This window comes from bacterium (assembly GCA_021371935.1).
Classification (GTDB): Bacteria; Armatimonadota; UBA5829; order UBA5829; family UBA5829; genus UBA5829.
Genome location: JAJFVF010000008.1, coordinates 1 through 57,671, shown reverse-complemented (window position 1 = coordinate 57,671; position 57,671 = coordinate 1). Strand labels below are relative to the sequence as shown.

The 57,671-nt window shown below is 50.9% G+C and carries 48 protein-coding genes, 4 tRNA genes, 1 other RNA gene and 1 other annotated feature (1 of these 54 running past the window's edge); of the genes, 20 read left to right on the top strand and 33 right to left on the bottom strand.

What is annotated here, in order from left to right:
* The 8 genes from LLG46_06330 to LLG46_06295 all read right to left on the bottom strand — a co-directional run.
* Window positions 1-1,524, bottom strand: the 5' portion of a protein-coding gene (locus LLG46_06330; protein MCE5322915.1) for an SMC family ATPase. It extends 915 nt beyond the left edge of the window; the window shows 1,524 of its 2,439 coding nt (coding positions 1-1,524); the start codon lies at window positions 1,522-1,524; the stop codon falls past the left edge of the window.
* Window positions 1,521-2,660, bottom strand: coding sequence for a DNA repair exonuclease (locus LLG46_06325; GenBank protein MCE5322914.1), 1,140 nt, complete (start codon window positions 2,658-2,660; stop codon window positions 1,521-1,523). Before LLG46_06325 ends, LLG46_06330 begins: the two co-directional genes overlap by 4 nt.
* Window positions 2,661-2,709: 49 nt before the next feature.
* The gene (locus LLG46_06320) at window positions 2,710-4,884 is read right to left on the bottom strand and encodes a hypothetical protein (GenBank protein ID MCE5322913.1); all 2,175 of its coding nucleotides are present in this window, start codon (window positions 4,882-4,884) and stop codon (window positions 2,710-2,712) included.
* A gap of 247 nt (window positions 4,885-5,131) precedes the next feature.
* Entirely contained in the window at window positions 5,132-7,120 is a 1,989-nt protein-coding gene (locus LLG46_06315; protein ID MCE5322912.1) for an ATP-binding protein, read from the bottom strand.
* A gap of 54 nt (window positions 7,121-7,174) precedes the next feature.
* A complete protein-coding gene (locus tag LLG46_06310) occupies window positions 7,175-8,140 on the bottom strand; it encodes a DUF4365 domain-containing protein (protein ID MCE5322911.1) in 966 nt (321 codons plus the stop codon).
* A 153-nt stretch (window positions 8,141-8,293) separates the two neighbouring features.
* A complete protein-coding gene (locus LLG46_06305; protein ID MCE5322910.1) occupies window positions 8,294-9,304 on the bottom strand; it encodes a hypothetical protein in 1,011 nt (336 codons plus the stop codon).
* 297 nt (window positions 9,305-9,601) lie between these two features.
* On the bottom strand, window positions 9,602-10,363 hold the full coding sequence (locus tag LLG46_06300; protein MCE5322909.1) for an NAD-dependent deacylase: 762 nt from the start codon (window positions 10,361-10,363) through the stop codon (window positions 9,602-9,604).
* 2 nt (window positions 10,364-10,365) lie between these two features.
* On the bottom strand, window positions 10,366-11,850 hold the full coding sequence (locus LLG46_06295) for a metallophosphoesterase (protein ID MCE5322908.1): 1,485 nt from the start codon (window positions 11,848-11,850) through the stop codon (window positions 10,366-10,368).
* A gap of 263 nt (window positions 11,851-12,113) precedes the next feature.
* On the opposite strand from LLG46_06295, the gene LLG46_06290 reads away from it, so the two are divergent.
* Window positions 12,114-13,997, top strand: a complete 1,884-nt coding sequence (locus LLG46_06290) for a S8 family peptidase (GenBank protein MCE5322907.1) — start codon at window positions 12,114-12,116, stop codon at window positions 13,995-13,997.
* A 209-nt stretch (window positions 13,998-14,206) separates the two neighbouring features.
* Complete coding sequence (locus tag LLG46_06285) at window positions 14,207-14,800, top strand: hypothetical protein (protein MCE5322906.1); 594 nt, start codon at window positions 14,207-14,209, stop codon at window positions 14,798-14,800.
* Window positions 14,801-15,371: 571 nt separating this feature from the next.
* Here LLG46_06285 and LLG46_06280 read toward each other — a convergent pair.
* From LLG46_06280 to LLG46_06250, 7 genes are all read right to left on the bottom strand, one after another.
* Entirely contained in the window at window positions 15,372-15,713 is a 342-nt protein-coding gene (locus LLG46_06280; GenBank protein MCE5322905.1) for a YbaB/EbfC family nucleoid-associated protein, read from the bottom strand.
* Entirely contained in the window at window positions 15,713-17,419 is a 1,707-nt protein-coding gene (gene dnaX, locus LLG46_06275; protein ID MCE5322904.1) for a DNA polymerase III subunit gamma/tau, read from the bottom strand. Before dnaX ends, LLG46_06280 begins: the two co-directional genes overlap by 1 nt.
* A gap of 88 nt (window positions 17,420-17,507) precedes the next feature.
* Window positions 17,508-17,773: signal recognition particle sRNA large type (ffs, locus tag LLG46_06270), an RNA gene on the bottom strand.
* 8 nt (window positions 17,774-17,781) lie between these two features.
* Window positions 17,782-17,869, bottom strand: a tRNA-Ser gene (locus LLG46_06265).
* A gap of 165 nt (window positions 17,870-18,034) precedes the next feature.
* Window positions 18,035-18,110: transfer RNA gene (locus LLG46_06260), tRNA-Arg, on the bottom strand.
* Window positions 18,111-18,114: 4 nt separating this feature from the next.
* Window positions 18,115-18,190 (bottom strand) — tRNA-Arg (locus LLG46_06255).
* A 140-nt stretch (window positions 18,191-18,330) separates the two neighbouring features.
* Window positions 18,331-19,281, bottom strand: coding sequence for a glycoside hydrolase family 130 protein (locus tag LLG46_06250; protein MCE5322903.1), 951 nt, complete (start codon window positions 19,279-19,281; stop codon window positions 18,331-18,333).
* Window positions 19,282-19,565: 284 nt separating this feature from the next.
* On the opposite strand from LLG46_06250, the gene LLG46_06245 reads away from it, so the two are divergent.
* The 8 genes from LLG46_06245 to LLG46_06210 all read left to right on the top strand — a co-directional run bounded on the left by LLG46_06245 (window position 19,566) and on the right by LLG46_06210 (window position 26,534).
* Window positions 19,566-20,918, top strand: coding sequence for a cation:proton antiporter (locus tag LLG46_06245; protein MCE5322902.1), 1,353 nt, complete (start codon window positions 19,566-19,568; stop codon window positions 20,916-20,918).
* A 152-nt stretch (window positions 20,919-21,070) separates the two neighbouring features.
* On the top strand, window positions 21,071-21,508 hold the full coding sequence (locus LLG46_06240) for a pyridoxamine 5'-phosphate oxidase family protein (GenBank protein ID MCE5322901.1): 438 nt from the start codon (window positions 21,071-21,073) through the stop codon (window positions 21,506-21,508).
* Window positions 21,509-21,739: 231 nt separating this feature from the next.
* Window positions 21,740-22,312, top strand: a complete 573-nt coding sequence (locus LLG46_06235) for a hypothetical protein (protein MCE5322900.1) — start codon at window positions 21,740-21,742, stop codon at window positions 22,310-22,312.
* The gene (locus LLG46_06230) at window positions 22,309-23,679 is read left to right on the top strand and encodes a PFL family protein (protein MCE5322899.1); all 1,371 of its coding nucleotides are present in this window, start codon (window positions 22,309-22,311) and stop codon (window positions 23,677-23,679) included. Before LLG46_06235 ends, LLG46_06230 begins: the two co-directional genes overlap by 4 nt.
* Window positions 23,680-23,745: 66 nt before the next feature.
* Window positions 23,746-24,000: a hypothetical protein gene (locus tag LLG46_06225; GenBank protein MCE5322898.1), complete on the top strand. Its 255-nt coding sequence runs from the start codon at window positions 23,746-23,748 to the stop codon at window positions 23,998-24,000.
* Between the two features lie 177 nt (window positions 24,001-24,177).
* Complete coding sequence (locus LLG46_06220) at window positions 24,178-24,852, top strand: HAD-IA family hydrolase (GenBank protein MCE5322897.1); 675 nt, start codon at window positions 24,178-24,180, stop codon at window positions 24,850-24,852.
* Window positions 24,827-25,666: a glycosyltransferase family 2 protein gene (locus LLG46_06215; protein ID MCE5322896.1), complete on the top strand. Its 840-nt coding sequence runs from the start codon at window positions 24,827-24,829 to the stop codon at window positions 25,664-25,666. The genes LLG46_06220 and LLG46_06215 overlap by 26 nt, the downstream gene beginning before the upstream one ends.
* A 1-nt stretch (window position 25,667) precedes the next feature.
* Window positions 25,668-26,534 carry a glycosyltransferase family 2 protein gene (locus LLG46_06210; protein ID MCE5322895.1) on the top strand — a complete coding sequence of 289 codons (867 nt, stop codon included), beginning with the start codon at window positions 25,668-25,670 and terminating at the stop codon, window positions 26,532-26,534.
* 95 nt (window positions 26,535-26,629) lie between these two features.
* On the opposite strand, the gene LLG46_06205 is transcribed toward LLG46_06210, so the two are convergent.
* The gene (locus tag LLG46_06205) at window positions 26,630-27,565 is read right to left on the bottom strand and encodes a hypothetical protein (GenBank protein MCE5322894.1); all 936 of its coding nucleotides are present in this window, start codon (window positions 27,563-27,565) and stop codon (window positions 26,630-26,632) included.
* Window positions 27,566-27,665: 100 nt separating this feature from the next.
* Here LLG46_06205 and pcrA point away from each other — a divergent pair, with 100 nt between their 5' ends.
* Window positions 27,666-29,825, top strand: coding sequence for a DNA helicase PcrA (gene pcrA, locus LLG46_06200; protein MCE5322893.1), 2,160 nt, complete (start codon window positions 27,666-27,668; stop codon window positions 29,823-29,825).
* Between the two features lie 62 nt (window positions 29,826-29,887).
* Window positions 29,888-30,193 (top strand): hypothetical protein, encoded by a 306-nt coding sequence (locus LLG46_06195; GenBank protein ID MCE5322892.1) that lies wholly within the window; start codon window positions 29,888-29,890, stop codon window positions 30,191-30,193.
* Window positions 30,194-31,078: 885 nt separating this feature from the next.
* On the opposite strand, the gene LLG46_06190 is transcribed toward LLG46_06195, so the two are convergent.
* The 5 genes from LLG46_06190 to LLG46_06170 all read right to left on the bottom strand — a co-directional run bounded on the left by LLG46_06190 (window position 31,079) and on the right by LLG46_06170 (window position 34,946).
* Window positions 31,079-32,197 (bottom strand): PEP-CTERM sorting domain-containing protein, encoded by a 1,119-nt coding sequence (locus LLG46_06190; GenBank protein ID MCE5322891.1) that lies wholly within the window; start codon window positions 32,195-32,197, stop codon window positions 31,079-31,081.
* A gap of 102 nt (window positions 32,198-32,299) precedes the next feature.
* The gene (locus tag LLG46_06185) at window positions 32,300-32,752 is read right to left on the bottom strand and encodes a YhcH/YjgK/YiaL family protein (protein MCE5322890.1); all 453 of its coding nucleotides are present in this window, start codon (window positions 32,750-32,752) and stop codon (window positions 32,300-32,302) included.
* A gap of 88 nt (window positions 32,753-32,840) precedes the next feature.
* Window positions 32,841-32,978, bottom strand: a complete 138-nt coding sequence (locus tag LLG46_06180; GenBank protein ID MCE5322889.1) for a hypothetical protein — start codon at window positions 32,976-32,978, stop codon at window positions 32,841-32,843.
* A gap of 10 nt (window positions 32,979-32,988) precedes the next feature.
* On the bottom strand, window positions 32,989-33,492 hold the full coding sequence (locus LLG46_06175; protein MCE5322888.1) for a hypothetical protein: 504 nt from the start codon (window positions 33,490-33,492) through the stop codon (window positions 32,989-32,991).
* A 530-nt stretch (window positions 33,493-34,022) separates the two neighbouring features.
* Entirely contained in the window at window positions 34,023-34,946 is a 924-nt protein-coding gene (locus LLG46_06170; protein ID MCE5322887.1) for a hypothetical protein, read from the bottom strand.
* A gap of 172 nt (window positions 34,947-35,118) precedes the next feature.
* Here LLG46_06170 and folK point away from each other — a divergent pair, with 172 nt between their 5' ends.
* The 7 genes from folK (at window position 35,119) to LLG46_06135 (ending at window position 42,051) form a co-directional block, all read left to right on the top strand.
* Window positions 35,119-35,613, top strand: coding sequence for a 2-amino-4-hydroxy-6-hydroxymethyldihydropteridine diphosphokinase (gene folK / locus LLG46_06165; GenBank protein ID MCE5322886.1), 495 nt, complete (start codon window positions 35,119-35,121; stop codon window positions 35,611-35,613).
* A gap of 383 nt (window positions 35,614-35,996) precedes the next feature.
* Complete coding sequence (locus LLG46_06160) at window positions 35,997-37,244, top strand: type II secretion system F family protein (protein ID MCE5322885.1); 1,248 nt, start codon at window positions 35,997-35,999, stop codon at window positions 37,242-37,244.
* 93 nt (window positions 37,245-37,337) lie between these two features.
* Complete coding sequence (locus LLG46_06155; protein MCE5322884.1) at window positions 37,338-38,531, top strand: type II secretion system F family protein; 1,194 nt, start codon at window positions 37,338-37,340, stop codon at window positions 38,529-38,531.
* Window positions 38,528-39,631 (top strand): DnaJ domain-containing protein, encoded by a 1,104-nt coding sequence (locus LLG46_06150; GenBank protein ID MCE5322883.1) that lies wholly within the window; start codon window positions 38,528-38,530, stop codon window positions 39,629-39,631. The genes LLG46_06155 and LLG46_06150 overlap by 4 nt, the downstream gene beginning before the upstream one ends.
* Window positions 39,632-39,728: 97 nt before the next feature.
* Window positions 39,729-40,529, top strand: coding sequence for a 3-methyl-2-oxobutanoate hydroxymethyltransferase (gene panB, locus LLG46_06145; protein ID MCE5322882.1), 801 nt, complete (start codon window positions 39,729-39,731; stop codon window positions 40,527-40,529).
* Window positions 40,526-41,629 (top strand): hypothetical protein, encoded by a 1,104-nt coding sequence (locus tag LLG46_06140; GenBank protein MCE5322881.1) that lies wholly within the window; start codon window positions 40,526-40,528, stop codon window positions 41,627-41,629. The genes panB and LLG46_06140 overlap by 4 nt, the downstream gene beginning before the upstream one ends.
* 41 nt (window positions 41,630-41,670) lie before the next feature.
* Window positions 41,671-42,051 carry a RidA family protein gene (locus tag LLG46_06135; GenBank protein MCE5322880.1) on the top strand — a complete coding sequence of 127 codons (381 nt, stop codon included), beginning with the start codon at window positions 41,671-41,673 and terminating at the stop codon, window positions 42,049-42,051.
* A 199-nt stretch (window positions 42,052-42,250) separates the two neighbouring features.
* Here LLG46_06135 and LLG46_06130 read toward each other — a convergent pair whose 3' ends face one another.
* Both LLG46_06130 and LLG46_06125 read right to left on the bottom strand, forming a co-directional pair.
* Window positions 42,251-43,204 (bottom strand): M28 family peptidase, encoded by a 954-nt coding sequence (locus LLG46_06130; protein MCE5322879.1) that lies wholly within the window; start codon window positions 43,202-43,204, stop codon window positions 42,251-42,253.
* A 10-nt stretch (window positions 43,205-43,214) separates the two neighbouring features.
* On the bottom strand, window positions 43,215-43,874 hold the full coding sequence (locus LLG46_06125; protein MCE5322878.1) for a 5'-nucleotidase C-terminal domain-containing protein: 660 nt from the start codon (window positions 43,872-43,874) through the stop codon (window positions 43,215-43,217).
* Window positions 43,875-44,003: 129 nt separating this feature from the next.
* Here LLG46_06125 and LLG46_06120 point away from each other — a divergent pair, with 129 nt between their 5' ends.
* Entirely contained in the window at window positions 44,004-44,564 is a 561-nt protein-coding gene (locus LLG46_06120; GenBank protein MCE5322877.1) for a BON domain-containing protein, read from the top strand.
* Window positions 44,565-44,730: 166 nt separating this feature from the next.
* On the opposite strand, the gene rpoC is transcribed toward LLG46_06120, so the two are convergent.
* The 10 genes from rpoC to LLG46_06070 all read right to left on the bottom strand — a co-directional run bounded on the left by rpoC (window position 44,731) and on the right by LLG46_06070 (window position 57,651).
* The gene (rpoC, locus tag LLG46_06115) at window positions 44,731-49,104 is read right to left on the bottom strand and encodes a DNA-directed RNA polymerase subunit beta' (GenBank protein ID MCE5322876.1); all 4,374 of its coding nucleotides are present in this window, start codon (window positions 49,102-49,104) and stop codon (window positions 44,731-44,733) included.
* Entirely contained in the window at window positions 49,097-53,623 is a 4,527-nt protein-coding gene (gene rpoB / locus LLG46_06110) for a DNA-directed RNA polymerase subunit beta (GenBank protein MCE5322875.1), read from the bottom strand. Before rpoB ends, rpoC begins: the two co-directional genes overlap by 8 nt.
* Before the next feature lie 245 nt (window positions 53,624-53,868).
* Window positions 53,869-54,252, bottom strand: a complete 384-nt coding sequence (gene rplL / locus LLG46_06105) for a 50S ribosomal protein L7/L12 (protein ID MCE5322874.1) — start codon at window positions 54,250-54,252, stop codon at window positions 53,869-53,871.
* Between the two features lie 105 nt (window positions 54,253-54,357).
* Window positions 54,358-54,888 (bottom strand): 50S ribosomal protein L10, encoded by a 531-nt coding sequence (gene rplJ, locus LLG46_06100; GenBank protein ID MCE5322873.1) that lies wholly within the window; start codon window positions 54,886-54,888, stop codon window positions 54,358-54,360.
* A gap of 33 nt (window positions 54,889-54,921) precedes the next feature.
* Window positions 54,922-55,071: a sequence feature (ribosomal protein L10 leader region), on the bottom strand.
* A gap of 4 nt (window positions 55,072-55,075) precedes the next feature.
* Complete coding sequence (locus LLG46_06095) at window positions 55,076-55,438, bottom strand: hypothetical protein (protein ID MCE5322872.1); 363 nt, start codon at window positions 55,436-55,438, stop codon at window positions 55,076-55,078.
* 25 nt (window positions 55,439-55,463) lie between these two features.
* A complete protein-coding gene (rplA, locus tag LLG46_06090) occupies window positions 55,464-56,168 on the bottom strand; it encodes a 50S ribosomal protein L1 (protein MCE5322871.1) in 705 nt (234 codons plus the stop codon).
* Window positions 56,169-56,230: 62 nt separating this feature from the next.
* The gene (gene rplK, locus LLG46_06085; protein ID MCE5322870.1) at window positions 56,231-56,656 is read right to left on the bottom strand and encodes a 50S ribosomal protein L11; all 426 of its coding nucleotides are present in this window, start codon (window positions 56,654-56,656) and stop codon (window positions 56,231-56,233) included.
* 94 nt (window positions 56,657-56,750) lie between these two features.
* Window positions 56,751-57,278, bottom strand: a complete 528-nt coding sequence (nusG, locus tag LLG46_06080; protein ID MCE5322869.1) for a transcription termination/antitermination protein NusG — start codon at window positions 57,276-57,278, stop codon at window positions 56,751-56,753.
* Window positions 57,279-57,310: 32 nt separating this feature from the next.
* Window positions 57,311-57,553, bottom strand: coding sequence for a preprotein translocase subunit SecE (gene secE / locus LLG46_06075; GenBank protein ID MCE5322868.1), 243 nt, complete (start codon window positions 57,551-57,553; stop codon window positions 57,311-57,313).
* A 22-nt stretch (window positions 57,554-57,575) separates the two neighbouring features.
* Window positions 57,576-57,651, bottom strand: a tRNA-Trp gene (locus tag LLG46_06070).
* Window positions 57,652-57,671: the final 20 nt, after the last annotated feature.

Genomic DNA, 57,671 nt, shown 5'->3' with positions numbered 1-57,671 from the left:
TTCGATTTGCTTTCGCATGGAATCATGTTCAGCCATGCGCGAATGTATCTGCTCACCAAGACTCTTTTTCTCCGCAACAAGCGCATCTGCAGCAGCTTTTTCATTTCTGAGCTTTTCGATCTGGGCTGCAAAGTTTGCGCGCTCTGCTTCCATCTTCTGAATCTGCGCTGAGTCAGACTTACGCGCAGCAGTATTACTCTGTACCTGTGCGATCTGGTCAGTGATATCTTTTATTTGAGCATCGAAATTGGCTAGTACTGTGGGCAGTTCGTCACCAAGCGGTCTCTCGCATGTCGGGCATGCGCCCTTGGCTCCCGCCTCGGCAATCTGTGCACGTTTGGCCTCGATCTCAGCCTGTCGTGACATGAGATTATTTATCTGCGCCTTGTCAGTATGCTCCTGTGCTATTCTTTGCTCTCTTGCCGTGCGCAGCATCTCTTCGGACTTGGCAAGAGCCTGCTCACCCGCTGCAAGCGCCGCAGATGCGCGCAGTTGACCCTCGTCCACCCTAGCCAGTTCCCTCTCACGCGACTGCAAACGCTTGATATCCTGCTCAATCGCTGCAATCTGACCAACCAAACGCTGGCGGTCGCCCTCATGTTTTTGAAGCTCCGCCAATTTTCGATATTCGACCTTTGCCTGCTCGAATTCATCCAGCTTTGGCGCCAGAGCATCAAGTTCCTTCTGTTTCGACTCCATATCGGCAAGCTCGGCCTTGATCTGGGTCATGCGGTCCCCGGAACGTTTGACATCCGCACGGTCGAACTCCAGTCTGCGCGATATCTCATCGAAGCGCTTCGACTTTTGATCCGAAGCCTCTTTCATCGGTTTGAGCTTGTCAACTGCCTCAGCCGATGTCTTTTGGACTCTCTCGGCCTCGGCAAGAGACGATTTAGCCATAGCAAGCCGTGCATTGGCCTCTTTCTTGCGCTCCTTAAGCTCCTCCGGGTCGGCAAGACCCTTTTCCAGTCCCTCAATCTCACGGTTCAGACCCTTGCGATCCTCATTTGCCTTGTCGCGAGCCTTGGTGACCCGGTCATAACCCAGCATCTTGCCTATAGAAGCCGCACGCGCTCGACCGTCCATCGAAGCCATAAACTCCAGAGCCTTCTGACCCGTGAAGAAACTCGTGAAGAATGCGCGGTAATCCATGCCGAGCAGCTTTGTGACCGACTCGGAAACCTCAGTCATGCCCGAGCGCAGTGGACGGCCATCGACTTCCAATACAGCCGTACCCGACTTGCCATGACTGTCAAGCGTGCGCGCCACTTTATAGACCGAACCACCAAGCTCGAACGTGAGGTTCACGCCGACCTTTGCCCCACCCTCGCTTGCCTTGGTGCGGATAGTGTCGTTTGTCCCGCGGACTGCGGGCGCGCCATAGAGCGCCCACGCGAGAGCCTCCAGCACTGTGGACTTGCCCGCGCCGTTTGGACCGATGATGCCGGTCACGCCGTCGGTGAAGGTGATCGACGAATCGATATGCTGTCTAAAGTTTTTGAGTTCAAGGCTTATTAATTTCATTCTGACTGTGCCATTTTGATCAGATAATCCCGGCCAAGGTCTACAAACCGCTCGCGGTCGACGCCTGCAGGAATGTCGTAGACTTTCGCGAACTCATCCCACTCCTCTTCCAGAGGCTTAGCCGCACCCGACTCCGACGCCGAAGTAAGAGTCCGGCCATCACGGCTGGGAGGACGAAGTTGAAGCTCGAAATGCAGAGCCTCTGATCTGACCTGGCGTATTAGTGAGAAATCAAGGTCCGCTTGCACAGACCTGTGCAAGTTTTCGACTACAAGTCTAACAATCTTGTCCTCATAACCGCCCTTGATGCTCTCAACCTTGCGCTGGATCATTGTGTTAAGGTCACCAGCGACTACACCTGCCGCATCTATCGGGCGAAGGTCGATTACATCACGAGTGTCTATCTTATGGAAATCGACCAGCTTATGCTCATCGAGGTCATACTCAATCAGGCCCTTGGGCTGTTTGGTCTCACTCCAGATATTGGTGCTGGTGTACTCTGTCGACCCTGCATAGTATGCATTCGGCGCAAGCTCCTCGAACACGTGATAGTGGCCAAAGGCTATATAATCCCAGGCGTCCGATATCACCTGGTCACGCCTGATCTCATAAAGATCGTAGGCATTGTGTATCACGCCCTCGAGTGTGCCGTGAACCATCAGCACATTGTACTTACTCGACGTGTCAGGCTCTATCTTGAGTGAATTCAAATTCGGCAGCGCTCTATGGCAGAGGCAGAATACAGACATGTGCAAGTTATCGAGTTTAACTTGCACATACTCTGAGTGCGCAACGTATACATCCGGCACGTTTGCGAACAAATCCAGTATGCAGCCGGTATCTGTCGAGCGGGGCGAGTCGTGGTTGCCGCCGATTATCACGACAGGTGCGGCTGTCTTGTTTCTCAGATTGGTGAACTCGCGGAAAGTCTGTTGGATGGTGAGGTTGCTCGGACGGACGACGTGAAACATGTCCCCGGCGATTAAAATTACATCCGGGTCTATCTCGATTACCTTGGCGAGTGCCTGCCTGAACGCCTGGAAGACATCAGCTTCGCGGCGGTTTATGCCCTGGCTGGTTATTCTGTTGTATGCGCGGTAGCCCAGATGGGGGTCCGCTATGTGTGCGATTTTCATGGTTAGTTAAAAAGTTTGAATGTAATACATGCAAAAGACTAAATGGAACTTAGTCTATTATTCTTAGTTGCGTAAGTTTCTTTTGTAGCTCCAGTATCCCTTTCTCCGTAACGCCAGTACGCTCGACGTGCAATATGTGCAATTCTGATAACCCCACGAGATTATTCAATCCAATGTCAGTGACATTAGAAAGACCACTAAGGTATAGATGCCTAAGTCTTGTCATTTTTTCAAGGTACTTCAAGCCCAAATCATTAATATGCGTATCACTCAGAACTAATTCATTCAGTTTTGTAAGGTCTCTAAGATAAGACAACCCATCATTCGTTATATGATTGCCACTCAGCACTAAACTCTGCAGTTCTGTAAAATCACCCAGACATTTCAATCCTTCATCGGTAATATTAGTAGCATGTATAGTAAGTTTCAATAAACCATTCAAGTCCTTAATATTTTGCATTCCTTTATTAGTAATATTCGCACGGCCAAGATTTAATACTTGCAAATGGCTTAAAGAGCCAAGGTACTTTAATCCGATATCGGTTATAAGCGTATCATTAAGAAATAGTTCTTGTAATTCGATCAACTTACCGATGTGCTTCAGTCCTATATCTGTAATTAGCGTACCAGCTAGATTTAGCACCCTGAGGCCAGTTAACGTCTTGAATTGACGTATGTCCTTATCTGTCACATGAGCACAATTGAGGTCGAGATTCTCAATCTCGTCAAGCCGACCAACTGGAATAATATCACCATCTTCGATATCTAATTCTTTTCTAATCGCTTGTGCAATTGTATCTGCAAAATCTGGAGAAAAACCTGTAGCACGTTGCGTCTGTGCAAAATCACGAACTGCTCGTCGAAGTTCAATATCTGTAAGCCATGATTCACCCTGGGAACGCAAAGCATCAAGTAATTCCGGATGCGTAGATAACTTGTCTATAATTCCTAAACGCTTAGATGTTTCTCTACGATCATCCTCATGCACATTCGTAGAAGCCTCATTTTGAAGAGACTCAACTGATCCAATGCGATCTAAAGCATTCATTTCTATTGCACCACATAGCAATTCATCATTGATAAGCTCAGCATATAAATCGCCTAGAAGATGATCAAGAATTCTATTAAAAGCCAAGGCGGCAGCAATGTCTTGTGTAAGTTCCTGATACTTAGACAGATTAGCGTCGCCACTACGATCAATGAGCTGCCAAAGACTACAATCAAGTAAAAAGTTATTGATCAGCCTTATCAGGCTCCGCGGGTTTGTTTCTGCACCACAGGCTAACACCGGCTGAATATTCAGTAGTGCTTTTATCTGCTGTTGCGTTGCTCCATGTTTATCAGCAACATCTGTAACAGTCCGTTTAACAAAATCATTAAATCTGGTTCGATGACTAGGAATGGGGATAGGTAACTGGATTATCTTCTCCATATAGAAACGGCCCCAATCACCTTCTTTGCCATCAAAGTGATCACGGTATCGCTTTTGAAGATATCCCTCTATTGGACGCCTATCAACAGCAAGCACAAATACAAACCCAGGTTGCGCAAGAATAAGCTTTATACTTTCAAGTAAAAAAACGGCCTTATCCGGCTGGCAGCGATCCAGATCATCTACAAATACAGCTATCTTTACTTTGCTTCCATCACGAGCAACTTTCTCGAGCATTTCAAAAGCAGAGTGATACATCATCTCCCCTTGAAGAGGATTTGACTGGTTTCCAATCAGCTCTTCTGCTTTGAGAGCTTTGTCCGCATCAAACTCTACACCAACTTTGCCAACAAGAGGCATTCCGACTTCACCGGAGAACTTCATTCCACGAGCTAAGGCTCGAATTGATGCGCCCACTTTGCTGAGAGCTTCCAGTGATTCGTTTTTGTCAACTTTCTTTTCAATCTCATCCGCGATGGCAGCTACAAGTGGAAAAAGTGGATGTTCCTCCCGTTCAAATTGCCAAGCATTGAACCACACTGTGACAACGTCTTGGTGATGCTCGTCAATGAGTGCCTTAGTCAACTTTAGAAGAGTCGTCTTGCCATAACCCCACTCACCATGGACACCAATAGTGAAAGGTCCACGCGTACCAACGACCGAACCGGCAATCATCTTTGCCCAGGGCATCAGGCCAAGATAATCGTGTTCTAGATCATCAATAGGCTGATCTTCGATTAATGGAATTAAATCAAAATCAGTATTTAGGTCTTTTGTGCTTTTTTGTGGCATATTCTTTGTCCTGGAAATCGAGATTTATTCTTACTTACCACTTAGCGCACAGCAGATTCCTCGTCGTTCCTCCTCGGAATGACTGGGATTGAGACGTCGCTCGAAATAATCAATACAAAATATCAATCACTAAATCAGATAGCGCCCTCACCCTAACCCTCTCCCCCAGGAGAGGGAACAGGCAGGCATCTCAATACACACCAAAACAATAATCAATACAAAATACTAATTACTAAATCCTAATTACTCAATCCTGAAAGGGGTCGTTCGGGTCGGGATCGAGAACAGGGATAAAGCTCGGCTTGGCATCGGGTGTCATCTGGACGCCTGCTTTCTTGCGCACACAGTTCCTGAAATGGCTGACCGGGTCATCGGGCTTGCGTTGAAGAGTTATGTTCATCGCACGCACTATCTCAGTCGTGTCAGCCGCTGATGAGACTATATCGCTGACATCATTGCGGCTTACACCGCCATCCAGACGGTTCAGATTCCGCCATACAGCCTCCTCAAGAGGCAGGTCATTCGCCGGAGGGAACATCTTGATGCCGTCCGGCCCGCGCAGTATATTGGGCCTCGGGAACTTCACGAATATCGGCTGGTTAAAGTGCGGATGGCGGACCATCAACTGACCCTTAGAGAGTGTCGCCAGTTTCTCCTTCGTGGCAGAGGTGAGGACCTGGTAGCCTGGTGTGGCGAGTTCGTCCATATCCATACGACCATATATGCATGTCGCTGAGTTGCCGACAATGCGCTTGTGCACCTGGCTGCGGAACTGCTGCGCCGAGAAGAGCACCAGCCCCAGATAACGCCCGCGCTCGGATATATCGAGCAGGGTCTGTTTGAGGTAGGTCTCCTGACCGTCTGACGGAGCGTATTTATTGAGCTCGTCCACCACCACTATCACGTGCTTCACGCCCAAATCGCCCTTTTCGAGCCTCTGTCTGAGCTGACTCACGATCCTGGTGAAGACCAAATCCTGCGCCTGCGGATCGACATTGGCGACATCAACAACATACACTGCGCGGTCCTCGAAATCACCCCAAGGCAGGTCCGACCTGAACTCGTCCGGGCTGACCAGACCCTGATATCGGGTGCTGAGGTTCGAGAGGCGATTGTAGACCTTGCGGATGGTGGCGTAGTGATGGGTCTTCCATTCGGAACGGTTGCTCTGCTCCATTTCTTTTAAGACCATATCGAACCAGTGGTTCATGTCCTGGAAGTTGCGCACGGTGATCTGCTGGCCGTTGACCTCGATGGTCTGATTAACCACACGATCCTTGATATATGAGATCAGGGCATCGGCTTTGGCATCCACATCGTCACGGTTCAACACGACTTCCGTAAACTCAAGAATATCTGTCAGACCCCACGAGAGGGGCGTGACGTCACCGACCAGGTCGGCATTGGTGCGCAGAGTGTTGAGGTTCACCCTGTCGGACTTGAACGGCGCAAAATACTTCACTTTCTTGAACGGCTCGCACGGCATACCGAGCAGCTTATACATCTCGGCGTCACGGTCGTCTATCGTATCTATGCCGTGCTGCTTATACAGCTCATGATATTGGCTGGACTTATCGACCTTGCCCGGAAAATCCAGGAAGAGCATATCGGGACCCTTGACATTGAAACAGACCACCGCAATGCCGTCGTCATCATGGTCCTTGAAGTGCTCGAAAATGCTCAGCAGGATAAACTCGATTGAGCTGGTCTTGGTGGCCAACCCCGAGACGCCCGTAATATTGAGATGCGCCGCTTCGGGGCCGAGCAGGAACTCGGAGTCCAGGTAAACAGGTGAGAGCAGGTCGCCGTTCTGATACAGGCCTATCGGGATGCCGCTCTTTTCCCAGAAGCCGTCCATGCGCAGGGCATTTCTGACTACTAAATCATCCGCCAGATACACAGGCGCTACGGGCACGGGCTGCAGCGGCTCCTCAGGCTCTACACGCAGCACAGCCGCAGTATAACATCGCACCTCATGGCGAAGTGTAGGAGCTTCAGAACCCGGATCGCCCTCTGAGCCGATGTAATCGTTCATTGCTGAGTTGAGATCGGTAAATCCGAACCCCTCCACTACGACTCCGTAGACCTCAAGATCGCCCTTTTTGACCATGACCAGAGTGCCGATGCCGACTTTACAATCGCCCTCGGCTGCCCAGAAGCTGAAACTGTAGGCAGTGCTTGGCTTTGCCTCGGTGGCTACCACTCGACCGACTTGTATAAGGTTTTCCTGCTCCATTTTTATGCTCCGTAAAGTGGCGACATGGATATCAAATGAGTTTTATATGAATCCTTAGTCTTTACTAGTGTCCACTGTTCTATAAATATTCAGTATTTCATTTCGGAAATCACTGTCGAATTCTTGCGACATTACTTCCACTGATTGAATAAGCGCTTCCAGAGCTTCTTCCGACACTATACGCTTATATCCTATCTCCTTTAGCTTCTCCACGGGGTATGGCATATAAGACAAAAGGTCAATTATCAGGTCTGCTACATCGTCTTGCTCTGAAGACAACGCATCTTGAATGGCAATCACTATGTTGGCAATTTCCTTATCTGTGGCATTAGATATTCGCTCTACAAAGAACTTCTGCAATTCTTCTGAAACTGCCGGGAAGTACAAGGACAAGCGATACCCAGCTTCTGCTCGGACATCAGACGCACTATCAGATGTAAGCAATACATTTGTAAGATATTTCCATGCTTGTTCTTTGGTAAGTCCATCTGGTCCGACAATGTGATCGTTGGCAGCATCAACCGAAACTTCTTTTACTGCAGATAGAGAGGCTGGCTGAATCGAGAATGACTCAATAATGTCCGACAATGAACCCGATATGTTCTTCACATCCAAACGGCTATTGTTAGTCAGAGGAATGTTTATCGTATATGGTCCTTGAGTGCTTACTATATGCCTTGATTGTTCAGACAAATCAAACCAGACCGCTGTGTCAAGAGATGGACTATAAACTACTCCAATTGTTGGAAGTGTATATCTTGCCCAATATTCATAATGCTCTAGGTTATCCGAAAACTTGAATGTTTTACTACTAAGATCTAATCGTGAATCACCACTCCTTATCTGCAATTTTGCCAATTGCCCTGACGCATATCCATCATGCACCAGTTCTATCTCTGCATCAATGCCAGTATCACTGCATTGAGTTTCGCGAAAAATAACTCCAGCACGTGCAAAAATATCACCTGTATGGTGCACGCCCATTCTTTCAACAAAATCTGTATCTCTTGTCTTTGGCATTTTCCCTTGCTCAGTCGCCCATAACTACTAAACTTGAGATTGCATTACATTAGCAAAATATGCAAGACAAATAAAGCATCAAGCATCTTATTAAACAGAAATCCATAAAATACTAGACATGCTGTCCCAGATCATTGTATAGATCGATTTGACTCAGTGAGCGAGGCTGATCATAAGAGAATCGAGAGATGTATGACTCGGCGCAACGCTCTTCATGTATAGCTCGCAGTCATGGATCGGGTAGATCAGTCTATCCCACCTGGCGTCCGGCATGCTCAGCGGGCTTCTCTCAGCCAGCAGCCATCGTGATATCTCATCCGCCATCTCCAGTGTCCGCTCGCATTTGGCTGCCTCGACACGCACCAGGCCAAAATAGACGTCGCGGCCGTCATTGGGGCGAAGGCGCAGATACCAGCTGTACACATCCGGACGATTGCGGCCCTTGGGTATGAATACTCCGCTGCGCTCGCCGGTCTTGAGACTCAGAATCTTTTGCTGATCTTCCCACAGAAAATACTGTGTCTGGTGGCTTTTTATCAATCCGACTATATTTGGCGAGTCGTACCTGTGATAGTCGCCGCTCAGGGAGCCGTCTACCAGAAGCCAATCATCCCTACCATCAAAATCGGAGAGCCACTTCGATGTGATTCTGCTCTCAAGATCGGAACGGATGTCACTTACTTTCTTCTCCGCACGCTCAATCACAATCAGCGGGTGCTCCTCAGGCGACTTACCGCGCTCACCGGTATCCACAGTATCGAACCCCGAGCTTGCAAGCTCCACCGGCGCACCCGGAAAATCATACGGAAAATAAAGTGACTCTCTGCGAAGGAAGTCGTGCTTGCGCATGCGGCGATCCTCACCGCGCACGCGGATTGTCGCTGCGACATATCCATACATCATCGGAAGCTGCGAGCCGAAGTATATTGGTCCACGCGGGCGCTGCATTCCGTCCATGAAATACGCCAGCTTGCCATGCTCCGCCTCGCCTACCGGGACCGCATCTATATTCCTGCCCTCGAGGTCGGATCCGGCCTGTCGAGGCTCGGCTGCGGCCAGAATCATGGGCATCTCATCGAGGTCATTGCGAGCCAGAACGACGTGAATATCGCGCTCGGCTTGAGCGTGGACATATGAGGATAAATTTCTGAGAAGTTCGCTCATTTCACCTTCCATAGGATGCGAACATACGTTAGTCCGCATTATTCACGAGGAACGTGAATAATGCTCTCAAAGACCCGGATTATGCGGTATGCGCATAATCCGGGTTAGGTTAATCTACCATTTGACGAGCTTCATGTCAATATGCTTGCAGGCACTGCTCAGTTTGAATGAATAAATAAGGCTCGGCAGGAGCCTCGCCCTCCCATATGGAATTTCGGATGAAGCATTTGCGGCAATATTCGTGGGGTTTACATAATTTGAAAGGCAAATGCTTCAGCCCTACGCTTGAACATACACTTATGCCGTCACAAGCTCCCATATGTGCGGAAGAGCGACACCGGCAGGTTCGGGTATCCAAAAATGCGCATAGTGTGTGAGTGCGCCTTGAGTGGGGTTGACTTCGACTATCTTCGCGCCGTGGTGTATCGCACGCTCGGCAAACCCGTATCCGCCTGAGACCTCCCCGGACGTGCCGACAATAAGCATCAGGTCGCACTCGGTCGCGGCCATAGTCGAGGCAATAAACGCTTCCTGAGGAACATATTCGCCGAACCACACTATATCCGGCCTGCACAATCCTCCACATCCACTGCACTTCGGCAGGCTGTCATCATCAAATTCATCGGGGAAATCATAATCCGCCACCATATGAGTCCGTCCGCAGTCAATGCACCTGACCTTTGTTACATCGCCATGAATCTTCACTATCTTACGGCTGCCCGCGCGCTCATGCAGATCATCGACATTCTGAGTGCACAGCAGAAACTCCGGGTAATAACTCTCCATCTGAGCTATGGCCACATGACCGGGATTGGGCTGGGCTGCTGCTATCTGCTTTTGGCGGGTACGATATAGGTTCCAGACCATAACCGGGTTATGCAGAAAACCATCGAGTGTGGCAAAAGTCATTGGATCATACTTGGTCCACTCGCCGTCGAGGTCCCTGAATGTGGGCAGGCCCGACTCCTTGCTGACACCGGCTCCCGTAAAAACAAAGACATTCCTGGACTTTTTGAGAATGTCTATCAGTTGGTCTTGTGACTGCTCTTTATCTGCCATATTTATGACTCCGAAATATCAGGTGCTTGTATGAGAATATGCGGTAGATCGGAATTATTATAACCACATCTCTCCATAAGCTGCAGGTGTGGATAGTGTTCACCCACCTCATAGAGATTATGCGAATCGCTGCCGAAAGCAAGTTTCACACCCGACTCAACGCACTTGATCACAAACTCCTCGCTGGTAATCTGGTTGTGAAAGTTGATCTCTGCAGCAACATTGTGCTCACGCAGCAGCCGAACAAGTGGATCAACCAAGCGCTCAGGAACTTTGTTCTTCGTCCCGTGAAAGATTCTGAACGGATGTGCGAGTATATCGATTCCGTGCTCAAACATCACCGATAGGCGGCGCAGCATCTCATCGCTTGCTTTATCCATATCAGGCTCGCTCTTTTTCAATTCCTCCAGCCAGTGTATGGAAGCAAGCCTCACTTGTATTTTTTGCATATCCTCTGGGCGGACAACCGGTTTGCCGGAATAATCACAGTCTAGCTCCAGCCCAAGATATGCAGGTGGACAGTAATGACTTGCCAGCTCAAAATAATCTGACAGTCGATCCTGATGGCCGTGGTCTGTTGCCAGTCCATCCTGCATAAACTCTGCGTTCCAGAACGTTGGAAGGTCGAAATACAATTGGCCGGAATGTTCAGTAAATACAAAACCGCCCAACCCGAACTCGTCAGCCAGTTGCACTGTAAGCTCGGGATCCATATTCTCCTGGCAGTATGCAAACGGTGTGTGGACATGATAATCAATCAGCTTCAGCTCCGGCGGCAGAGAAAGCTGATGCTGACGTGTGCTTACTGCATCGCCGTCCATCTCTATCTCAACAAAGCTAAATGGAGATTCACACAAAGCCGGGACGATTATTGATTTACCGGTTCCATTTTGAACCTGATTATCACCCGCATGATAGTGCCCGCTTATCGAGAGCGTACAGTTGTTATCGTCAAACGCAGACCAGACTTCCTGTGCATTGGTCAGCGAATATGGGCTGGGGCCACTTCTCGGAGCAAAGAGCGGCACATGCTGCAAGGATATGATAGGCCCTGCATGCCCATTGCGCGCGCTCTTCATGAGCTTTATATCGGCTAATGATCGGCTGGCATTGGAATCCGGCTCTTCATTATCTATAAAAGTTACGAACCTTATATCATCTATGTCGGTTATGCTCGAAGGTCTGTCAAAAACGCTGTAGAAGACATCCGCGTCAGGATCATGGTTGCCGGGAATCACAATGAGCCGGCTGTCGAGTCGGTCAGTTATGCTTTTCAGTGTTTGAAGCTCTTCGAGGGCGCTTGGGCTGTCTGGATCGTCTATTAAGTCTCCCAGGATGAGCGTAACGTCGGGTTTTATGTATCTATTTAACCTCTGAACCGTGCGAAGAAGAAGAATATGAGCTATTGCGCTGCGCCGCTTGGCGCATTCATCCAGAGAGATATTCTTGTAATGAATATCACCAATCACTGCTATTCTAAAGGACATAAAAACACTCTGTTAAATATTGCAAAGCTAAAGCGGGTATTCCTACCTTAACTCTGATTTCATTATATATTAGTTCCTGGGCAGTTGGCGGCAATCCTTCGTGAGTCCACATAAACAGTGAAGATTGACGTAAGCAAAGGAACATACCGAGCGGTATGGCAATCTTATATATTAGTCCGTATTATGCGTAAAGCTCATAATACGGTTCTCCGAAAGCATTATTCACGTTTCTCGTGAATAATGCGGGCTAGAGGTATATGTCAATGGATAGTCACAATGATTTTCGGTGGAAAGTATGGTTCTTCGCGCTGACGTTTTGTCTGTCGGCTGTATTCTTTTCATGCGTCACCGCTGCCATCGCAGATTACAAAGAAGGCGAACTTATAATCCGATATAAAGCAGGCGTGAACGCCAGCACAGCATCGGTGGGCACTGTAGCGAGCGCAAAAGTGAAACGGGAAATCAGCCAGATACGATCCAAAAGGATCAAGCTCCCAAAAGGTATTTCCGTGGAAGATGCAATCGCGAAGTACAAAAAAGATCCGGCAATCGAGTATGTCGGTCCGAACCACATTATTCACATCTGCACGGAGCCAAATGATGAATACTACCTCGACCCATGGTTATACTGGTACTGGCAGTGGGGTCTCTATTCGGACATATACCCCAACGCTGGAATCCAGGCTCCCGACGCCTGGGACATCACCACCGGCAGTTCTGATGTGATTATCGCAATTGTGGACACAGGGGTGTATACCAATCATGAAGACCTGGCCGGCAAGATTGTGACCGGACGCAACTTCGTTACGGGCGCTTCCGACCCCACTAATGCAAATGACGATAACGGCCACGGCACGTTTACCGCAGGTATCGCCGCGGCGCAGACCAATAATACTATCGGCGTGGCAGGGGTGAGCTGGGGAGCCAGGATTATGCCGATCAAAGTAATGGATGCAGACGGATATGGCCTGGAGTCCGATGCCGCCGAGGGGATAATCTGGGCAGCCGATAATGGCGCAAAGATTATTAGCATGAGCATGGGCGGATATGATGATGTTCCCGCTGAACAGGCTGCCATAGAGTATGCATATAACAAAGGCTGTGTGCTCGTCGCTGCAAGCGGCAATGATGGACTGAGCACGTCGTTTTATCCCGCGTCGTATGATCAGGTGATTGCAGTCGGCGCATCCAATGAAAACAGACAACGCTGCACCGAAAACGACTGGGGCGCAGGCGGAAGCAATTATGGAGAATACCTCGATGTTATGGCGCCGGGCAATGAAATAATGAGCACATGGTGGGATGAAGGCGGCAGCACATATAACATAGCGTCAGGCACATCAGCCGCCGCTCCTTTCGTAGCCGGCATCGCTTCGCTCATATGGAGCCTGCACCCAAGCTGGAGCAACGGCGAGGTGGTCGAACAGATCAAACTGAGCTGCCGTGATATCGGCACGACAGGATGGGACCAATATACCGGCTGGGGGCTGGTTAACGCCTATCACGCGCTGGTAGACCCGCCTCTGGCATCGAGTAAGATCAGTGATCTGTCTACCAAATCAAGCGGAACGTTGGTGAAAGTGGAAGATGCTGTCATTACCAGCGGCAGCGACCAGCTATCGGACAGAATGTATATCGAACAGAACGACCGCACCAGCGCGATTATGCTTCCATTCACTACCGTCCCGTCAGGATATTCCGAAGGAGATATTGTGCAGGTGATCGGAACACTCATGACCCAGAACGGTGAAAGAGTGATTCAGGGAGCCTCGCTGTCTGAGAGCGGCACTCAGACTCCACTCAAACCATTCTTGATGCAGACGAAGGCTGTCGGTGGAGGCACATTGGGTCTTAAACCCGGGGTAGACAACGGTTTTGGATTAAATAATGTGTCGCTGCTTATAACCATCTGCGGCAAGGTGACAGCAACAGGCTGGACTTATTTCTACGTTGATGACGGATCGAACCTCGAAGATGGATCGGGATTCACTGGGGTCAAGGTGATTTGCGGAAGCCTAACGAAGCCGGCAAAGGATGACTATGTCAGAATTACAGGTATATCGAGTGTGGAGCAGCCCGAAGGCCTTGAGATATATGTGCCTGTTATAAGGGTAAGAAAGCAGGACGACATTCAATCGATGCAATGACGCCGGGGTTGAAACGCCTACAAAGTATTCACGGCGTCACACAACTTAAATATTAATATTAAAGTTCTAATTGACTTAGCCAATATATTGAGATATACTGCAATTAGTAAGTTCAACAATTGTTTTGCGCTAGCATTCTGATTACATTGTCCGCTGCATACCCAGAGACTTAATCTGTAAGGTATGAGCGAGACGGAAGGAGAAAAAAGATGCGCAGCGAGTGTTATCGGCTGTACGCCATTTTGGCAGTAATTGCTCTGATGGGAGCACTTGGAATATCTGCAAGTGCTGACCCGCCGTCATGGTCCAGTTTTGACCCCGCCGACGTCACCGGCATATTCCTCACACAATTACCGACAACAGACCAGCTGACATATTCATTGTCAATGGATTCTCACCCCACTATCACGCTCTCCGGCTGCACTTATACAGTAAACTGGATACAGGCATATTTCCTTGTCAGCCAGGACCAGGATGCACCTATCGAAGCTACCAACGCCGTCGGTATCAACAACTGGACATGGGAGTATAAGAGCACTCCCGGCGCAATTGCAGGGTGGCACGGCACTGATCAAACCAGGATTCGACAAGGTGGCAGCAAGACACTCGCATACGAAACACTCAACATAGATAACAACAATGTGCTCTCAGGTATGCATATAGGTTATCAGGCCGATGCCACAACTGAAGTGACAGGATGGTACAAAACTACATTGATTTCTGTCCCTGAGCCGTCGTCTATGATAGCGATATTTGTGGGGTTGACTTCGCTGATACCTATTATTTCGCGGAGAAGACATTAGTTTTAATCAGAGGGATCGGCATCTGGACCCGAACATAGATCGTAAAATATTCAGGGCAAGAATGCCCATTATAAGCCACGTCCGGGGCAGGAATACCCCGGACGATCAGCTTTCGTCATTTCCGCGAAAGCGGAAACCCAAACACCTAAGCTATATTATATAGTGCAGTTTCCTGGATTCCCGATCAGGTCGGGAATGACATGGTTGAACACCTAGAATCATTCTCCAACCCTTGCACCGCTTTTTTTTACTTTTGTGCAAAGCAGATTCCTCACGTTCGTTCGGAATGACTGGAATTGAGACGCCACTCAAATAATCAATACAATATACTCAATACTAAATTGGATGGCGCCCTCACCCTAGCCCTCTCCCCCAGGAGAGGGAATGAGGCCGACACTCACTTCGGGCATCATCACACGACACCTGTCACGGTCGCCAAATATCAAAGAATGGTTCACAGCAGATTCCTCGCTTTCGCTCGGAATGACTGGAATTAAGACGCTTTTCCGCTTTTTTGATACGAAACCCGCACACATGGGCAAATAATCAATGCAATATACTCAATACTAAATCAGAAGAGTCCTGGTATGTTCAGGCCGCCAGTCAGAGCTTCCAAACGCGACTGCTTCATCTCAACACTCTTTTCCAGAGCCTCGCGGACGGCGCTGACAACCAAATCCTGAAGCATTTCTACATCCTCAGGGTCGACAACCTGCGGGTCGATCTTGATCTCAAGAATCTCCTGTTTGCCGTTCGCCACGGCTGTGACCATGCCGCCGCCGGAACTGGCCTCGATGCGCTCATTGCCGAGTTCTTCTTCGATGCGGGCAGTCTCCTCGGCCATCTTTTGGACCTGCTTCATCATATTGCCCATACCGGGTATGTTAGGCAGACCTCCAAATCCTTTTGCCATTATTTTTCCTCCCAAGGGTCGTTGTCGATCTCTACGGGGGTGCCGTCGAAGATCGTGAGTACGTCGTTTATGAGCGGGTGCTGAGTCGGCTCACTAGGTTCGTCGGCATGAGTATCGGCGCCATACCCGCCATGGTTGTCAGGCTCATCCTCGATGCTGACCGTTCTGACTTTGAGTTTTGCACCGAGAATATCCCATAAGCCTCTCTCTACCCACTCGGAGCCTTTGTCTACGCGCTCGCGATGAAACTCCCATTTTTTGGTGAAGCCGAGAGTGAGCACATGGCCTTCCAGAGCCACCGGATGCCCCTGCTGCGCGAGAGCCGAAATATTGGGCTGCTTCAAAATCTTCTGAATGTGCTTGAGTACCTTGCTCCAGTCACGCTGGACCTCGCCCAGACTCACGCTCACACCGCCGTTGCCGGACTCATCGGCTGTCTCCTGAGCAGCAGCGCTCGCTACAGGCTCAGCGGCTGGTTTCGGCGCTTTGTGACCCGAAGGTTTCTCAGCGGCAGCAGGTTTAGGCGGTTTGGACTGTTTGGCCGGCTCAGGCTCGGATGTGTCGGCCATGACAGGCTGGGGTTCCGGTCGGCTGACCGGAATGACGGGCTGTGATACGACGGGAGCCTCCTTCGGCTTTATCATAGCCTTGAGCAGCGCCATCTCCAGACCCAGGCGATGCTGTTCGTTCCACTTGAGGTCCTTTTCGGCTGCGCTGAAAACGTCAATTATCCGCACAAGGCGGTCCTGAGTGAAGCTGTCGGCCTGGTCACGCCAGCGTTTGTTATCCTTGTGGCGCGTATCGGCTCCCACCTTGAGCGCCAAAACATCTCGAAAATGGCTCGCGGCGTCTTTCAAGAGTTCGCGGACGTCCTTGCCCTGGCGCAGAAGTCTGTCTGATATGTCGAATGCTGCTGCAGTGTCGGTCGACGCCAGGACCTCGCCCATCTCAAGCAGTACATCCTCCTCGACCGAACCCAAGACCGTATATATGTCCTTGGCGGTTATGGCATCCTCAGTATAGGCCATAACCTGTTCGAGCAGACTCAGAGAGTCGCGATATGAACCGTTTGCGGCGCGGGCGATGAGGTCGAGCGCATCTGCATCAATAGTTGCACCCTCACCCTCGGCTACATACTTCAATCTGCCGCCGATCTCATCAGCCGTACCTCGCCTGAAATCGAACTGCTGGCAGCGGGATCGTATGGTGATGGGAATCTTCTGAGCCTCTGTGGTCGCCAGAATAAAAACTGCATGCGGAGGAGGCTCCTCCAGAGTCTTCAAAAATGCGTCCTTTGCAGTCGCCGAAAGCTGGTGGGCTTCGTCTATGATATACACCTTATAGCGGAATTGCATAGGGGCATATTTCACGCCGTCGCGCAGGGCATCGACATCGTCCACTCCCCTGTTCGACGCGGCGTCCATCTCGATCACATCGACCGCGCTGCCCTCCATGATCGCAAGGCACGCATCGCACTTGTTGCATGGATCGGGTGTGGGACCGTCTGATGCCTGGCAATTCAAGGCTTTGGCGATCAGCCGAGCAACAGTCGTCTTGCCTGTCCCCCTGGAACCGCAAAACAAATACCCCTGCCCTATCCGGCCCGCCTTGATGGCGTTCCTGATCGTCCGCACGACATGATCCTGGCCGATTACATCATCGAACGTCTGAGACCTGTATTTACGATAGAGGGAAATGTAAGTCATCGGTTATGGTTTTGAGTTGTGAGTTTTGAGTCGGGATACCATACATACACAACCCACAACTCACAAACTCATAACAGAATTTTAGCGACCGTGCACCTGCCTCTGATAAGACCGTCCAAGCGCTGCCCGGGCAGTTGGCTCCAGCCGGATCACCATACGGCACATGCGCGAACGTGTTTACCGCTGCTTCCTCCCGGACCTGACGGGGTTCACACGCCGGACATTGCGTAGGGCCCGACTATCAACACCACTTACCAAGGTGCAACTCAAACGGATCAGACCGCGGGCAGGAATTCAACCCCGTTATAGCGGATTACGGGCTACAGGGCACCGCTGGCTCCCCGTCTAGCACGGCCAAACTTTGGCGGAGAGGGTGGGATTCGAACCCACGGTACCCGGAGGTACAACGGTTTTCGAGACCGTCGCTTTCGACCACTCAGCCACCTCTCCGCAATAGCTAAAAGCTCAAAATCGGAAGCCGGACACTGCCCAGCCGGGCGCTAGCCGCACTTCCGATAAAATCTTCGTAACTGACTATATTGCCGATGATGACAAATTATCATCAATAACAAAACTCAGCTTTCGATCAAATATGTAGACGACCCCTACTAGGGATGGTGGCCGATGAGGGAATCGAACCCCCAACGCCCGCCTTAGGACGGCGGCGCTCTATCCATTGAGCTAATCGGCCATTATGGTGCGCTCGAAGGGATTCGAACCCCCGACCTAATGGTCCGCAACCATTCGCTCTATCCCCTGAGCTACGAGCGCACGACACAGATTGTCTGCCGAAGCATTATGCCTCGCCGACCACAAAAGTATACCATCGGTGCGGCGTGCATGTCAATAAAAATGCAGGCCGCATTAAAATCAGCAGCCTGCATAGTATACCTCAATCCGGCAATTTGGAATTATTCCAAATCCTCACCGTCCGTATCCGTGCGGCACCTGTCTATGAGCATGTTCACATCGGCAAAGCCAAGGCAGATGCACGTGTCGGCGGCACCATAGTATATCTTCAATTTGCCGCCATCCTCGAGGATTGCACCGCATGAAAACACCACATTTCCAACATCGCCTACGCGCTCGTAATACTCCCGCGGAGTGAGAATGGGAACCGCACTGCGGCAGAGAACTTTGGCAGGATTTTCAAGATCGAGTAATGCTGCACCCATTCTGTATATGGGACCTGCGCTGGTGTTCTTTACGCCATGATATATCTCAAGCCAGCCATGATCCGTCTCAATGGGAGGAGCACACGCACCGATCCGATCGGAATCCCAGAAACCGCCTCTTGTGGTCATTACGACCTCGGAATCGCCCCAATGCAATAGATCGTCAGAATATGAGAGCCATATATTGCCGATGCCGCCGCCATATGGCCTGTCGAGCCGTACATATCGACCCTTGATCTTTCGCGGGAACAGGCAGCCGTCCTTATTCTCCGGCTCAGAGATCAACCCGAGCCTTTCATAATTTTTGAAATCGTTTGTCTTGCACAATGCAAGGCGCGCGCCATAACGGGAATAGGCGGTATACATAATGTAATACTCGCCCTCCAGATATGTGATACGGGGATCTTCGATACCTCGCCGCTCATATGAACGGAAAGGCTCTACCTTGGACGGCTCCAGTGCGGGATGAGGGTCCACACTGAAATGATATCCGTCCTCACTCCTCGCCAGCGCAAATACACTGCGGCCCGCAAGGTCCTCGATTCTCAAAAGCAATATATATTCGTCACCAAACTTGGTAGCAGCGGCATTGAATACCGTATTACAAGCGAATGGGACATGTTCGAGCGTAATGATGGGATTCTTATACCACCGCTCGACAACATCTCTGCCCAGCCTCATTGGCATATATGATGCCTCCATGCAAATTCATACTCCTATACAACCCATTATATCGGGAACAATCCTACTTCGGTAGAGGGTAATGCAATATTTTTTGCAGCTCACGAAAAAAGAATTCCGATCATCAGCGCGAAGGACAAAGTATTATGTGCATTTAATACATTATTGGCAGGATATGGAGAAATCAACCAGTTTGAAACTCTATTCTGATAAAGGTGCCCGGCACATAAGGCGACGATGCCCGATATACAAAGACAGTTTTACGGGTCATCGAATTTGGAGAGGTAGATATGCTTAACTTTGGAACCGGCCGCGGCACACTCGTCCGCCTGTTTGTTATTGCTGTTGTAGTATTTTGTCTGGCAAGCTGCATCGCTCATGCGTCGAGCGCACATGGAGATGATGCAAGCCTTGAATTGCCCCGAGTGCTCCTTGCACTGATTGTAATCCTTGTCGCCGCGAAAATCGGCGGCGATGTCATGATCCGCATCGGACAGCCGGCTGTCCTCGGTGAACTCATCTTCGGAATCATCGTTGGTAATCTCTATCTGGTCGGTTTCCATGGAGTCGAATTCATAAAAAGCGACAAAAGCGTAGAAATACTCTCGGAAATCGGAGTGATGCTGCTCCTCTTTCAAGTCGGCCTGGAATCCGATCTCAATAAAATGATGAAAGTGGGCGCATCCTCGCTGGTGGTCGCCACACTCGGAGTGATCGCACCGTTCTTTCTTGGATGGGGCGTGGCCGCATTCTTCCTGCCGCAGGAAAGCGTGTACGCCCATATCTTTATCGGAGCCACGCTGTGCGCAACCAGCGTAGGGATCACGGCCAGAGTATTGATGGACCTGGGACGAATACAGACACCCGAAGCCCGCATAATCCTCGGAGCAGCAGTCATTGATGATGTGCAGGGACTCGTAATATTGGCGGTCGTGAGCGGGATCATCCAGGCTGCCGCAACCGGAGCGACAATGTCCAGCATATCGATCCTGCTGATCGTACTGAAAGCAATGCTCTTCCTCTTCGGCGCACTTTTTATCGGAGCCAAACTTGCTCCAAGAGTATTCAGCATAGCATCCCGCTTCAAGGCTGAAGGACTGTTGCTTGCGACCGCACTTGGCATATGTTTCGGGTTTGCATACCTGGCCACTCAGATAGACCTTGCGCCTATCGTTGGAGCATTCGCCGCGGGACTCATCATGGACGAAATCCATTGGCGCGACTTCACGGAGCGCGGCGAGCACTCTGTTGATGAACTAATCGAGCCAATCGCAGGGTTTCTGGTGCCGATATTCTTTGTCAGAATGGGAGCCAACGTGGACCTGCGCACATTCGCAAATCCAGAAGTGCTCATCTTCGCCGGCACCCTGACAATTGCCGCGATCATCGGCAAGCAAATCTGCGGACTTGGCGTTTTGCAGAAAGGGCTTGATAGGCTCTCGGTCGGGATCGGCATGATCCCACGGGGCGAGGTCGGACTGATATTTGCCGCCATCGGCAGCAAACTGGTCCTCGACGGAATGCGCGTGGTCAACCACGCAACCTACTCGGCTGTCGTGATAATGGTGGTCCTGACCACAATGATAACACCGCCCGCGCTTAAGTGGAGCATGGCGAAAAGAGCAAGAAGGCGCACACACTAGTCCGAATTATGCTCGTCGAGCATATTTCGGGTCCGGGCCGCGCATCATTCACGTTTCTCGTGAATAATGCGCGCTAGTCCATCTCCATGAATAAATAAGGGCAATTGTGGGAATCAAAAATTGACCCACCCATCCCTTGAAGGAGACGGATCATGAACGATCAGGACATAAAATCACGCGCCAGAGCATTGATTGAGTCGGCTGTTAATGCAGTCTTCATGACAATCGACAATGAAGGATTTCCGCACCCGCGCACCATGTGGACCGCCGGAGTCGATGATGACTTCACTGTCTACTTCATCACAGGCCGGAGCCTGCTAAAAATCAAACAGATCGAGGCGAACCCGGAAGTCTGTGCGTTCTGGACCAAGACAGAGGGCGATGTAATAGGCTGGAGCTATGCACTCATAAAAGGCCGCGCAACTGTCACTGACGACCAGAACCTCAGAGACCGGTTCTGGAGCGATATGCTCAAGGAATATTTCCCAGGCGGCAAAACCGACCCGGAATATGTCGTGATCGTCGTCAAACCCAAAGAACTCATGCTCATGGACTCGCACAAATACCCCCTGGACCGCATTACATTTTAGATTTAGTATTTTGGATTGAGTATTTGCCGGAATGGTGACCGGGCGCGGTATCTGACCGCGCCCGAAACAAAATTACGCGATTTCAGATCGCAAAACTGTCAACCATCAAACTATCAGACACCATGAGACCTCCTCGACCCACGTAATACTGGCTTTACCACATTCGTTCTGATACAATAACCACAGAGTCTGGGCTCTCCACTCTCGACTCTTGGCTATTATGGAGGAACAATGCGCGACTATATCGTCACCGTCATGGCTCGTGACCGGACAGGCATCGTGCGCGACGTAAGCTCGGCTATTACCGGTATTGAAGGCAACATAACTCATCTGAGCCAGACAGTCGTGTGCGGCTATTTCACTCTTATCATCTCCGCACAGATGCCCGACGAGCGAACGCAATCGGAGATCAGGCAAGCCATAGAACGCAATGGCGGGATCGGTGAGTTTGCAGTCAACGTAAGACCTTACGCAGAACCTATTGTGTGCGAGACGGGACCGGCTGAACACTTCACACTCAGTATGCAGGGCAGAGACCACAAAGGCATCATCGCACGCACCACCGGATATATAGCCGAGAGAAATGTCAATATAGACGATTTCTATTGCTATGTTCACGAAGGCATTCTGCTTATGTTGGCACAGGTCTCAGTGCCGACCGGCATCGATATAGAAGACTTGCAGGCCGGTCTGGAAAATGTGGGTAGGGAGTTTGGGATAGTCGCCCATCTTCAGCATGAAAACATCTTCCATGCCACACTGGACGTTCGACCCGTAATTGATTTGCAAAGGCGGCAGGCATGATCGGACTTGACGAGACACTCCAAATAATAGAAATGCTGCAGAGCGAGAAGCTGGACGTGCGTGCGGTCAACATGGGAATCGATCTTTTCGATTGCGCCGACCGCAATATAGACACCGCCTGCAAACTCATTCGTGAGAAGATAGTAACCCATGCAAAGCCTCTTGTCCCGGCTTGCCGGATGATCTCTGCCCGTTACGGTATACCGATAGTGAACAAGCGCGTCGCCATCAGCCCCATAGCTGACGTTATGGCGGGTCACAACAAGGATGACCTGCTGCAGGTGGCTCATACGCTTGATAAGGCCGCAGAAGAGGCCGGGATCGACATAATCGGCGGATACTCCGCTATGGTCCAAAAGGGTATGACCGTCTCCGACAAAGCTCTCATCGAAAGCCTGCCGGAAGTGCTCTCCAAAACCAGCCGCCTGTGCGCATCGGTCAATGCCGCATCGACCAAGGCAGGAATCAACGTGGACGCCGTGCTGCTGCTGGGTCACATCATAAAGCAAATCGCAAAAAAAACGGCAGAAGCCGACGGTTTCGGATGCTGCAAGCTCAGTGTTTTTGCCAATATGCCCGAAGACAACCCCTTTATGGCCGGCGCATATAAGGGGATTGGTGAGCCTGAGACCGTAATTAACATAGGCGTCAGCGGACCGGGAGTGGTCAAGCGCGCAATAGAAAGACTGCGGCAGTCGAACCCGGATTGTGACCTGGGCTGCATAGCCGAGGAGATAAAGAGCACTGCGTTCAGGGTGACCCGGTGCGGAGAGCTTATTGGCCGCGAGGTCGCCAAGGCTGTCGGAGCTGAATTCGGGATTGTCGATCTATCACTTGCACCAACACCCGACGTAGGCGACAGTGTGGGTGAAATCTTCCAAGCTATGGGCATCCCAAAGGTCGGCGGACCCGGAACTACTTCAGCTCTCGCGATGCTCAATGACGCCGTAAAGAAGGGCGGAGCATTCGCCTCATCATCCGTAGGAGGGCTTTCGGGTGCGTTCATACCCGTGGCAGAAGACTCTGCCCTGGCCAAGGCTGCGGAAGACGGACACCTTACTATCGAAAAGCTGGAAGCTATGACCAGTGTGTGCTCGGTCGGACTGGATATGGTGGTATTGCCGGGTGATACATCCGCCGAGACCATCGCAGCTTTGACCATGGACGAGCTCGCTATCGGCGTCATCAACCGCAAAACAACATCATGCAGGCTCATACCCGTGCCGGGCAAAAAGGCCGGGGATAGAGCAATCTTCGGCGGTCTGTTCGGCGAATCGCCTATCATGCGCATCCCCAGTGGCGCTTCAGACTCATTCGTCCAGATGGCAGGCAGAATCCCTGCTCCGCTGACAAGCCTGAACAACTAAGACGTTTCCACTGCCGACTCCACAGGGTATTACAATGCCGTAATGCCGCCGTCAGGAGGAAACGGGATGGAAGAGAAGATAGGCAAGGTAACACATTATTATGACAAGATCGGCGTGGCCGCCATAGCTATAGAGCACGGAAAGCTGCATAAAGGCGACAGGCTCCATTTTGTCGGGCACACGACTGACGCCGAGGCCGTCGTAAGCTCGATCGAGCTTGAGCATCAACCCATCGATGAAGCAGACGAAGGTCAAAACGTGGGGGTGAAAGTGGACGAACATGTGCGCGAACACGACGACGTATACAGAGCTTATATATGAAGGGTTTATCCAAAAATCAGGAAAAACTCAATTGTCCAATTGTCATTCCCAGCTTGACTGGGAATCCAGGATGGTGTCTGGATTCCCGCTTTCGCGGGAATGACACAGGCTTGCTGACTTTATGAGATACACCTACACCTAAGCATTCGCTTGACCCCATAATCGGTCATCTCTATAATGAAAGCAATGAAGCCTTTGCTGACTGCGGTCGACGCCGCCCTGTTTGATCTTGACGGGACGCTGGTGGAGACCAACATCGACTTCCCCCTGATGAAGCGTAAAATGATTGAATTGGCATCCGAGTGTGGAGTGGACACTTCGGAGCTGATGACGCTCGACATCCTCGGCGTGGTCGACAGCGCATGCGCCGTCCTCGATAATCAATGCGAGTCGTTTCGCATGCGCGCTATGGCTATACTCGAAGAGATCGAAGTCGGCCACGCTCAGAAAGCCAATGAAATACCGTTTGCGCGTGAGATGGTCGGCTCGCTCAGAAAACATGACATAAAAGTTGGTATTGTCACCCGAAACTGCCGCAGGGCAAGTGAGAGTTCGCTGGGAATCGTCGGAATCCAGCCGGATATCCTAATCTGCAGAGAAGACACCACACATCACAAACCCCATCCAGACCCTATAAACGCCGCCTTGAGTGCGCTCGACGCTAGGGCATCGGCGAGCGTGATGGTCGGGGATCACACGATGGATGTGGCGTGCGGCAAGGCGGCCGGAGTCAAAACAATCGGCTTCCTGCGGGATGACCGTCCATTCGATTTCTTCTCGAAAGTGGCGCCGGACTATGTGGCGGACAACTTAATGGAGGTGCTGGGTGCAATTATCGATTATAATCGTTAACTGGAATACTACCGGCCTGCTTGGGGACCTATTGCACTCAATCGAACGACATGCGCCTGAGTGTGAGTATGAAATCATCGTGGTCGACAATGCCTCAGACGACTTTGATGAACACGCATTCAAGTCTGATTTCCCGCATGTCCATCTCATGGTCAACCCGGAAAACTATGGCTATGCACGTGGAAATAACCAGGCTCTGGCTATTGCAAAAGGCGAGTTCGCGCTCCTATTGAACCCGGACACTGAGGTCACTGAGGGCGCAATTGACGCTCTTGTGAACTTCATGGTCTCACACCCGGATGCTGCCGCGGCTGGAGGAAAACTGGTCCGGCCTAATGGAAAGGTGGATCGCTCGGTGCGGTCATTCCCCTACCCTGGCGCGATTGCATGGGAGTTTATTGGATTGTCCAGACTATTTCCCAGAAGCAGGGCATTCGGCGCGTATAGAATGACGTATTTTAAATATGACAGGGTCGCCGAGGTGGATCAGCCGATGGGGTCGTGCCTGATATTGAACAGAAATGCGATGGATGAAGTCGGAGCATTTGACGAGCAGTTCCCTGTTTTCTTTAATGAAGTGGACTGGCTGTATCGCGCCCGCAAGCGCGGCTACAAGGTATACTTCACGCCGGATGCGACTGTAATACACCACGGCGCTGCGAGCACAAAGCAGGCAAACAGGCGCGAAATGGCGCATGAATCGCATAAGTCACTTCTGAGGTTTTATAACAAGCACTTCAAGGGAACAATGGCTGCGCCGACATACTGGCTGACGAACATATGCATACGAATAAGCATGGCATTAAGGGGCTAACTTGATCGACATCACAGTAAGCATAGTGAATTGGAACACCAAAGACGAACTTCGAGAGTGCCTGAACTCGGTATTATCGCAGGACGGGTCAGTCACATATGAGGTGATCGTGGCAGATAATGCATCCTCGGATGGCTCGGCTGATATGGTCCGGGCAGAGTTCGATGGACGGGTCACGCTTATCCAAAACAGCACAAACCTGGGCTTTGGCGCGGCTCATAATCTGTCGATCAAGCAATCACAGGGCAGGTATGTATTGCTGCTCAACCCGGATTGCCGAATGCTCGAACCGGACCTTCTGGCGAAAATAGTTGGGTTTATGAACGATAACCCCGACATCGGCATCCTCGGGACCAAAGTCCTTAACCCCGACGGCAGCTTGCAATTTTCTGCAAGGCACTTCCCGACTATGTTTGCGGCGATATTCCGACACACCATCTTCGGCAAGCTATCGCCAAAAAACAGGTTCGTGCGCAATTATCTGATGATTGACTTCGCTCACGATCAGATCGCCGATGTGGACTGGCTCTCGGGTTCGGCTCTTATGGCCAGGCGTGAGACTTTCGAGCAGATTGGGCTGCTCGATGAGAGGTTTTTCATGTATCTCGAAGATGTTGACTGGTGCAAGCGCGCGCATATGGCCAACTGGCGGGTGGTGTATTACCCGATGGTGTCGGTGTCACATCGCATAGGCGCGGCAAGCGACCAGAACCCTGTTCCTATGATTAAGCAGCACCACAAGAGCATGCTGCGATATTACCTCAAATACAACTCTCACAGCCTAAAAATCCTCCTTACTCCGCTTGCAATAATCGCACTGTGGCTGAGACAGAGGTCATTAATTAACCGAACAAAACCACAGCGCTGATTTAGTATTTGGGGTTTTGGATTTAGTATTTGATACTGTTTTGACCACATTCTCTGTAATGGTGCGGCTCTGATCATAGACCGCTAGTATGAACACTAGTCCCTTGGTGGAGACCATAGATCAAAAAACACACTGTAGGGACCTTCTTCGGCAAGCCACATTCCGTTATTTTTCTGCTTGATTCTGACGGCCAGTTTTCTTGAAACACCGTGGTCTTGAAGAAAATTCACTACTGAATCTTTGGTCGTCAACTTAAGAGCTTTCGGCGTTCTAAAAACGACGCGCGCCGATTTTAATTTGCCCCCTGCACTATACTGGACACTGACAATTCCATCAGGAATATCACAAATTGCTGAAAATTTTTGGCTTTGCAGACGCCCTGAAGGTCTCCATATACAGTGTGAGGGCAGCGCCACCAGATTCTGCTTTATTAACGGTTCAGCCCTTGACGCCCGGCGCTCTAGAGCATGCAGATTTGAGCGTGCAGTCGTGCCTTCCACAAACGATAGACTCAGTGATACACAGCAAGCCAACGTAATAGTCAGGACGCACAGCCATTTTGACAACCTCCATAAATAGGCACCGATTTCCGCGAAAGCAGCTGTGGCCACTGCGTAATAAAACGAACCGATGGCACCGATGATTGCACTGACCATAATCGCCAGGGTATATAACAAGATCTTAATTACGATTGGTTCTGGAGAGGAAGAGTGCGCAGAGCCTGAGCCAAAACACATATATGTGACAACTGAGATCATGCCGAAAATAACAGCAACTAATGCACCGCGTACTGGTGCTGACTTGAGCCGGCTTTCACCAGGCACAGCACCAGTTAGCAGCCCTGCTGAAACGGCAATAGCAATTAAGCCAGGTGTGAAATGGAAAATGAACAAGTATATGAGTTGGTTCAGAGGATCTTTGTACAAGCTGTTGTAAAACGTCCCTGCCTGCCGCCAGAGGACAGCATATAAGACACCAGCTACAGCAATTCCAGCTAGAATTGACCTTATACCACGCAATAGACGAATCATAGACTCACCCCGAAGTTGGTTTTTAGACCGGTCAGAAATGCTTATTGTTCCTTGTATGATAATCCTCTCATCTCCACACTTCTGATATAATATAGCAAGTATGGAAACTACAATCATTGACACACTCAACGAGCAGCAGAGGGCTGCTGTGGAACATATCGACGGGCCGGTGCTGGTGTTTGCAGGCGCGGGAAGCGGAAAGACCCGCGTGCTGACATATCGCATTGCGAATTTAATCAAGAAACACGGCGTGCGGCCATGGAATATTCTCGCGGTCACATTCACAAACAAAGCCGCCAATGAGATGAAAGAGCGCATCGAGCAACTGCTCGGGGAGACTGCCACGCGCATGTGGGCGGGCACATTTCACGGCATATGTGCACGGATCCTTCGCGAAAAGGGCGAGGAGATCGGCCTGGACAAAAACTTTACCATCTTTGACGACGGAGACCAGGTCGCGCTCATCAGGGAATCCATGGAGAGCCTCAACCTGGATCAGAAAAGATATCACCCTCGCGAAATCCTGAACCTGATATCCAAGGCCAAAGAGCAGCTTGTGCTGCCTGATGAGTTCGGCAGGAGATATGTCGGGCAGATGGAGAACATTGCTGAAAAAGTATACAAGGTCTATCAGAGCAAACTTGCGCAAAACCATGCTCTCGACTTCGACGACCTTATCATGTATACGGTCATACTCCTGCGCAACAAGCCGGCCGTGTTGGAGCACTATCAGAACCGGTTCAAATATATACTGGTGGACGAATATCAGGATATCAATTATTCGCAATATCAGCTCGTGCGCAACCTTGCGGCGAAACATCACAATATATTCTGCGTGGGCGATGACGATCAGTCGATATATCGCTGGCGCGGGGCGGACGTCGGGATCATACTCCAGTTCGAGTCGGATTATCCAGAGGCCACAGTATATAAGCTGGAGCAGAACTATCGGTCCACAAAAAAGATACTCGAAGCGGCTCATCATGTGGTCAAGCGCAACAAAGGCCGCGCGAACAAAAAGCTGTGGACCGAAAACGAAGAAGGCAAGGACATCGAGATAATCGAGTCGGCAAACGATATGGACGAGGCCAACAATATAGCCCGTGCAATCGAGGACATGGCCTCGTTCGGCGGCGGACGGAATTACTCGGATATCGCGATACTCTACCGAATGAACGCCCAGTCGCGAATATTTGAAGAGGCAATGATTAACAGGCGGATACCGTACCGGCTCGTCGGAGCGGTGCGGTTCTACGAGCGCAGAGAGATCAAAGATATTCTCGCCTACATGCGCCTGGCTCTCAATCCGTATGAGACCGTGAGCCTGAGGCGTGTGATAAATGTCCCGACACGTGGGATCGGCCAGACCTCGATCTCAAAACTGGAAATGTTTGCGATAAACGAGCAGATAACGCTCTACGAGGCGATCCGGCGAGCCGAAGAAGCCACCGATATCACAAAGAGGACACGCACCGCTATCGCAAAGTTCGGTGAACTCGTCCACCATCTGCACGAAATGGTCGATACCGTATCGGTGCGCAGGCTCACAGAGGAAATACTGCTTCTATCCGGTTATGTCGAATCGCTCAAGGCTGAGCGCAGTATGGAAAACCAGTCGCGAATAGAAAATGTCGAGGAGCTTTTGTCCGTTACAGAGCAGTTCGAGGTCAACGAAGACCCGAGTCTGAGAGCGTTCCTCGAAAATGTCGCACTGATATCGGATATAGACACCTATGACGAGTCCGGCAATGCGATCACTATGATGACACTGCATGCGGCGAAGGGGTTGGAGTTTCCGGTGGTTTTCATGGCCGGGATGGAAGAAGGCATCTTCCCGCACAGACGATCTGCCGATGACCGCGAAGAGCTTGAAGAAGAACGGCGGCTATGTTATGTGGGCATGACACGTGCACGCGAGGAACTCAAGTTCAGCTATGCTCACCAGAGAATGATCATGGGCCAAATACAGCGATCGGACATCTCGCGGTTCATATCTGAAATACCTGAAGAACTTTTCTCAGAATCGCCGTCCGGCAAACACGTATACAGCAGCACAAGCTGGAGATCACAGTTCAAACCTGCTCGCTCCAGCGGTCCGGCCACTTTCAAACCGGCGACAAAAGTAGAGCATGAGCAATTTGGCGCAGGCATTGTCCTAAACTCCACAGGCAGCGGAGACAGCGAAGTGGTCACGGTCGCATTTGAGGGTCAGGGAATCAAAAAACTCGTAGTATCACTCGCTAACTTGCGCAGGGTTTGACATAGATTTGACCAAGGGGAAAATATCTATGTAATGACAAGCGCGCAAAGAAGGTTGATACTATGGAATGGTATGAACGAGGTTCCGACAGCCTCGGTGGATACACCGAGAGGGACTTCAAAGTTTGTGACCTCTGTGGCGCGCTCAACCCGGTCAAAAACCAGGAGTGCTTTGTCTGCGGTTGGAGTGGAGCATTCCATACCGATAGCGAATCGATCAGGGACGCCTTGCAAACACTGAAAACCGAATACGGCAGCATAGATGATTCGCTCTTTGAAGAAGAAGTGCTGCCCAGTACACTGCCAAAACAGGGAGCAGGGCATGGCTTTTGGGATAAATTGAAAAGGCTGTTTTCGAGCCGGGAATAAGTGCGCCGCGGCCGCGGCTTATGAAGCAAAACTCCCTCCGAGACCACTCAGAGGGAGATTACATTTTATATTTGAGATTTTATATTGAGTATTTACTTGCCGGTTATTTGCGCCGTCGACATTTATGTGTTGCAAAACCCACAAGACCTGCCAGTATGCAGCACAAACTACCCGGCTCAGGCACAGCCGTTGCTCTAATCTCGAATTGGTGTGAATCAGAAGGCGAAATGGGGTCAAAAAATAATTCAAATGAAATAGTCTCATATGCCTCAAGCTGGTAATAAAATACACCGTCCATCCAAAACGAAATGTCTAGATATTGAACAGGAGTCATTCTAGATATAGTGAGCTTTATCGGTAAAACCATTCCGTCGCCGCAAGCGAGAATTGGATACCAGCTAGTTGACTCACCTGGAGAGAGTGGCGAACGAATATCCGTCGTTATCAAGTGAAAAGAGTCGAATTCTTCACCCAACACAGGTGTCGAAGAAGGCGGATCACCAATAACAGTGTATGGGGAGGTTCCAGTTCCACAAGTGAACGTTGAACTTTGAAGTCCCCCCGTGTAGCATGCACTCAAGCAGACTCGCCAATCTGTTGTGGGGGCAGCTGAAACTGCAATAGCACAACAGATAATTACAGCACAAAAAACTATTACGAACACCCTTCGCATAGACTTGTTCCTCCCCTTTTTCAGAAAAAAGTCACACCATTTTACGCTTGACTGCTCGGATTATATGTTACAAATTCAATCAAGTCAACAGGAAATGCAATTTATTGGAATAAATTTGCATACACAAAAACACGGTCTCCCCTCAGATGAAATCCGAAGGGAGACCGATATATTTTGTATTTTGACATTATATTGAGTATTTGGACTGATTATTACGCTCGTTTGCGTCGAGACGCTATGCCCACTAAGCCCACAAGACCAGTGATAAGAGCTATCAGGCTGCCAGGCTCGGGCACCGATGCATGCAAAATCGGATCATTGTCATCGTAGAGTGTGTCTGTGTAGAACTTGCCCTCGATTGTGCCGCTGTTGTCGTCAATCCGGCCATATGTAGACTTCTCGTCAGCCGTCTGGCCGGTCTCATTCGTCACATAGAAACCATCACCAACAGCCACTATCCCCGACAGTGCTCCACCTGCGCTCTGCCCATCAGGATCAAGCTCAAGACTCTCCCAGGGCACGCTCAAAACAGAACTGATGCTCATATCAGCGCCGACCACGCTTATAGCGCGGCTGGTATATCCTGTGACAAGCATGGACGAACCGTTGAATGCGAGGTCCATGGGCGTTGCTATATCTACCGATGCAAGACTGCCGCCTGCCGAGTCTACACGAAACACTTTGTTGGCATCCTGGTCAGCCATCCAGATATTACCGCTGTTGTCCACTTCGACGCCTCTCAAACTCGATGCGCCGGTGATCGACACTACACCATCACCGTCCAGACCGGATGCCGTCGCGCCGGTGATGGAACCACCGCTCTCTGTAAGCTCCCAACGTGTGAGAGTCTTGTTGGTCCTGTCCGTGCCGTATAGCACCAGTGCACCACCTTCACGAGCCACAGTCAGACCCTCACATTTGGTAGTGGTGATGCTATACATGGATGCAGTGAGATCGGCGTCATAAACCTGAATCGTCGAGCCCTCTGCAAGGTATACCCGCCCCGCATCGTCTACGGCTATTGACTTGCCGCGCACACCGGTCGTGCGGGCTACCGTGGCATCGATGTAGTCCGAAACGGTCAGGTCGATCTTGCGGACCTCGCCGGTGCTGTTGTAGCTGTTGTTGTAGCCGGCATATAGATATCGACCATCTGGGGAAATTGCAAGACCGCGATTATCGCGCGGATATGGCGATTGCGAAACTCCAAAAACAGACTGGCTGGTGTCGATGGCATACTGAACAGACCAGTTATAGGCTCCGGCAGATACGCTCGACAGCAACGCTATTGCGATTGCGAGCACAACCACATAGACGCAAACACGCCTCATAATCTTTTCTCCTTCCAAAAAAGCCGCCTCTTGTGTGCGGTCTCTATTTGACCTATGGTCTCAAATTACCCCAAACTCAGCCGTTTGTCAACTGTCAATTATTTAGTCTATTGCTACCTTTGCCACAGCTTTTCTCACACTTCCCTCACCTATCTGAGGAGCGTGCGCATCATCAGGAAAATAAATAACGAACACACCCGATGGGACATCAAAGAATGTATCGGGTGTGTCGGAGAAAAGTGCATAGTCGCCACTTTCGTTATGCGGCTCGACCACTGATTTACATGTCTTCACATCACGCCAGCCCATCGTCTCGCTGCCCAACACCACATATTGTATATCGATATACTTCTTATGAGCCTCGAGCTTGGCTGATGAACGGTCTCGGCACTCCGCATCCATCACATTGACATAGAGATTATCGCCGTCTATTTCATACCTGCCCGGCTCGGTCTTGTCGGTGAGACTCGCCAAAAACATGAAAGCCCTGCCGAATGCAGGGTGAAGCTGCTCATATCGCTTTGCGTTTCCCAGTCTGTCCAATATCATTATCATATTCCTTTCTCGGTTCGCCTGAATATGATTATCTGACTGACCGGCAATCTCCTGCTGGAAACACGCTCGACCGGATTAATATTAGCATTCACGGAGAAAACATGTTTGCCAAACTGTTCGTGCCAACGATGAACCCGGACTTGATACTCTCGATATCAACAATCTGCTGGACAGGCGCATCGGCATAGCCGCAGCCGTCCTGCTGTGTGCGATCGAGGGTCGACAAAACAAATAGACTATATTGAAATGCCCATCTCGCTCAATATCTGCGTGAGCAGGCTGCTGGTGGAACTGCTGTCGTCACTGGACTGGCTGAGAAGCTGCGCATAATATTTACTCAGATAGCTGCTTGTAGACGATGTGCTGTCGGATGTCGTGCTGGTTGTCGAAGACACCTGCAAGTCATCCATTGTGCCGCTGTCGGCTGCCGAAGCAAACTTGACAGCAAGTTCGGCCGAACTGGTGCCGCCCGCCTTAAGCGCAGAATCGCTCAACTTCTCAGCAATTTCAGAACAGACTTTCTTGAACTCATCGTTGTCCGATTCCTGCAACTGCTGAAGCCTGCAGTATATCTGGCTTTCAGACGAGAATATGATGGAGTCCGCGGAACCATTGCTCTCGCCTGCAGATTCAAGCAAAGAACTCAATGTGTCTTCGCTTGAAGTTGTGCCCTCGGACTCCTGCGTGTAATACTCATATAAGCTGGCGAGTGAATTGCTGTTGATGCCCGTGATACTCATTGTCTTGAACTCCTTATATTACTGCTTCAAGACATGTATCGACAGATATGGGAAAAACATTCACCTGGTATATATTTACAGCGCTTCGCCCTCACCCTAGCCCTCTCCCCCAGGGAGAGGGAATAAGACTGGCATCCTCTCTAGACGTAATCGGCATATAGAAGAATGGTTCACAGCAGATTCCTCGTCGTAACATGATTGTTCATTCCTGCACAAATTATCAGATCACATGAACAATCAGGTTATACTCCTCGGAATGACTGGAAGTGAGACGTTATTCTGATCGTTAACCCAATCAAAATAATCAATACAATATACTCAATAATAAATCAGATGCCCTCTCTCCCGTGAGAGAGAGCAGACTTGTCTCAACTCGTAACTCACAACTAACTTACGTTGAGATACCGGGGCAAGAATGCCCCTCGCAAGATGCGTCCGGGGCAGGAATACCCCGGACGATCAGGTGAGACGTTTTCTGATTGTTGATCTGATCAAAATAATCAATACAAAATCTCAAATACTAAATCAGATCAGTGGGTTACGCTGAATGTGGCCTTGTAACTGACACTTGCACCGGGCTTGATGACCGGTATCAACTCACCGCTCTCCCAGCCGGGGTCCTTGAGATTCATATATGCGCCCAGTCCTTTTGTCCACGGTTCGATGCACACGAAATCCGAACCGTCGGGTGTATACACCAGAAACAGCTCGAACTTCTCATCGTAGTCCACATGGATCGCATGCCCTGCCTTTTCATCAATCAACGACATGCGGGTGCCGGTTGCGCCCGTAAAAGTGTGATCGTAATATACATCCGGCTTAAGATCGATCTCGCCGCTCGCATCCTCGCTCTTGCCCGTGAGCAAAACGGTGTCCTTTGTGGTTTCGAGGTACTTCGTGATCGGCAAGCTCACCCTTACACCTTCGCGCTGAGGATTCGATATTCTGAAATAGGGATGATAGCCGAATGCAGCGGGCATGGGCTTGTCGCCATTATTGGTAATCGTTGTCTCAAGCTCCACAGTTTTGGAAGTGAGTGTGAAACACTGCGTGAAATCTATATCAAACGGATAGTTGTCAAGCTTGACCTTGTCAGGAACCTCAAGGCCGTATTTGACTGTGATTTTATCGTGATTATTAACTTCATCTAGTTTCTTGAAGCTGCAATTATACAGGACTCCGTGGCTGGGCATGAACCAGGTCTTGTCCGATGGGTAAATCCTGTATATCCCCTGGACGGGTGTGCCCGTGGAAAAGTCCCATGTGCGCCCAACCGACGGGAAAAGGATTGGAGTGCCGCCGCCTGTAATCTTCCAAGCTGCATTTGGATAATCATCCGGGCAATAGATAAGCTCCACACCATCGACTACCCATGAAAAAAGATTGCATCCCCAATCGGGACAAACGGCGCAAGATATGCCATCGGTCAGTTTGTATCTGTCTATTGATCTCATTTATATACTCCGCATTGGTATTTGTGATGAGCATCCAGGATGAAGCAATTTGCGACTGAATTTGATAAGTCATCCTGATATACCCGGCAAATGCTTCATCCCTACGGCTTTAGCGTTGATACACAACACGCTTATTTTACACCATTACGCTCCAAGAAGTATAATTGTGCAGATGAACACAAAGACTGCATATCTTGGCATAGGCACGAACCTGGGGGACAAGGTTGCGAATGTGCACAAAGCCATTGAAATGGTCGATGCACACGAAGGTTGCACTGTGTCAGCCGTCTCATCTATCTATATAACAAAGCCTGTCGGCGTAAAGGATCAGCCGGACTTTGCCAATGCAGTCATCGCGGTGAAGACTGCTCTCGATCCGTATGAGCTGTTGGAGCTATGCAACAAGATAGAACGGGAAATGGGGCGCAAGAGAACAATAAGGTGGGGTCCGAGAGTCATAGATATGGATATTTTGCTCTATGAGGACGTCAATATAAGTGAGAAACAGCTTACGATCCCCCACCCGATGATGATGGAAAGGGCATTCGTGCTGATCCCGCTTGCTGAGATTGCGCCTGACTTGGAACTGCCGGGCGGTATTACGGCAAAAGAAGCCGCCGAACAAATCGACCGTGCGGGGATAAAGCAAATCCACCTACTGAATTGATGTGGGAAATCTGCCTTTTGTGAGGCTGGACTAAAACATGATAAAGACCATTTCCGGGAACCGGATTCGGAAATCCTCACTCAGTAAAGAAATTGCGGATTCCTGTTTTGGTCGCGAGCGGAGGCTGGAGGCAAACACAAAGATTGATTCCGCTGACATATGTTGAGCTGTCGGGGCACGAATGCCCCTTGCAAGCTGCGTCCGGGGCATGAATACCCCGGACGATCAAGACTGGATTTGAAGTGTCTGTTGTTTTGCAATGGATATGGCAATCTGAAATTGCGAGATTCTGTTTCGGGCGCGATCGGATATCGCGACCGAACAAAGATTAATCATCCCGACAAATAATCAATATCAAATATCAAATACTAAATCACATGGGTTTGTTTAGGTACGAAGCAGTAGATAATAGCGGCAAGATTGTCCACGGCGCAATGGATGCCCGTGACGAGCAGCAGGTCGCCCAAAAGCTGACACAGATGGGATACTCCGCAAAAGCTGTGTATCCGGCTGCAGGAGCACGCGCATCGTCCGGCGCTGGTGGGCAGAGGGCTGTTGGACGCTCGATTATGGGCAGAGTATTACCTCACCAGAATGAGAGCGTGCCTATATCTGTCAAGTCTTGCGTTTCGGCTGCCACACTGGCAATCTTCTTCAGGCAGCTCGCCACTCTGGTCAAGTCGGGAAGACCTTTGTTTCAGTCCGCAACCGATATCAGAGTCTCCAACCGCAAAATACGGTCAGTGCTGCCTGAGATTCAGGAAAGCATCCGCTCGGGCAAAAAACTCTCAGGAGCAATGGCCGAGCATTCGAGGCTGTTTCCAGTGCATGCGGTGGCATCCATCTGGTGCGGAGAACTTGCAGGTAAGTTGGATATCGCGCTGGATGAGATAGCGGCAGACTTTGAACGCGAAGCGTCGGATACCAGATATGGCAGAATAGGATGGTTCATCACAAAACTTGCGCTTATCTTGTTCATCCTGCAGGCTCCGTTTCTCAATCTCAATACGATGCTGACTGCTGTGGCAGGACAGGGTCTGCCTGCGGTTGGGAAATATTTCGCGCAGGGATTTAGAGTCGCCATACTGGTGGTTATAGCCGTGCTTGTATGGTGGGAGATATGGGGCTACATTAAGCGCATCCCTATAGTGCGGCTTACGCTGGATACGATGCTGTTGAGAGTGCCTATATGGGGAAAAGTCCACAGGTTCGCTGCAATCTCAAGGTTTTTCCATATGATGGACTCGCTGATGTCGGCCGGCATCGGCTCGGACACGGCATGGGACGCGGCAAGTCTGACTGTGCGAAACAGTGAAATCGCCAGAAAACTGAAACTGGCCAGACTCAGTGCTCCGCCGAACTCGAGTGTTGTTGCGCTGCTGGAGCACTCGGGAGTCATTGAGCTTGATGATCTGGGAATGGTGTCCGCAGGCGAAAAGAGCGGAAAACTGCCTGAGGCAATGGCTAAGATATCAGAATATTACACAGACAGGGCGGCAGCGCAAAAGACTGTGGGCAAAGCATGGTCAATCACTCTGTTGATGATACTCCAAGGCGTGCTGACTGTGCTCGCAGTTTACTTTATGGCATCAGGTTATCGAGATTATTTGCTGCCGATGCTCAATTTCTAAGTAAATTACGGCCTTGAACTTGTATGTGTTCTGAATACGGAATTCAGGCCGAGACGTGCAATTTACATTGCGTAAATTGCTTAGGGTAAAGAGTTGGCAACATACAGTTATAAAGTTAAAGATAGAGCCGGTAATACACGGACCGGCACACTGGAAGCCGACAATGAACATCAGGCTGCCGCGATGATCCGCGAGGCAGGCGGATTTCCTATGGAGATTCGACCTGTCAGGCCATCTCGCGATGTGTCCGGCAAAAGCACACTCGGTTCTGCTTTTCTGCGATATTTCGTGTACCCATACTGGACGGGTATCAGTCTTCGCAGCCTCTTGTTCTTCTACAGACAGCTTACCACTATGCTATCTGCAGGAATGTCGCTTTCCGAAGCACTTCGAGGAATCGGACAACGTGCCCGCGGACCTATGGGGCATATTGTCAGAAAGATGCATTCACACGTGCAGAGCGGCGGACGGCTGTCTGATGAAATGAGCAGGCACACACAAGCATTCGGACCATTGGATATCGCACTGATCCGTGCTGGTGAACAAAGTGGCCTGTTGGAACCGATGGCGGACAGGGTGGCATCCCATATTGAATCTGAGATCACTCTGAGGCGCAGGGTTATTACTGCATTACTATATCCATGCTTGATCTTGCTGCTGATCTTCTTTTTCCCTGCGCTTATTGCACTCGTGGTACATGGCGCGCAGGCTGGGGCATTGGTAATGTGGGCTCAATTTCAAATGATAGGTATCCCAATTCTTGTCATATTGATTGTGTGCAGATTTTTGTTTCAATTCAAACCGGTGCGATGCGCATGGGATGTTGTGAAAATCCAACCGCCGGTGTTGGGAACTATGGCTCGGAAGATTGCGATGTCGCGCTTCTCAAAGACACTTGCGCTGATGTATTCGTCCGGAGTGCCCATCGCGCAAGCCGTATCGATATCCGCGGATGCCTGCGCCAATATTGCCATTGGCGGCAGCATCAAAAAGGTCATACCGGCTTTGAACAATGGACAATCGCTTGCTAAGTCACTGCAGGAAACTGGAATGATGCTGCCGGAAGTGGTCGATATGCTTGATATCGGTGAGAAGACAGGCAGCTATGACGAGACACTCCAAAAGATTGCCGAATATATGGATGATGAGACAAAAACAACCCTGAGAAAGCTCCCCATCGTGCTGTTTGTATTGATGATGGTGATAGCCGGGATGCTTACATATCTCACTGTTTTAGGCGGATACACCAGCTATATCAACCAGGTCTATAAGTTGGGATCACAGTGAAAACAACACGCAACTATTATGAAATCCTGGGTCTGCCGCGCGATGCGGCACCGGCACAGATCAAACGGCGATATAAGCAGCTCGTGCGCAAATATCACCCTGATGTGGCTGAAGACAAACTCCTGGCACACAGGCTCTTTATCCAGATCCAAGAGGCTTACGATACTCTGACCGACCCGGTGGCGCGCCGGGATTATGACGCAAAACTGAACGCGCAAATCCCAAGGACTACTACGCACACCACACATGCGTCGCAGACGGCTCGGCCTCAGCAAGGGCAGACAGGTGACGCGGCAGGACATATCAAAGATGCGCAGTTCGCATATGTGCAGAGACGCTTCCATGAGGCAGCCGGTCACTGCAAAAAGGCGCTTAAAATTGATCCGCGAAACGCGCGCGCTCACGTTGTTATGGGCGATATATATAAAGCTCAGGGACGCCTGGCAAACGCAATCAGGTCTTACAGTTATGCGATCCAATATAACCCATCCGATAAGGTGGCCGAAAAGAAGCTGATGGACATGGTCGGCAAGCAGGTGTCGCACTCGTCATCACCTGGACATGCTCCATCTCAAACCAGGTTGGCGGCACTCAATATGATTTGGTGGGCTATAGCAGTTTTTTTGATCGTTGCTATTCATATATCGCCGGGCGAGCCGATCCCATGGCTGAGAGAATATATCCCTTATATCAGGCTGTGGAGTTGGAACCTGGTCGTGCTGATGGCGGCAAGCTCTTTGGTGATCGGTATACTCATCTCCATCAACGGGCTGGTGCGAAACCCTGACGAGGAACTGGTGTTCGACGCATCCGGCGGCAACTGGGCCGTGATCCCAACAGGACTGATATTGCTCCTCGGCTCGGGTTTCTTTTTCCTGGGCGCTGCAGTATTCTATATAGTAGCAAGCCTGGTTCAATGGAGTATATCCCGATCGGTGCTGATTACGTTCGCGTGCGTGATCGGAGTGGTGGTTTTGTCGAGCTTGACCTATAGACCCGATGCAGCAAGACAAGTGCTGCTTTTTGGAGGAAATGTGTCTTTCTTCTCGATGTTGATCGGATGGTATATTGGGTCTTCATTCAGGCCGCTGAGCGGATAATTATGGCTCGGCGGGAGCCTCGCCCTCCCAGAGTGTTCGATATTATAACGAGAGCTTCGCCTTCTCGGCATTCTCGATATTATAGAGGTTGATGGAAATGGAAAAGAAAAAAGTTACAGCTCCCGGGCTGGCTCAGTTGAAAGCAGCCGGAGAGAAGATATCCGTGCTGACTGCGTATGACTACCCTATGGGCAAAATTCTGGACCAGGCGGGTATCGATGTGGTGTTGGTCGGGGACAGCCTGGGATGGGTCGTGCTCGGCTATGACAGCGGGCTGAAAGTGACCATGGAAGATATGATCCGGCATTCCGCTGCCGTGTCGCGAGGAGTCAGTCGTGCACTACAGGTGTGCGATATGCCGTTCCTCTCATATCAGGTCAGCGAAGAAGATGCCGTCAGAAATGCCGGGCGACTGGTAAGCGAAGGCAATGCCGAAGCGGTCAAACTCGAAGGTGGAGAGCATATGGCCTCCACGATCGGCAGAATAATCAACGCGGGAATTCCTGTGGTCGGCCACCTGGGGCTTACTCCGCAATATGTCCATCAGATCGGTGGGCTTAAAAAAGTGGGCAAGGATGCCGAGGGCGCACAGAAAATTAAACAGGATGCGCTTATTTTGCAGGATGTCGGTGTCAGTGCAATTGTTTTGGAGGCAATCCCGGAATATCTGGCGAAGGAAGTGACTGAAAGCCTGGCGATTCCCACTATAGGAATAGGATCGGGTCCGTATTGTGACGGACAGGTGCTGGTCACCCACGACATGGTGGGAATGTTCGACAAATTCAAGCCGTCGTTCGTCAAGCAATACGCCGATGTGTGGCAGGTTATGCTTGAGGCTTTCACCAAATATAGCAGCGAGGTTAAGGACGGGACTTTCCCCGAACGCAAAGCTAAATGATGACTTCAAGAGAGCGTATGATGATCGCCCTGAATAATGGGCGTCCCGACCGTCTGCCGTGTCAGGTGCACGGCTGGATGCAGTATTATCTTGACCATTACCTGGGTGGGATCGACTGGTATCAGGCATACGAGATGTTCGACATGGACTATGCTATCTACGGCGGGCCTTCCTATGAGTATGACGAAAAAGACTGTGCCGATTGGCGAAAGGACCGTGTCGACCTGGGCACGAACGACCGTGGAGACCGTCTCTGGGAAGAAACAATCACAACTCCAAGCGGCACACTGCATCACAAGGGCGCAAACAATGAGTTTACAGGCTGGGAGACCGAGACTTTAATCAAAACCGAAGCCGACTTCGAGATATGGAACAAACACTTCCCCTTGCCGATATCCGCAGATTTCACATATCTGCAGGAAACCAGGGACAAGCTCGGCGACCGCGGTATTATCCGGGTCAGCCCGTTCAGCCCCGGCCAAGGCAGCCCATGGCAGAGCTTTTGCACCATGATCGGCACCGAAGAGGCCATCATGATGGCTATGGACAAACCGGATTATCTGCACTATGTCCTTGGTGAAATCCTCAAGAAGACACTGCGAGTGACAGAGTTGTGGAAAGGCATCCCTGCAGATATGGTCGAGACTGGCGGTGGAGCCGGGTCGAGTACTGTTATCAGCCCCGCTATGTTCAAAGAGTTCTGCCTGCCATACGATCAGCAGCAGGCAGAAGCGTTCCATGAGGTAGGTCTAAAAGTCGTCTATCACCTGTGCGGCGGATTGATGAGGATGCTTGATATGGTCGTCGAAAACGGCGCAGATGGCCTTGAGACAATGACTCCGCCCTCGATGGGCGGTGACTGCAACCTGGCTGAAGCATCACGCCGGGTCGGTGACAAGCTCTTCTTCATAGGTGGTTTCGACCAGAACGCCGGTTTTGAGAAAGGCACGCCGGAGATTGCTCGCAAAATTGTCTTAGATTGCTTCGAAGCGACAAAAGACCACGCGGGCTACATCATTGCGCCGTCAGACCACTTCTTCTTCGGTGACCCGGCTAACCTGAAAGCCTTTGCCGACGCCTGCAAAGAATGCCGCTACTGATTTAGTAATTGGGATTTTATATTGAGTATTGGGAGACTGATATGCGAGTGAAAGTCGAAACTAATAATGCGCCTGCAGCCATCGGACCATACAGTCAGGCAATAAAAGCAAACGGGTTCCTGTTCATATCCGGCCAGATTCCGATCAATCCGGCAACCGGCCAAATTGAAGCGGTGGACGCCGTCACACAAACCAAACAAGTTATGGAAAACCTTAGAGGCATACTGGCATCCCAGGGCATGACATTCGATGATGTGGTGAAAACGACTATCTTCCTGACCGATATAGGCGACTTTGGACGCGTGAACGACGTATACGCATCATATATGCTTTCAGATGCGCCGGCGCGCTCGACTGTGCAAGTTGCTGCCCTGCCGCGCGGAGCAAAAGTCGAAATTGAGGCTATTGCAGTGCTGCCGTAGGAGTGGAAAACGGATAGTGGAAAGTGGAAAGTGGAAAGTCCAGAATTCTGCAAAGGTTGGACGCGATATCTGGTTGCGACAAAAAAAGAATAACGCGATTATAAATCGCGAACTTCTCTTTCGGGCTGGATCGGATATCCAGCCCGAACTATACTGTGATGCCGTGGGAATGGAAAGCTGGGTAGTGGAAAGACCTAAATCACTTACTTTCCACTTTCTCCGCATAGACTACATTCGCAATCACTTCCCCCACCATCTTGAGAGATTTGGAAGAGCATTTGTCGGGTGTGTCGTCGAGCGTATGCCATGGACCATAATTGAAATCTATAATATCGATGCACTTTACTCCCGCATCGTTCAGAGGAATATGGTCGTCGGCTATACTCATACCGACCTCGGGAGTAAAAACATCCTTATAACCAAGTTTGTCGGCCATGCTCCAGACTTTTTTGACCACATCAGGCGCCGCATTCACCGACTGCTGCTCCTTTGGTATCTCCAAGTCCTTGTCGCCGACCATATCCAACAGGATGCCATAGTATATCTTGATTACCCTGCCTTTATATGATGTGCCGTCGACAAGATTCTTGGCCAAATACTTCGATCCCAAAAACATCTCCGGCTCGCCGGGACCATAGTCCTCACCGTCAAAAAAGACCATCACAACACCGACATCAGGCTTCTGTTTTGCAAACATTCGCGCCAGTTCCAAAAGCACTGCCACGCCCGAACCACCGTCATTGGCGGCTGGAATGGGCTGCTTTTTCTTTGCAGGGTCGATCTCCATATCTGCAGTCGGACGGGAGTCCCAATGGGCTGCCAACAAAATATGTCTCTTGGAATCGGGGTTGAAGTGTGCAATGATATTCTGCATCTCCAGATAATTGCCGCGCACAGTCTTTGAGAACTCCTGAACCTTCACTGCGTCGGCATATGGCTTCAATTGAGCTTGGATGAACTCAGCAGTCATTTTGTGACCGCCAGTTCCAGGATATCTTGGACCGAACTCGACCTGCTGCTTGAGCAGGGAAAATGCGTGGGTCTCATCAAACGTGGGCACATTCGCCGATGTGCCGCCGGGGCTACAGCCGATAACGGCAGTCAACATAACGCACATCAGCGCACAGATTATGGATATCGAATGTCTCAGCACTACTTCTCCACTACTTGACGACTTTGATCCTGTCCAAAGTGCCATAGTCTATAGTCTTGTTGGCCGTCATATAGTCCTCTACGGCTTTGATAATACTCTTGTCCGAATGACGATGCTTTACATCGCCCGATGACCAAATCTTCCAGTAACCCAGCGCTCCGTTGGCCATGGAATTGGTCATGCCCACTGTATACGTCCGGGAGTCAATGATTTGTGCACCCGCCACTTTCACAGACGTCACTCGCTCGCCTATATCCTTGGATGGATCGAATGTAAACTCAAGGCCGGAAACCTGCAGGAACCCTAGATTTGGCTGAGGATATATCGAGACAGACTTCTCAAGCGCCTGACGGAGAGCCTTGCCGGTGATCGAAACCTCTGCCAGGGGATCATCGGGATATGAGACCAGCGCATTGATATCGGACGAAGATATCTCCCCAGCTTCAAACGGTGTGTCTTTGGCATTGACCTCGCTTGCGGCAATAAACGCGATATCAGTGTTCAACTCCGCACGCACTGCATCCGCGATCAGATCGCAGACTGCCGTCTCGGATTTCTCCACATCCTGGTTGCCTAAAGCGCTCTTGCTCTGTGTGCTTGCTCCAACCGCAGCGCAGGCAGCTACAGCCAACACAACAGCTATAATAATCAACTTATGTAGCATCCTCATCTGCATCCCACCTCACAAACTCTCAATATTATAAGACGCACTAAAAATGAAAATGTTCTCGCAATCTTCGATAATTGTGACAAGGGTAAAATCCCTATAGAGGCGGTGCCTCTGAAGGAAGTGAATACAATGCGCAAGTTAATGTTGATACCGGCAATCACGCTTATCTTTGCCGCGCCAATATCCGCTCAGGACAACAAAAACCCCTGCCCTGTCGGAGGTGCGGCGACTGCTGCGTGTCCAATAATCAATGACTCAGTAATCCTGGCTACGGTCAGATCACGACTGGCTGGACTCGTAACCAAACCCGGATGCAATATATGCATAAGCTATTACCACGGACTAATCACGCTGACAGGATGCGTCTATAACGAAAACCAGAAGTCCGTGGCAACTATACTCGCATCCAGCGTTCGCGGAGTCATGAAAGTCGATAATCAACTCCATGTCTCACCTGTCAGCGAAAGAGACAGGAGACTGGCGGCTGAGGTCCGAAACAGAATCAGCCATTCGATGTATAGCCCGGGCACATACACTGTGGATGTCAGAGAAGGCGTTGTGCGCATCTCGGGATATGCTCGCAGTGAGCTTGCTTATGATATGATACCCATCATAGCCGGAGCTGTGCCGGGTGTAACCGCAGTATATAACGATATGGTAATCGCCGGCCCAGAATCAAATATATTTTAGACTTAGCCCGTATTATGCGTAAAGCGCATAATACGGGTCTCCGAGAGCATTATTCACGTTTATCGTGAATAATGCGGGTTAGTATTTGAGATTGAGTATTTGGTAAAAAAGATCGGCGGGAACCCCCGCCGATCTTACCTATTGCCTATTACTTGTTGCCTGTTACCTATATCGCATTATCGGAATCGGCGTCTATTGAGCCGTCTTCATCATCCGAATTCGACAAGTCGGAACTGTCGGATTCACCTTCATCTTCATTGCCGGTATCCGTCAGCGCACTCGTCAGTTTCTTGAAGACATCAGCATCCTCGAGTTCATCTTCATCTTCTTCAGATTCATCCTCGGAAACTGCCTCAACTTCAGCATCGTCACCGCCAAGTGGAGCCAGTTCTTCAAGCTCCAACTCGTCCTCAACAGGCAGAAGCTCCTCTTCTTCCTCTTCAGACTCGTATGTCGGCTCCAATAGCTGGCGTGCGGTCGTGACGACCTCGTGCTCCTCGTTCATTACATCCAAACCCTTATACCTCGGCAGACCAGTGCCCGCCGGGATAAGACGCCCGATGATGACGTTTTCCTTTAGCCCGACCAGGTTGTCACGCTTGCCCCTTACCGCAGCATCCGTGAGGACCCTGGTGGTCTTCTGGAATGATGCCGCTGACAGAAAGCTGTCCGTGGCCAAAGAAGCCTCAGTGATACCCAGCAGCACCCAGTCGGCTGTCGCCTCAGTGCCGCTTACAGCGTTCACGCGGGCATTTTCATCCTCGAAGTCGAACTTATCGACGACCTGACCAGGCAGGAACTTGGTATCGCCGGACTCGATCACTTTGCGCTTCCTGAGCATCTGGCGGACGATGATCTCGACATGCTTGTCGTTGATATCGATACCCTGCGATTTATATACGTTCTGAATCTCGCGGACGAGATACTCCATAACGCCTCGCACGCCCTGAAGCTCAAGGACCTTGTGCGGATCCATCGGGCCTTCAGTAAGTCTGTCACCGGCCTGAACCGTCCGACCGACCTCGACCTCCAGGTTGCCTCTGTAAGGAACCAAGTGAGTCTTGCGCAGCTTAACACTCTGCACACCGGCGTCCTTGATCTTTCGAGCAAGTTTCTCCGTAAGCTCGGTGCCGGCATCAAACATAGTGTCGCCGGTCTTGGGATTGACTACATTATCCACAACCACTTCACCTGCAAGCTGTGAAGGGTCATATGTCGGCTGCTCGGAGTGGATAACCACTCGCTTCAAGCCCCTGGTCTCAATATCGACTACCTCACCGGCTGACTCGGTAATGATCGCCTGACCCTTGGGTTTCCTGGCCTCAAAGAGTTCGACGACCCTCAGCAGACCACCGACCTGGTCCTCCAATACCTTCAAAACCGCCTGGACCGCCCTGGCGCGCTCACGCTCGATGCCCTCCACGCCGTCTTCGATGGATACCAGGCCGCGCCTGATGTCCTCATGAAGGTCGCGCAGGCTTTCCTGTTTCTTCTTCTTGACCTCGGCTACACCGGTCATATACTTGCCGGCGACGCCTCCGGTGTGGAAGGTTCTCATCGTAATCTGAGTACCCGGCTCACCAATCGACTGAGCGGCTATAATGCCAACCGCTGTGCCCGCATCAACAGGCTTGCCGTTAGCCATATCGCGTCCGTAACACTTGCTGCAGATACCCTGACGCAGTTCACACGTCAGAGGCGAACGGACTCCAACTCTCGTTAGACCTGCCGCCTCGATCTCCTTTGCAGCCTCATCACTGATTATCTCGTTTGCCTGGACAAGCGGCTCGCTTGCACCAGGTAGATAGATATCCTCAAGAGCTGTCCGGCCTCTGAGCCTGTCACCAATCGTCTCAATGACTTCGCCGGACTCCTCAATGGTCGAAACATATACGCCGCTGGTGGTGCCGCAGTCCTCACCGCGAACGATCACGTCCTGCGCAACATCGACCAGTCGCCTTGTAAGATAGCCAGCGTCCGCAGTCCGCAGAGCTGTGTCCGCAAGACCCTTTCTGGCGCCGTGCGTCGAGATAAAGTATTCGAGGACGTTGATGCCCTCATGGAAGTTCGATTTGATCGGCAGGTCTTCGATCAGGTTGCCGAACGGGTCGCTCATGAGACCTCGCATACCGGCAAGCTGTGTTATCTGCCTTTTGGAACCTCTGGCTCCAGATGTCGTAATGATCGAGATCGGGTTGAACGGCTCCACGCTGTCTGTGATCGAATCGGCAACCTCATCAGCCGCTCGAATCCACAATTCAAGCACCTGCTGTTTGCGTTCAGCCTGAGTGATCAGACCCCTCGTGTAATCGCGGTTCTTCCTAGCTACAGCCGTCTGTGTCCGTTCGACTATCGCGTCACGCTCGGATGGAATGTCCATGTCGGTCATGGAGATAGTTATGCCCGAGAATGTGGCATAGCGGAAACCGAGCTCCTTAAGATCGTCCAGAAGTTTGACTGTGCGCTCATGGCCGTTCTTTGCATAGCACTCATTGACCAACCTGGCCATCATCTTCTTGTCGACCTCTTTGTCGAGGTAACGCATATTCGGAGGCAGAATATTATTGAATATCAGCCTGCCGACAGTAAGCTCTCTCAGTTCCAGCTCATCGCTGTCCGGCGATTTGGGCAGTCTGACCTTGATAGGTTCATGCACGTCTACCTGGCCGTTGCGATATGCCAGAAGCGCATCCTCTTCATCAGAAAACGTGCGAAGCGCCCTCTCCTCGGGCACGTCTTCATGCTTCATTGTCAGATAGAACGAACCCAGAACGATGTCCTGCAGCGGCGCGACAATCGGCCTGCCGTCGGATGGCGAGAACAGGTTGTGAGTGGAGAGCATCAATACTCTCGCCTCAGCCTGTGCCGATGCCGACAGCGGCACGTGGACCGCCATCTGGTCGCCGTCAAAGTCCGCGTTAAACGCATGACATACCAATGGGTGAAGCTGAATAGCCTTGCCATCCACCAGAATAGGCTCGAAAGCCTGAATGCCGAGGCGGTGAAGCGTAGGAGCACGGTTGAGCATGACCGGATGCTCGCTGATGACGTCTTCGAGCGCGTCCCAGACCTCCGGCTTCATGCGGTCGATCATTCGCTTGGCCGTCTTGATATTGGAAGTATACTTCTTCTCGACCAGGGTCTTCATCACGAATGGTTTGAACAGCTCCAGCGCCATCTCTTTGGGTAGACCGCACTGATGCAGCTTCAACGATGGACCCACAACGATGACCGAACGGCCTGAATAGTCTACGCGCTTGCCCAGCAGGTTCTTTCTGAACCGGCCTTCCTTGCCCTTGAGCATGTCGGAAAGCGACTTCAGCGGCCTGTTGTTCGAGCCGACTACCGGCCTCGTGCGCCTGCCGTTGTCAATCAACGCATCGACGGCCTCCTGCAGAAGCCTCTTCTCATGGTTTATGATCGACTCAGGCGCCCGGATCTCGGTGATCTTCTTTAGTCGGTTGTTCCGGTTGATGATGCGGCGATAGAGATCGTTGAGGTCGCTGGTCGCGAACCTGCCGCCGTCGAGCTGGACCATAGGCCGAAGCTCAGGTGAAATAACAGGTATGCAGTCCAGGATCATCCACTCGGGACGACTCTTGGAAGATATGAACGAGTCAACAACTTCAAGGCGCTTGATCGCCCTTGCACGCTTTGGACCCGTGGTCTGCGAAATCTCTTTACGAAGCTCACGAGAGAGTTTTTCAAGATCGATCTCGGAGAGCAGTTCCCTTACGGCAGTTCCGCCCAGTCCGGCTCGGAGCACATCGTCAAGGTCGATATCGAGCTTCTCTGATACTACCTCGAGAAGCCTGTCGAGAGCGCGATACTGGTCTTCGGTAATCAGCTCGAGTTTCTGAACGCTCTCAAGAAGCTTGAGAGTGGAATGCAGTTCATCGGTGTGATCGGCTGCATCACGCTCTTCCTGCTTGATCCGCTCGTTGAGCTTCTTGGTCTGATCGCTCTTCTTCTTGTCGTCCCAGTCCGGGTTTTCTTTCTCTTCTTTGGCTGCCTCTTTGCGCAGGTTCGCTATGCTCTCATCACGCTGGAGCGCCACATCCTCAGCAGCCGCATTGACAGCCGTGCGTATCTCGTCGATGTGCTCATTGATCTTCGGCCTATCGACATGGATCACGATATATGACGCAAAATACAGCACGCGCTCAAGCGGCCTTGGAGACATGTCCAGCAGCAGGCTCATCGGGCTGGGAACACCCTTCAGATACCATATGTGCGAGACCGGCGCAGCAAGCTCGATGTGACCCATTCTCTCGCGGCGGACCTTGGAGCGAGTTACCTCGACTCCGCAGCGGTCGCAGACGACGCCCTTGAACTTGACCTTCTTATAGCGCCCGCAGTGGCACTCCCAGTCCTTGACCGGTCCGAATATCCTTTCGCAGAAAAGCCCATCGCGCTCGGGCTTGAATGTGCGATAGTTGATGGTCTCCGGCTTTTTCACCTCGCCGCAGGACCATGAACGTATGTCATCCGGGGATGCTATGCCTATCCGGATTTTATCGAATGTACTAGAATCAGCCATTGAGATCCTCCCTGAGTTCCAGAACCTTCTTGCGACGCTTCGCAGATATTACTCCGCCCTCATGCCCCTCCGAAAGCTCGTCTTCGGTGTCCTTGAGATCGATAACCCGGTCTCTGTCATCCTCGACTGATACCTTCAGACCAAGGCTCTGAAGCTCGTTTACCAGAATCTTGAACGATTCCGGCACTCCAGGCTCAAGTATGTTGTCGCCCTTGACTATGGATTCGTATGTCTTGACGCGGCCTTGAACGTCGTCGCTCTTGATAGTTAGTATTTCCTGGAGCGTATAGGCAGCGCCATAGGCCTCCAATGCCCAGACCTCCATCTCTCCGAACCTCTGACCACCGAACTGAGCCTTTCCGCCCAATGGCTGCTGAGTGACCAAAGAGTATGGTCCGGTGGACCGGGCGTGTATCTTGTCCTCGACAAGGTGCGCCAATTTCAACATGTATATGTAACCGACCGTGACATCCTGGCTGAACTTCTGGCCGGTGAGACCGTCGTAAAGCGCGCTCTTGCCGGTGTTCTCATTGAGACCCATGCGCTTCTGGACGTTATCCTCAATTGCAGAAATCAATGCCTCATAGTCATAGCCCTTTGGAGCTTTATTTCCTACATAGGGAATCACCAACTCGGACAGTTCCTCTTCCGGCTCAGACTCTGACCCCATCTCTAACTCTGAATCTTCTTCATCATCAGGTCCGCTTGCAGCAATTCGAGCCTCGTTTTCGCGTCGGAGCCTCTCAGAAAGAGCCTCCCGCAGCGACAGCGGATCGTCCGCGGCAACAGGTCCTGCCAGCTTGATACTAAGAGTCTCAAGCTCGGCCAGGTCAAATGTTTTGATGTGCTGTCTGATACTTTCAACACCCTTATTATACAAATCGATAATTTGCTGGACCTCGGCACCCAAATCACCAGAAGTTATCTCGGGCAGTCTGCCGAGTATATGCCTGACCACCGAGTCGACTTGCTTCTCACTGACAACCTCGGCCTCGATACCGAGTTCCTTGGCATAGTCCCTCAGAACGCCAATCCTGAGTTTCCAGGCCAACACCTGGAGATCAGTCACTATCTCGGTCTCAGTTGCACCCTGGAAAATCGGGTTCTTATACTTGCAGCCAAGGTGCTTACCTACCAGACCCTGGTGAGTCTCCAAAATCTGACCAATGTTCATTCGGCTCGGAACCCCGAGAGGATTAAGCACTATATCGACAGGCTTGCCGTTCGGCAGGAATGGCATGTTTTCCTCGGGCTGTATCTTTGAAATGACACCCTTGTTGCCATGGCGGCCTGCCATTTTGTCGCCTTCCATAACCTTGCGCTTCTGGGCGATATAACACCTGACAAGCTGGTTTACGCCCGCCGGAAGTTCGTCGCCAGGCTCACGGACCAGTTCGCCATCGCATCTTTCGCAGAGCATGCGCTCAGGTTTCTTACTATAATCGAAGACAGCCTCGCACCGGCTGCACTTATACTTGAACCGGCTGAAGACCTTGACGTCGACAACCGTGCCGGTCTCGCCGTGAGGAACTCTCAGCGATACGTCGCGGGTCTCCTCGGCTTTCTTACCGAAGATCGCGATAATCAGTCTCTCTTCCGCCGTCAACTCGCCTTGACCTTTGGGAGCAACCTTGCCGACCAAAATGTCTTCAGGCCTTACCTCGGCTCCTATGCGGATGATGCCGTTGGAGTCCAAATCCTTCAACACATCTTCGCCGACATTCGGAATGTCACGGGTGATCTCTTCAGGACCAAGCTTGGTATCGCGAGCCTCGGTCTCATACTTCTCTATATGGATCGAGGTAAAAATGTCGTCCTTAACCAGCCTCTGGCTAAGTAAAACGGCGTCTTCGTAGTTGTAACCGTTCCACGGCATAAACGCAACCAGAATGTTCTGGCCTAGCGCCAACTCGCCGCCGTCTGTGCATGGTCCATCAGCAATCACTTCGCCCGCGCGAACCCGCTTGCCGGGCTTGACTATAGGCTTTTGCGTGATACATGTGCCCTGATTCGAGCGCAGGAGGTTTATGAGATGATATTCATCTATCGTGCCGTCCTCGGCCTCGACCAGAATCTTCTCGGCGGTCGAATATCGGACAATGCCGTCTCTCTTATTTATAATGACGGCGCCCGAGTCACGAGCTGCACGCCCCTCTATACCCGTTCGCACGATGGGAGCATCACCACGCAACAGCGGCACAGCCTGACGCTGCATGTTCGAGCCCATCAGAGCGCGGTTTGCGTCATCGTTCTCAAGGAATGGGATCATCGCCGTCGCTACCGACATGATCTGCATCGGAGAGACGTCCATATAGGTCACTTTGTTCGCGGCGACCTGCGGATATGTGTTCTCATGCCGCACTACAACCGTTGCAGCAGTGATCTCACCAGTCTCCTGATCCAAAGGAGTGTTGGCCGGAGCGATATACTCCTGGCTCTCCTCGTCCGCAGAAAGATAGACCAGGTCATTCGTGACTTTACCGTTCTTTACGATGCGATAAGGACTGCGCAAGAAACCATATTCGTCTATCTTAGCGTGAATCGCCATAGAACCGATCAGACCGATGTTCGGACCTTCAGGGGTCTCAATCGGACAGATTCGGCCATAGTGCGAGTGGTGGACATCTCGGACCTCGAGCTTGGCGCTCTGTCTGGATAGACCGCCGGGACCCAGAGCCGAAAGCCTGCGCTTGTGCGTAAGCTCGGCCAGAGGGTTGGTCTGGTCCATAAACTGCGAGAGCTGGCTTGACTGGAAGAAGCTCCTTATGCTTGCCGATATCGGCTTGACCGACAGGATGACCTGCGGGATCACGTTCTCAGGGTCCAGGCTCGTCATCCTCTCCTTGGCGACCTTCTCCATCCTCAAAAAGCCCATTCTGAGCTGATCCTGAAGAAGTTCACCGACTGAGCGGACACGCTTGTTTTCCAAGTGGTCGATATCGTCAGTCGAACAGGCCACAAGTCTTATCGCCGTCTCGGAGTAAAGCTCCGCTGGAGTGTCGGAGATCAGACGGTTACCGTTGGGGATAAGGTCGAGCATTCGCCTCATCTCCTTGAGATCGTCCTCGGTTATCATATCTCCGAGCTTGATGTGTTTCAGCGTTTCAAGATGTCTCTTGAACTGGGAAACACGTCCGCCGAGAGCTTTGTCCTCTTTGGATGCCGACTTGGCATCGGCCTTGACGGCCTCCTCAAGCTCAGGCAGGCGCTTTGCAAGGTTCGCAGTGTTGAGATGCGCTACCAGTGAACCTGCCTCGGAAAGGCCGATTATGTATTGTATGATCTTGATTATATCTTCGCGGGTGACCGCTCTGACATGCTCAGGCAGGTTCAAACCCAGCTTCTTGTTGAGTTTGTAGCGCCCTACCCGCGCAAGGTCATATCGACGTGTATCGAAGAAATACGAGTTCATCAGGCTGGTCGCCGAGTCGCGAGTCGCCGGGTCACCAGGTCTGATCCTGTGATATATGTCGATCAAGGCTTCGTCCATGTCATGAGCCGGATCCTGATCGAGCGTTGCATCGATATAGCGGTTCGGAATGTAGACCTCAAGATGCTTTAGAGCGAATTTTTCAATCTTCTTGGCTGCATCATCACCGATCTTTTCGCCCGCCTTGACAAGTATTTTGTCCGTCTTCGGGTCCTTGATGTCCTTTGTTGGACGAAAACCACGGACCATGTCTGCGCTTACATCGGTGATCGTCTCCTTGATACTGAAAATGTCCAGGATTTCAGTCGTGGAGCCGCTGTTATGACCCTTGGTCCCAACCTCAACACTCTCTGAATGCAGAGAGTGGAGCTTTTTGGCCATCTTCTCATCGACGACAGCGCCGGCCTCAAAGAGAACCTCACCGGTCTCCTTGTTGACCTTGTCGGCAGCCAAAGTTCTACCTATCGCCTCATACGCGGGCAGCATCTCCGACTTGGGACACGCCGGCTCAAACAGGTTCAAAGCCCGCAGGAAAGTCGTCAGAGGGAACTTCTTTGTCTGGGCAACATGCACAGTAATGACATCGTTTGCATCAGTCTCGATGTCGATCCAAGCGCCTGGGCTGGGAATTATCGTGGCAAAGTAGAGCACTCGTCCGGAATAGTCAAGAGTGTCCTTGAAATATACGCCGGGTGAACGTGCAAGCTGGCTGACGACAACACGCTCAGCGCCGTTTATAACGAAAGTGCCCTTTTCGGTCATTAACGGAAGATCACCGAGATATACTTCGCTCTCGATAACCTCCTTCTCCGCCGCCGTCAAGCGAACACGCGCTTTGATCGGAGCTTCAAAAGTGGTCATGTCCCGATAACGGCACTCTTCTACAGTGTATTTCGGGTCACCAAGGGAGTAGTCTAACAGTTCCAGGGACAGATTGCCCGTGAAGTCATGTATGGGTGAAAAACTATGAAACAGCTCTCTCAGCCCTTCCCGAAGAAACCATTTGTAGGAGTCGAGCTGAATCTCGACCAAGTTCGGCAGTTCAATCGCCTCAGGGGTACGCTTGGTCCTGTGCTGAATTTCTCTCATCTGGGCCTCCTGATTGGGTTCACACGCGAAATAATATTATATCAGTATCAGGTGTATGTGGTCAATGGAAATATGCACACATACACGTATTTTTTACAGTTTTTTTGTCTGGAAATCGGGTCGGCAGTCGGTAGTTGGCCGCCAATTGACCGTCGACTGCCGAATGCTGACCCATATTGTACACGCACTCAAGGCGCGGCCACAATCGCGACCGCGCCCGAGCATTAAACAGCAATCGAAAACGATTACTTTATCTCTACAGTTGCACCCTCGGCCTCGAGCTTGCTCTTCATGGCCTCGGCTTCTTCCTTGGCAACGCCCTCTTTGATCGGCTTGGGAGCGGAGTCTACGAGTTCCTTCGCTTCCTTCAGACCCAGAGTTGTAAGCTCGCGGACGACCTTGATAACCTGGATCTTCTTGTCACCGGCACCTGTGAGAATGACGTCAAATGCTGTCTTCTCTTCAGCCTCTTCAGCGGCTGCAGCTCCGCCAGCACCCGGCATGGCCACAGGAGCAGCCATCGCCATGGCGGATACGCCGAATTCATCCTGCAGAGCCTTCACGAAATCGTTCAGCTCGAGAACCGTCATATTTTTTACTGTCTCAATAAGCTCAGGTATGTTAGCCATTTTATAAATTGCACCCCTTTTTGGTATGCGCCATATCGGCGCGACTTTTTTTAGTGAAGAGGATTCCCCTCATCCCAACCCTCTCCCACAAGGAGAGAGAGCAAGTTAAGCTGCTTTCTTGTCAGCCACGCCCTGCAGCGTGAATACAAGCTGACTTATCATCTGCTGCATTGTGCTGACCAAACCGGTGATCGGACTCTGCAAGCCGCCTACAACCATCGCATACAACTGCTCGCGCGGCGGAATCTTAGCCAGAGCTTCGATCTGCTTGATATCAATGATCTGTCCATCTACAATACCGGACTTCAGCTTTATCGACTTGGGTCCCTTCGTAAAGTCACCAAGCGTCTTCGCGGCGCCAACCGGATCATCCGTGTAGACAATCGCCGTCGGACCCGCCAATCCCTCGAATAGAGGCTCTGAAGCAGTGCCCTCGGATGCGCGTACAAGAAGAGTGTTCTTTACTACCTTATAACCACTGCCGCTCTCGCGCAGCTTGCTCCGAAGACTTGCAAGACCCTTGACATCCAGACCCTGATAATCAGTCAGGATAATGGTGCTCTTTTCGAGCATGCCCTGCAGTTCCTGCACCGCTACGACCTTCTCAGGTCTCGGCGTTCTTTCAAATGTCGGCAATACGTCTCACCTCCTTTCCAATCGTGCCGCTTACCAGACGCATAAAAAGGGCTATCATTTCGCAGACAGCCCTGAATCATCACCATATACAACATCACTCTGGTGCTTCAGCCTCGGTCGGCGCTCACTTTGAGCATTAAACCTCTCGGTACCCACTGTCTACGGCACGTTATTTAAATTATGATCATCACTGAGTACTGACTAGCTTCTTACTTTTACCAGTAATAATTACCAACACAAGCATTATCAAATTGAGCATGAAGACTATTAGATCGGCCGGGCCGACCTGGTCGGTTATAGACAAAAGAGCATTCCCACCGATCAATAATACTGCAAACCAATGAATAAGTCTAATTCTCCTGGCCAGACCCCAGGCTGCGACAAAATAGAACAGTGCATCAAGCATCAAAAGCCCGGCAATAGCCCAGCGGGTAATCGGTCCCAACGAAGCATTCCTTGCCGGAAAAAGCATTGCTGCCAGCACCAAAAAAATGCCGCTCAGAACAAACAGAACAATTATTAGCTTCTGCACGTTGTCTTGGTTTTTCATGCACGTCCAAGATGACTATTGTCGATTATTTGCTTGTCAGTCTCTGTGCTTCGTAAGTATCGATATCGACACCGGGCCCCATGGTGGAACTGACTGTGATCTTCTGCAAGTATCGACCCTTCGCTGAGGAAGGTTTCGCCTTAACGAGCGCATCGATGAGAGCAGTAAAGTTCTCTATGAGCTGCTCAGGTGTAAATGATACCTTGCCGAGCGGCGCATGCACAATGCCCGCCTTCTCAACACGATACTCCACTCTGGAAGCAGTCTTGATCTCCTTGACGACTCGACCGATATCCTCAGCCACCGTTCCAGCTTTCTTGCTCGGCATCTTGGCGCGGAGAATGCTTCCCAGTCTCCCGACCAGGTTCATAACATCAGGAGTCGCCAGCAATACGTCGAAGTCCATCCAGCCGCCCTGAATCTCCTTGACCAGGTCTTCGTCACCGACTTTGTCCGCTCCGGCTTCCTGTGCTTCAGTCGCCTTGTCGCCTTTGGTAATAACGGCCACCTTGCGGACCTTGCCGGTGCCATGAGGCAAAGTGGTGTTTCCACGAACCATCTGGTCGCCATGCCTTGGGTCGACCCCGAGCTTTATCGCGACATCTATTGTCTCATCGAACTTCGCACTGGCCGTGCTCTTCACCAAATCCAGCGCTTCCTGTGGTGATTTGGGTCCGTCAGCGCCAACGGTCTTGGCTGCCTCGACGTACCTTTTTCCATGATTGGGCATTCATTTCTCCTTATACGCAGGTCCCTATGGGATATCGGCTTTCGCCTGCCGCCTGCAAAACTTTAGTCTACTATTTCGATTCCCGCTGAGCGGGCGGTGCCTTCGAGAGTGCGCATCGCCGCCTCTATGCTGTTTGCATTGAGATCGGGCATCTTGGTCTCGGCTACCTGACGAAGCTGATCGCGGGTGAGCTTTGCCACTTTCCGCTTGTTCGGCTCACCTGAAGCTCTCTCGATTCCGGCAGCCTTCTTCAACAGTTCGCCAGCGGGAGATACCTTTAATATAAACGTGAATGAGCGATCCTCATAGACCGTGATCTCCACCGGGACAACATTGCCGATCTGAGCTGCCGTCTTCTCGTTGTACGATTTGACGAACTCCATTATGTTGACCCCATGTTGGCTCAAAGCCGGTCCCACGGGAGGTGCGGGTGTCGCTTTTCCTGCGGGTATCTGAAGCTTGACCACCGCCATTACTTTCTTGGCCATCTAAGTTCATCCTCCTGCCTGTCACAGACACAATCAAGCAGATTGCCAAGGTCTGCCCGGCAATCTGCATACAAAAGCTGCAAATCAGGCTTAACTATAAACGTTCTACCTGCGAGAAATCAAGCTCAACAGGAGTATCTCTTCCAAAAATTGAAATGAGGACCTTGAGCTTTTCTTTCTGCACGTTTACCTCTTCAATTTTACCTGTGAAGTCTGTGAACGGACCTGATGTGATTCGCACTACCTCGTCCTTCGACCACTTCACCTTCGGTTTTCTATCAGGAGCCTCTATGGCATCCAGAATATCCTGAATCTCTTTGTCCTGCAGCGGCACAGGCTTGTTGCCCGACGTTACAAAACCAGTAACACCAGTCGTGCTCTTGACAAGATACCACGTCGTCTCATCCAAAACCATCTCGATGAGAACGTAGCCGGGGAAGACCTTTCGCTGGACTTCCTGACGCTTGCCGCCTCTTGTGCGCAGCTCCGCCTCCGTCGGAACAAGTATCCTGAAGATCTTGTCCTTGAGGTTCATTGACTCCGCGCGCCGCTCTATGTTGGTCTTGACCTTATTCTCGTGACCTGAATATGTATGTACAGCGTACCACTGTTTTTCTGTCATGCTATCCCTAGCCGAAAGCCCTTCTTTTTATCCTACCCTCTGGGTATTGCGTCTGTGACTCTCGATAAAATGAAATCTATTGCGCCAATGTAGACTGAAATCGCCACGATGGTGAAAATAACCACTATCGTAAACTGCTTTAATTCAGCCTGTGTCGGCCATGACGACTTCTTGAAAGTCTCATACCAACTCTCTTTGATGAACTTAATGAAACGCGCAAAGAACCCCTCACCCTTCGGCTTGGCGGCTGTCTTTGATGCTGCAGTATTGGCCATTAGTCCTCCAAAACCCAAAAAATGGCAGGGGCTGCCGGGATCGAACCGACGACACCCGGTTTTGGAGACCGGTGCTCTACCAGCTGAGCTAAGCCCCTGCGCAACCTGAGTTTCAACA

Coding starts and splice junctions, on each gene's coding strand:
- LLG46_06325 (MCE5322914.1), bottom strand. CDS start 2,660: ATGAAAATCGCACACATAGCGGACCCCCATCTGGGCTACCGCGCATAC.
- LLG46_06320 (MCE5322913.1), bottom strand. CDS start 4,884: ATGCCACAAAAAAGCACAAAAGACCTAAATACTGATTTTGATTTAATT.
- LLG46_06315 (MCE5322912.1), bottom strand. CDS start 7,120: ATGGAGCAGGAAAACCTTATACAAGTCGGTCGAGTGGTAGCCACCGAG.
- LLG46_06310 (MCE5322911.1), bottom strand. CDS start 8,140: ATGCCAAAGACAAGAGATACAGATTTTGTTGAAAGAATGGGCGTGCAC.
- LLG46_06305 (MCE5322910.1), bottom strand. CDS start 9,304: ATGAGCGAACTTCTCAGAAATTTATCCTCATATGTCCACGCTCAAGCC.
- LLG46_06300 (MCE5322909.1), bottom strand. CDS start 10,363: ATGGCAGATAAAGAGCAGTCACAAGACCAACTGATAGACATTCTCAAA.
- LLG46_06295 (MCE5322908.1), bottom strand. CDS start 11,850: ATGTCCTTTAGAATAGCAGTGATTGGTGATATTCATTACAAGAATATC.
- LLG46_06290 (MCE5322907.1), top strand. CDS start 12,114: ATGGATAGTCACAATGATTTTCGGTGGAAAGTATGGTTCTTCGCGCTG.
- LLG46_06285 (MCE5322906.1), top strand. CDS start 14,207: ATGCGCAGCGAGTGTTATCGGCTGTACGCCATTTTGGCAGTAATTGCT.
- LLG46_06280 (MCE5322905.1), bottom strand. CDS start 15,713: ATGGCAAAAGGATTTGGAGGTCTGCCTAACATACCCGGTATGGGCAAT.
- dnaX (MCE5322904.1), bottom strand. CDS start 17,419: ATGACTTACATTTCCCTCTATCGTAAATACAGGTCTCAGACGTTCGAT.
- LLG46_06250 (MCE5322903.1), bottom strand. CDS start 19,281: ATGCCAATGAGGCTGGGCAGAGATGTTGTCGAGCGGTGGTATAAGAAT.
- LLG46_06245 (MCE5322902.1), top strand. CDS start 19,566: ATGCTTAACTTTGGAACCGGCCGCGGCACACTCGTCCGCCTGTTTGTT.
- LLG46_06240 (MCE5322901.1), top strand. CDS start 21,071: ATGAACGATCAGGACATAAAATCACGCGCCAGAGCATTGATTGAGTCG.
- LLG46_06235 (MCE5322900.1), top strand. CDS start 21,740: ATGCGCGACTATATCGTCACCGTCATGGCTCGTGACCGGACAGGCATC.
- LLG46_06230 (MCE5322899.1), top strand. CDS start 22,309: ATGATCGGACTTGACGAGACACTCCAAATAATAGAAATGCTGCAGAGC.
- LLG46_06225 (MCE5322898.1), top strand. CDS start 23,746: ATGGAAGAGAAGATAGGCAAGGTAACACATTATTATGACAAGATCGGC.
- LLG46_06220 (MCE5322897.1), top strand. CDS start 24,178: ATGAAAGCAATGAAGCCTTTGCTGACTGCGGTCGACGCCGCCCTGTTT.
- LLG46_06205 (MCE5322894.1), bottom strand. CDS start 27,565: ATGATTCGTCTATTGCGTGGTATAAGGTCAATTCTAGCTGGAATTGCT.
- pcrA (MCE5322893.1), top strand. CDS start 27,666: ATGGAAACTACAATCATTGACACACTCAACGAGCAGCAGAGGGCTGCT.
- LLG46_06195 (MCE5322892.1), top strand. CDS start 29,888: ATGGAATGGTATGAACGAGGTTCCGACAGCCTCGGTGGATACACCGAG.
- LLG46_06190 (MCE5322891.1), bottom strand. CDS start 32,197: ATGAGGCGTGTTTGCGTCTATGTGGTTGTGCTCGCAATCGCAATAGCG.
- LLG46_06185 (MCE5322890.1), bottom strand. CDS start 32,752: ATGATAATGATATTGGACAGACTGGGAAACGCAAAGCGATATGAGCAG.
- LLG46_06175 (MCE5322888.1), bottom strand. CDS start 33,492: ATGAGTATCACGGGCATCAACAGCAATTCACTCGCCAGCTTATATGAG.
- LLG46_06170 (MCE5322887.1), bottom strand. CDS start 34,946: ATGAGATCAATAGACAGATACAAACTGACCGATGGCATATCTTGCGCC.
- folK (MCE5322886.1), top strand. CDS start 35,119: ATGAACACAAAGACTGCATATCTTGGCATAGGCACGAACCTGGGGGAC.
- panB (MCE5322882.1), top strand. CDS start 39,729: ATGGAAAAGAAAAAAGTTACAGCTCCCGGGCTGGCTCAGTTGAAAGCA.
- LLG46_06140 (MCE5322881.1), top strand. CDS start 40,526: ATGATGACTTCAAGAGAGCGTATGATGATCGCCCTGAATAATGGGCGT.
- LLG46_06135 (MCE5322880.1), top strand. CDS start 41,671: ATGCGAGTGAAAGTCGAAACTAATAATGCGCCTGCAGCCATCGGACCA.
- LLG46_06125 (MCE5322878.1), bottom strand. CDS start 43,874: ATGAGGATGCTACATAAGTTGATTATTATAGCTGTTGTGTTGGCTGTA.
- LLG46_06120 (MCE5322877.1), top strand. CDS start 44,004: ATGCGCAAGTTAATGTTGATACCGGCAATCACGCTTATCTTTGCCGCG.
- rpoC (MCE5322876.1), bottom strand. CDS start 49,104: ATGGCTGATTCTAGTACATTCGATAAAATCCGGATAGGCATAGCATCC.
- rpoB (MCE5322875.1), bottom strand. CDS start 53,623: ATGAGAGAAATTCAGCACAGGACCAAGCGTACCCCTGAGGCGATTGAA.
- rplL (MCE5322874.1), bottom strand. CDS start 54,252: ATGGCTAACATACCTGAGCTTATTGAGACAGTAAAAAATATGACGGTT.
- LLG46_06095 (MCE5322872.1), bottom strand. CDS start 55,438: ATGAAAAACCAAGACAACGTGCAGAAGCTAATAATTGTTCTGTTTGTT.
- rplA (MCE5322871.1), bottom strand. CDS start 56,168: ATGCCCAATCATGGAAAAAGGTACGTCGAGGCAGCCAAGACCGTTGGC.
- rplK (MCE5322870.1), bottom strand. CDS start 56,656: ATGGCCAAGAAAGTAATGGCGGTGGTCAAGCTTCAGATACCCGCAGGA.
- nusG (MCE5322869.1), bottom strand. CDS start 57,278: ATGACAGAAAAACAGTGGTACGCTGTACATACATATTCAGGTCACGAG.
- secE (MCE5322868.1), bottom strand. CDS start 57,553: ATGGCCAATACTGCAGCATCAAAGACAGCCGCCAAGCCGAAGGGTGAG.